This is a genomic window from Halorhodospira sp. M38 (assembly GCF_022227985.1).
GTDB classification, from domain to species: domain Bacteria; phylum Pseudomonadota; class Gammaproteobacteria; order Nitrococcales; family Halorhodospiraceae; genus Halorhodospira; species Halorhodospira halophila_A.
Genome location: NZ_JAJNQP010000003.1, coordinates 55,405 through 113,075, shown reverse-complemented (window position 1 = coordinate 113,075; position 57,671 = coordinate 55,405). Strand labels below are relative to the sequence as shown.

Sequence of the window (57,671 nt, the reverse complement as noted above, 5' to 3'; positions counted from 1 at the left end):
GCTTTGCCGCCGGCATCGTCGACCTGCTGGCCGAGGCCACGGGGCGCCTGAGAAACGCAGAGAACGCATAGGAGCTGGAAAGCGTGCAGATCCCCATCTACAACCCGAAGCCGCAATACGACGCCCTGCGCGGCGAACTCGAACAGGCCGCCACGGATCTGCTGGCCTCCGGGGCCTACGTCCTCGGTCCCACGGTGGAGCGTTTCGAGCAGGCGGTGGCCGAGCACTTGGGCTGCCGGCACGCGATCGGCGTCAACAGCGGTACGGATGCCCTGCTGATCGCCCTGGTCGCCGCCGGGGTCGAGCCGGGCGACGAGGTGGTGACCTCGCCCTTCACCTTCTACGCCTCGGCCGAGGTCATCAGCCTGGCCGGCGCCACGCCGCGGTTTGCCGACATCGACCCGGACACCTTCAACGTCACCGCCGAGACCCTGGAGGCGGCCTGCACCGAGCGCACCAAGGCGCTGCTGCCGGTGCACATCTTCGGCCAGGGGCCGGATATGGCCGCCGTCAACGAGCTGGCGCGCCGGCGCGGCCTGCGGGTGATCGAGGACGTGGCCCAGGCCTTCGGGGCCCGCCAGGGCGAGGCCCGGTTGGGCACGCTGGGCGATCTGGGGGCCCACTCGTTCTATCCGACCAAGAACCTGGGCGGTTTCGGCGACGGCGGCATGATCACCACCGATGACGACGAGCTCGCCGCCCAGTGCCGGCTGCTGCGCCTGCACGGCCAGGAGCGCCGCGATCACCACACCCAGATCGGCTACAACTCGCGGCTCGACGCCATGCAGGCGGCCCTGCTGCAGGTCAAGCTGCCCCACGTGGACGGCTGGAACGCCCAGCGCAAGGAGATCGCCGCGCTCTACGACCGCGAGCTGGCCGGCCTGCCGGGTCTGACCACCCCGCATACGGCGCCTCACGGCGATCACATCTTCCACCAGTACACCGTGCGCATCGCCGACGGCCGCCGCGACGCCGTGCGCGACGCCCTCCAGGCGGCCGGCATCGGCTGCATGGTCTACTACTCGGTCCCGGTCCACCAGCAGCCAGTCTACCAGCACCTGGAGGCCCACTGCCCGGTGGCCGAGCAGGCCTGCCACGAGGTGCTGAGCCTGCCCATGTGGCCGTACATGGGCGAGGAGCGCGCCCTTCAGGTGACCGAGGCGGTGCGCCAGGCCCTCCAGCAGGCCTGAGCCGGGCACCGCTCGCGCCCCCACACCTACCCCGTCGTCGCCTCCGACGCCGGCTGCCGCGCAGGCAGCCGGCGGACGACGGCCTTCTCCAGCTCCACGATCACGAACACCGCCAGCCCGAAGAGCAGGATGCGCGCCCAGTCCTGGGGCCCGATCGGCGTGGTACCGAAGAGCGCGTGCATGACCGGCGCGTAGGTGAAGGCGAGCTGGAGGAGGATGAGCACGCCGATGGCGATCCACATCGCCTGCGAGCGGAACAGCGCCCAGCCCCGCCAGATCGGGTCGTAGATCAGACGCAGGTTGAGCAGGTAGAAGGCCTGGCCGGCGACCAGGGTGTTGATGGCCACGGTCCGGGCCAGCTCATCGCTGGCGCCGACCACCTCCTCCATCCACACGAAATGGCCGAAGGTCCCCAGCCACAGCAGCAGCGCCACAAACGGGATGCGCCAGAGCATGAAGCCGGAGAGCAGCGGCGCCTTCGGATCCCGCGGCGGGCGCCCCATCACCCCCGGCTCGGCGGGCTCGAAGGCAAGCGCCATGGCCAGCGTCACCGAGGTGACCATGTTCACCCAGAGCACCTGCACCGGGGTCAGCGGCAGGGCCAGCCCCATCAGGATTGCCATCATGATGGTCAGCGACTGCCCGGCGTTGGTGGGCAGCATGTGCAGGATCGCCTTGCGGATGTTGTCGTAGACGGCACGCCCCTCCTCCACCGCGTGGGTGATGGAGGCGAAGTTGTCGTCGGCCAGGACCATCTCCGAGGCCTCCTTGGCCGCCTCGGTGCCCTTGTTGCCCATGGCCACGCCGACGTCGGCGCGCTTGAGCGCCGGCGCATCGTTGACCCCGTCGCCGGTCATGGCACAGATGCCACCTTCGGCCTGCAGGGCCTGGACCAAGCGCAGCTTGTGCTCCGGCGTGGTGCGGCCAAAGACATCGACGCGATGCACCGTCTCCTGCAGCGTCGCGTCGTCCATGCCGTCGATCTCCTGGCCGGAGACCGCCGCCCCCTGCCCGATCCCCAGCTGCCGGCCGATGGCCCGCGCGGTGACCAGATGGTCCCCGGTGATCATCTTCACCCGGATCCCCGCCCCCTGGGCCCGGGCGACCGCCTCGATGGCCTCCTCACGGGGCGGGTCGATGATCCCGACCAGCGCCAGCAGGGTGAATCCCCCCGCCTGCACCTGCTCGTAGGTCAGCTCCTGCTGATGGGGCTCGACCTCCCGCACGGCCAGGGCCAGCAGGCGCTCACCGCGGGCGGCCACCTCGTCCATGGCCGACTCCCACCGGGCCCGCTCCAGCGGCTGCGCCCCGGCGGCGGTCTGCTCGTGACTGCAGAGCTCGAGCAGCCGCTCCGGACTGCCCTTGAGATAGATCCCCTGCCAGCCGTGATGATCGGCGTGCAGGGTGGCCATGTACTTGTGGTCCGACTCAAAGGGGATGACGTCCACGCGCGGGCGCTGCTCCGCCTCGGCCGCCGGGTCGTAGCCGGCCTTGCGTGCGGCCACCACCAGCGACCCCTCGGTGGGGTCGCCGCGCAGACGCCACTCGCCATCGCGCTCGAAGTGCTCCGCGTCGTTGCAGAGCAGGGCGCAGAGCAGCGCCTGGTGGAAGACCGGGTCGCGGTCCGGGTAGACCTCCTCGTGCCCCTCGCAGAACCCGCCGTGGGGGGCGTAGCCGACGCCATCGACCCGCAGCTGCCGCTCGCCACTGACCAGCGTGGCGACGGTCATCTCGTTGCGGGTGAGCGTGCCGGTCTTATCCGAGCAGATGGTCGAGACCGAGCCGAGGGTCTCCACCGCCGGCAGGCGCCGGATGATGGCGTTGCGCCGGGCCATCTTCTGCACGCCGATGGCCAGGGCGATGGTCAGGATCGCCGGCAGGCCCTCGGGGATGGTGGAGACCGCCAGGCTGGCCGCGGCCAGGAACATCTCATCGAGCGGGTAGTCGCGCACCCAGTAGCCGAAGGCGAAGGTGAAGGCCGCCACCACCACGATGATCGCCGCCAGCCAGCGGCCGAACTGCTCGGTCTGGCGGATCAGCGGCGTCTGCAGGCTGTGCACCTCGCCGAGCATCTGCGAGATGCGCCCGACCTCGGTTTCCGCCCCGGTGGCCACCACCACGCCGAGCCCCCGACCGAAGGTCACCAGGGTGCCGGAGTAGGCCATCCCCCCTCGATCGCCGAGATCCGCCCCGGCATCCACCGCCTCGGTGCCCTTCTCCACCGGCACCGACTCGCCGGTGAGCACAGCCTCGTCGATGCGCAGGTTCTTGGCGTTGAACAGCCGCAGGTCGGCGGGCACCTTATCGCCGGCCTGGAGGAAGACGACGTCGCCGGGGACGATCTCGGCGGCGTCGACCTCCTGGCGCTCGCCACCGCGGAGGACCACCGCCTGGGGCGAGAGCATCTGGCGGATGGCATCCAGGGCGCGCTCTGCCTTGCCCTCCTGGAGGAAGCCGATGAGGGTGTTGATCAGCACCACCGCCAGGATCACCCCGGTATCGACCCAGTGGCCGAGCAGCGCAGTGCCCAGCGCAGCGGCGATCAAGATGTAGATCAGGATGTTGTGGAAGTGGCGCAGGAAGCGCACCACCAGGCCGGCCCGCTCGGGCGGCTGCAGCCGGTTGGGGCCGTGGCGCGACAGCCGCGCCTGGGCCTCATCGACCGCCAGGCCCTGCGGCCCCGAGCCGAAGTGCTCGGCGACCTGCTCGGCCTCCTTGGCATGCCAGCGTCCAGCCGGCTCCTGCGCGGCCCCGGCGGCCGCGTCGCTGTCGTCCTCCACCATGCAACCTCCGCACAGTCGGGAAAGGGCGGCGGGTCAGTACCGCAGCGGCAGGCCCAGAGCGCCCTCAGCCGTCCCCGCCACGGACCAGCAGCAGGTCCGTGTTGATCTGGTGCAGCACGCGGCCGGCCACGCTGCCGAGCAGCAGATTGCCCCAGCGCCCGCGACCGTGATTGCCCAGCACCACCAGATCGGGCTCGCCGTCGCCGACGCGATCGAGAAGTACCTGGGCCGGATACCCGGCGAGCAGCGTGCTCGTCACCGCGTCCGGATCGACCCCACAGGCGAGCAGTTCCTCGTGCAAACGGGACTCGGCATCGGCGCGCAGCTGCTCGTAGCGCCGCTCCACCCAGCGCTCGTCCACCCCGGCCGCACGCATCTGCTCCAGGGCCCGGGTATCGAGCACATGGAGCACCTCCAGGTCCGCGCCCGGGAACCAGTCCGCTACGCGCTGCAGGGCGGCGCGGGCACAGGCGGAAAAATCGGTGGCGACCAGGATGCGCCGGTAGGGATGCTCCGCCGACTGCCGGACCACCAGAGTGGGCACCGGCAGGTGGCGCACGACCTGCTCGGCGGTCGTCCCCAGCACCCAGTCGGCCGCGAAATGCTGACCATGGGCGCCGAGCAGGAGCAGCTGAGCCTGCTCCTGCTCGGCCACCCGAGACAACTCACCAAGCGTGTCTCCGAAACGCACCCGCACGGATGCCCAGTGCCCCGGCGTGACCCGCTGCAACTCGGCCTCGACCGCCTGTTGTACCGTGGCCCGCGGATCGCCACCGCCGCCCTCGGCCGGGATATTACCCTCGACGACACAGACGGCTACGACGCCGGCTCCCGCCTCTTCGGCCAACTGCGCCGACCGAGCGCCGGCCAGCGCCGCCCGTTCCGATAGGTCGCTGGCAATCAGGATCCGCTCAAGGCTCATCGTTCACCTCCTCCCTGCCCCCCGGTGATCCCGGCCACGGCCATCTCCGCGGCGTCGACGAAGGGCAGCAGGACCCGGTCGGGCCCGTGGCCACGCAGGTAGTCAGCATCCATTCGCGAGTGGGACGTAACCGCCACCTTACCGCGGTAGCCGGCCCCGCGCAGCGCAGTGATCAGCGTTGCCCCGATGTCCCGATCGGGCACCGTGCTGATCACCCAGCGGGCCCGGCCCAGCGGCAGGGTCTGCGGGAACTCCGGGTCCGAGGCATCGCCGTAGTGGGCCATGTGGCCTTCGTCCCGCCACTGTCCCACCAGGGTCGGGTCGAAGTCCACGCCGAGCACCCGCCAGCCGCGGGCCTTGAAGTTCTTGGCCAGCTGGTGCCCGTAGCGACCCAGCCCGAAGATCACCACATCGGCCTCGTAGTGCTGATCCGGCTGACTGTCCAGGGCGATCTCCGCGTGCGGGGTCCTGCGCTCGAAGACCGAGAGCAGCGGCGCCAGACGCTCATAGAGCGGCTTGGAGTAGAGGATCATGTAGGTGGAAGCGCCGATGGTGATCAGCCCCACCAGCGTCACCAGCCCCATGGTGTCCTGGCCGATGTGCCCCACCGACATGCCCAGGGCCGCGAGGATCAGGGAGAACTCCGAGATCTGCGCCACCGTCAGCCCGGCCAGGAAGCCGGTGCGCTTGCGGTAGCCCATAAAGCCCATGATGATCAGCACGATGATCGGGTTGCCGATGAGCACGAAGGCCGAGAAGATCAGCGCCGGCACCACCTGATCGCCGATGGTGCCCATATCCAGCTGCGCGCCCAGGGAGATGAAGAAGAACAGCAGCAGGAAATCGCGCAGCGCCGTCAGCCGCGAGGCCACCGCCTCGCGATAGGGCGTGGATGCGATGGCGATACCCGCCAGGAAAGCCCCCACCTCCTTGCTGAAGCCCATCAGATCGCCCCCGGTGGCCATCGCCACAGCCAGGGCGATGGAGAAGAGCACCAGCAGCTCCGGTGTGCGCGCCAGCATGTTAAGCAGCCGCGGCAGCACATAGCGCATCAACACGCCCACGAACAGCAGCAGGGCCACGCCCGTCAGCAGGACCTGCCCCACCTCGACGGCGACGTTGGCGTCCCCCTCACCAGCTGCCAGGGAGGTGATCAGGATCATGGCCAGGACCACGCAGATGTCCTGCACGATCAGAAAACCGATGGCGATGCGCCCGTGCAGGGCGTCGATCTCCTTCTTATCCGACAGCAGCTTGACGATAATGATGGTACTCGAGAAGGTCAGCGCCACCGCCACGTAGAGGGCGGTGATCGGCTCCATGCCCATCGCCAGTGCGATCAGGAAACCAACCGCCGAGGTGAAGATCACCTGCCCCAGGCCAGTAGCGAGAGCCACGGGCCCCATGGTGCGGATCAGGTGCAGATCGAGCTTGAGGCCGACGATGAACAGCAGCAGCGCGATACCGATCTCGGCCAGCAGTTCCATCATCGGCTCGTGCCCGTCCACCCAGCCAAGCGCAGACGGGCCCACCAGGATGCCCACCGCGATGAAAGATACGATCAGCGGCTGCTTGAGGCGGGTGCCGATAAAGCCAATGACGGCTGCAACGAGCAGCAGGATGGCGAATTGGTTGAACAGTCCTTCGACAGCAGGGATCTCAGCCATACAAGCTTCCTGGTATCAGGGGCAATGGGCGGGGACGCGAGCGTCGGCGAAGCGCGGGCGTTTCAGCGCACGTGAGCCACTTCCTGGCCCAGCATCTCGGCGGTGACCAGCACCACACCGCCCGGGGTGACATGGAATCGCTCGCGGTCGGTCTCCAGGTCCTCGCCGATGACCATCCCCGGCGGGATGCGGCAGCCCTCATCGATGACCGCATTGCGCACCCGGCAGCCGTCGCCGACGGTCACCCGGGGCAGGATCACCGACTCCTTGACCTCGGCACCGGGGCCCACCTTCACCCGCGAGAAGAGCACCGAGCGACGCACCGAGGCACCGGCGATGATGTTGCCGCCGGAGACCATCGAATCGATGGCCATGCCGCGCTTGCCACTCTGATCATGCATGAATTTCGCCGGCGGCAGCTGCGCCTGGTAGGTCCAGATCGGCCACTCGTCGTCGTAGAGATCGAGCTCCGGCTCCTCCTGGATCAGCTCCTGATTGGCGCGGTAGAAGGCGTCCACGGTGCCCACATCCCGCCAGTAGGCCTGCTTGCCGCTGACCGGGTCGCTGAACGGGAAGGCCTGGACGTGATCGCGCTGGATGGCCGCGGGCAGGACGTCCCGCCCAAAGTCCCGCGAGCTGGCGAAGTTCTCGGCGTCCTCGCGCAGCACCTGCAGCAGGTAGTCGCGGTTGAAGACATAGATACCCATGGAGACCAGGGCCACATCGTCCTTGCCCGGCATCGGCTCGGGGTGCGTCGGCTTCTCGGTCAGGGCGGTGACGCGCCCGTCCTTCTCGACGGTCATCACCCCGAAGGCGCGGGCCTGCTCCAGACTCACCTGCACGCAGCCGACGGTGACGTCGGCGTCGGACTCCACATGGCGGGCGATCATCGCACCGTAGTCCATCTTGTAGACGTGATCGCCGGCGAGGATCAGCACGTAGCTCGGGTCGTGAGCCTGGATGATGTCGATGTTCTGGTAGACCGAATCAGCCGTGCCGGAGTACCACAGCGGCTTGTCCATGCGCTGCTGGGCGGGGATGAGTTCGACGAACTCGCCGAACTCGCCGCGCAGGAACCCCCAGCCGCGCTGGACATGCTGGATCAGTGAGTGGGCCTTGTACTGCGTCAGGATGCCCACCCGACGGATCCCCGAATTGATGCAGTTCGAGAGCGGGAAGTCGATCAGCCGGAACTTGCCGCCAAAGGGGATCGCCGGCTTGGTGCGCCAGTCCGTGAGGCTGGAGAGCCGTCCACCGCGGCCGCCGGCCATGATCAGCGCGAGGGTCTCACGCGTCAGCCGGCTGACGAATCGCGGGTTGCGCTCTAGGAACATGCGACCTCCGGGGCGGGCTCGAATCCGATCAGGATATAAGGGCGGTGCGGCAATGCCAACGGCTCCCCTCTCCGGGTTGCGGGAAATGGCGTTTGGGTTACGCTGACCGCTGGAGTTTCAAATGCAGGGTTGCGATCCCCGGCAGGGAACCGGGCGGAGGGAAGCAGTCGTGGAAAGACCACCACCCAGGGACGCGGTCGAGGTCCCGGTCGAGGACCTGCGCCCCGGCATGTACCTCGTCGACCTGGGCGTGCAGTGGGCCATGCACCCGTTCCTGTACAACCAGTTCGAGCTCGAGCAGGCGAGCATCGACAAGATCCGCGCCATGGGGCTGACCCGGGTGCGGGTCGACCCACACCGCGGACGCCCCGAAACCTCCGGCGCGGCGCAGCAGGCCGCCGAACCAAGCCACCGGCGCCCCGCCCGGGCCAAGGCCGGCGACGGGCGGCAGTGGGCACGGCAACTGACGCAGGAGGCGCGCTCGGCGGTGCGCGAGCTGCTGCAGGATGCCCGCGCCGGCCGGGCCCTGCGCATGCAGGACATCGACACCATCAGCGAGGAACTCTCCGCTGCCCTGCACGAGCACCCGGATGCCATGCTCGCCTTCGGGCGCATCCGCTCCCGCGACCACTACACCTACCAGCACAGCGTCAACGTCGGCGTACTGCTGATGGCGTTCGCGCGCTACCTGCGCATGCCCGAGCCCCATGTACGTGCACTAGGCTCCGCCGGGATCGTCCACGACATCGGCAAAACGCTGCTACCGGATGCCATCATCTCCAAGCCGGGTCCGCTGACGCCGGAGGAGTATCAGCAGGTCAAGGACCACACCTGGCGCGGCGCGGCGCTACTGCGCGAGACGGCCCAGGCCACTCCGCTGGCCGTGCGCATCGCCGAGCAGCACCACGAACGGATCGACGGCTCCGGGTACCCCTACGGCCTGAGCGGCCGGCAGCTGAGCATCGAGACCCGCATGGCCGCCATTGTCGACATCTACGATGCCGTCACCGCCATCCGCGCCTACCACCGCGGCCGCCCACCGACCGAAGGACTCCGCATCGTCGCCCACGAAGCCGGCCAGGGGTTGGACGGTAAGCTGGTGCAGCGGTTCGTGCGCTGCGTCGGAATCTATCCACCGGGCACCCTGGTGCGCCTATCGTCCGGCAAGCTCGGCGTGGTCCTGGAGGCCCGGGACCGCCCCGCAGACAAGCCGCGTGTCCGGGTGGTCTACGATATCTCGGCGCAGCGCATGATCGAACCACCCCCCACTCTGGACCTGTACCACGGCCACCCCGCTCACCGCATCGAGCGTGCCGAGGATCCCGCAAACTGGGCCCTGCCCCCGGAACTCTTTATCTAGACGATTCGCTTAGAATGGGCCGCTCATTCATGCGCCGGCCCCCTCTATGGAACTGCTGCTCAAGTACTCGGTCGTCTTCCTGCTCGCCGCCACTCCGTGGGTGGAGCTCATGGTCGTCATTCCCATGGGCGCAGCCATGGGGCTCTCGGTGACCCCGCTCACCGTAGTCGCATTCATCGGCAACGCGCTGCCGGTTTTCGCCATCATCGCCCTGTTTCGCTGGTGGGAGCGCCGCCGCGGGCCGGTGCGCCGGCGCTGGAGCGACCGCGCCACTCGAGTCTGGGATCGCTACGGGCTGCCCGGACTGGCGCTGCTCGGGCCAGTGCTCACCGGCATCCACCTGGCGGCAGTGATGGCCCTGGCCCTGGGCGCCTGGCGGCGGCAGACGGCGCAGTGGATGATCGGTAGCCTGGCCATCTGGGCGGTGGTCACCGGGGTGGTGACCGCCGCCGGCGTGGAGTGGCTGACCCGAGCGGACTGAGCGTTATAGCGATGACCGCGCGCAAGATCATCCACATCGACATGGATGCCTTCTACGCCTCGGTGGAGCAACGCGACAACCCGAGCCTGCGTGGACGACCGGTGGTGGTGGGAGGGTCCCCCGACGGGCGAGGGGTGGTCGCCGCGGCGAGTTACGAGGCGCGAACCTTCGGCATTCGCTCGGCGCAGCCGGCTGCCCGGGCCCGCCGCCTGTGCCCGGACGCCATCTTCCTGCGCCCGCGCTTCGACCACTACCGCGCCATCTCGCGGCAGATCCACGGCATCTTTGCCGACTTCGCCACCACCATCGAGCCGCTCTCGCTGGATGAGGCGTACCTGGACGTCACCGGCTCGCAGCGCTTCCACGGATCCGCCACCCACATGGCCCAGGCGATCCGCCGGCGCATCCGCGAGGAGACCGGCCTGACGGCATCGGCGGGGGTGTCTTACAACAAGCTGCTGGCCAAGCTCGCCTCGGACGAGGGCAAGCCGGACGGCCTCTACGTCGTCCCACCCGAACAGGGACCGGCGTACGTCACCGCTCAGCCAATCCGAAGGCTTCACGGCGTCGGGCCGGCCACCGCCGCCCGGCTCGAGCGCCTCGGCATCACCCGGGTCGGCGACCTGCTCGACTGGGAGCTGGCCGATCTGCACGTGTTCCTCGGCAACCGCGCCGGCACCCTGCACGACGCCGCCCGCGGCATCGACCACCGCCCCGTCCGGCGGCGCCGACCACGGAAATCCATCGGTGCCGAACGCACCTTCGGGGATGACACCCGGGATCCGGAAGAGATCCGCGAGCGGCTGGCTCCGCTCATCGCTAAGGTGGCTACGCGCCTGGAGAGCCAAGGCGTGGTGGCCCGGACGGTGACACTGAAGCTGCGCTACGCCGACTTCGAATCCATCACGCGGCGGGTCTCCCCGCACGGGCCGGTCGCCGGGGCGGCGGACATCGAGGCCCTGATCCCCGCCCTGCTCGCGGAGACCGAGGCCGGGTCCCGGGCGGTCAGGCTGCTCGGCGTGAGCCTCTCGGGGCTGCAACCGAGACAACGCGAACAGGACCTTTTTAGCGACCTGACCTGACGCAGACGCGCCCACCACCCTGGCGCTTGGCGTCGTACATGGCCTCGTCGGCACGGGCAATCAACTCGCGGAAACCCTCTCCGGGCTGCCAGGCGCTCACCCCGATGCTTGCCCGACACCCACCCGGCATCCGCGGCCACTGCGCCAGGCGTCGGGCGAGCGCATGGGCCAACGCCTCGCCCCCGGCCAAGTCGGTGTCCCGGCAGAGAATCACGAACTCGTCGCCGCCCCAGCGCGCCACCGCATCGGCCTCGCGTACGCGCCGGCGCAGCAGTCTGGCCACCTGCTGCAGGGCCCGATCCCCGGACTCGTGGCCCTGCTCATCATTCAGCGCCTTGAAACCATCGAGATCCAGGAAGACCAGGCTGACCGGGGCCCCGGAGCGCCGCGCCCGATCCAACTCCACGAGCAAGGCCTCCTCGAGGCCGCGCCGGTTGCTCACCCCGGTCAGCCAGTCGGTATGCAGCTGCTCGTCCAGCGCTTCGATGCGCTGCTCCATGGCCTCTCGAGCGCGGTTGTAGCGCTCCTCGACCATGCGCAGCTCGCGCACGGCCCCGGCCATCCCCCGCAGGCGCATCGGCGCCCCAACCTCGATGGATCGGGCTGCCTCCTGCAGCGGAACGACCAGTTGCCGGCGCAGCCACAGGCCGAACAGGCCCACCACGGTGAAGCCTGCCCCGGCTGAGATGAGCGCCACGAGGTAGGTCGACGTGCCAGCCGGTGCTTGCCCGCCCTCCGGCATGCGCAGCAGGCCGGGGAGCGACGGGTGGGCGGTGAGCAAAGCGGGATGCGTGCGGGCCGGCTCAGCAGCGTGGCTCTCTGGGCCGAGATACGTCCCGGCTGCGGTGAAGGCGACACCGAAAACCAGGGCAAGACCCAGCCCACCGAAGACAATCAGGGAACACAGCGGGATCCCTCGCACGCAAACCACCTCGGAAGTCCATTCCAGACCGCTGGCGGATCCAGGCTCCGCCCTGCCCCAGCTGGCCGAAGTCAGGGCAGTACAGCCCCCCGTATCGGGCCGAACCGACAGGCAGGAGCCTTCGCACCCGAAACTGCACTGCCCTGACTTCGGCCAGCTTCCGAGGGGATCGTAGCCCCCTTATACAGTGGATGACCATGCAAGGCGTGCGAGTCGTCCAGATCGCTGGACAGTTGCGCCAGTTTCCCTACTATGAAAAAGGATTAAAGCCCACTACCCTAGTCCATCCCGTCAGCGGGGCTACGCTTAATCCACGGACGAAGACGAAACCCGAGCTCATGCAGACGGAACTGGAGCAGTACATCCGCAAGACCGCCCGGGAGCGAGGGCTCCCGCTGGCAGAGCTGGCCCGGCGGGCAGGCATGAGCCGTCAGGCCCTCTACGACGCCTGGCAACCGGGGCGCTATCCGAGCATGAGCACCATCGTCCGCATCGCCAACGCGCTGGAGGTCCACCCGCTGGCACTGCTCGAGCCCATGTTCCGCAACGACCCCAACGCGACGGGGGTCACGGAGACCGTCGAGAACGGCCTCGACCGCAGCGGCTTCATCGGCGACCTCAACTACCCGGACGGCGCTCCGGTGCTGGCGGGTAGCCGCTTCCGCAAGGGCTGGCAGCTCCAGAATCTCGGCGACCAGCCGTGGGTCGACCGCTATCTCACGTGTCAGGATGACGACATCCGCATCCTGGATACGGCCGGTACCCCCCGGGAGATCGGCGCCCGACTGGTACCGCTGCAACCCTCGGTACCGCTCCCGCGGGTCGACCCCGGGGAGCGGGTCACGCTGCAGGTCGACTTCACCGCCCCGCAGACCCCCGCCACGGTCATCTCGTACTGGAAGATGACCTTCGCCGACGGATCCCTGTGCTTCCCGGACGCACGAGGAGTCTGGGCGAAGGTCCGCGTGATTGCGCCGATCGGCACCGCCTCGGGGACCGGGGAAGCCAGCAGCGACTAGCTGAAACGCAAGGGCAGGCGCCGCCCCGCCCAGCGCCCGGGGCGGGCCTCGAAGACCCCGGCGCACGGCTCCCCGCAGCGCCGGCAGGCGCCGGCGGCGTCCAGCCGCCAGGCACCGAGTTCGTACCGGTCGCGCTCAATGAGCCGCTCGCCGCAGGCGTGGCAGTAGGTGGCACTGCCCTCCGGGTCGTAGACGTTGCCGGTGTAGACATAGCGCAACCCCTGCGCCAGGGCGATCTCCCGAGCACGGCTCAGGGCCTGCGGCGGCGTTCGCGGATGGTTCACCATCCGGAAGGCCGGATGGAAGGCCGTGAAGTGCATCGGCACATCCGCGCCGAGGTGCTCCAGCACCCACTGCGCCATGGCCTCAATCTCGGCATCGTTGTCGTTCTCACCGGGGATCAGCAGCGTGGTAAGCTCAAGCCAGCAATCGGTTTCTTGGCGAACGTAGCGCAGGGTATCCAGCACCGGTGCCAGGTGGGCGCCGGTCAGACGGTGATAGAAACGCTCACTGAACGCCTTGAGGTCGACATTCGCAGCATCCAGGGCAGCGAAGAACTCCGCCCTGGGCTCCGGGCAGATATACCCGGCGGTCACCGCCACCGTGCGGATGCCGCGCGCCCGGCACGCCGCCGCCACATCCACTGCATATTCGTGGAAAATGACCGGGTCGTTGTAGGTGAAGGCCACGCTCTGCGCCCCTTGGGCCGCCGCGGCGTCGGCGATCTGCTCCGGCTCGGCGCGATCGGCGAGGATGTCCATCTCCCGGGACTTGCTCATGTCCCAGTTCTGGCAGAACTTGCAGGCGAGGTTGCAGCCGGCGGTGCCGAAGGAGAGTACCGACGAGCCGGGCAGGAAGTGGTTGAGCGGCTTCTTCTCGATGGGGTCGATACAGAAGCCGCTGGAGCGGCCGTAGGTGGTCAGCACCACCTCCCCGCCCCGGGCCATACGCACGAAGCACAGCCCCCGCTGCCCGTCCTTCAGGCGACAGTGGCGCGGACAGAGGTCGCACTGGAGCCGCCCGTCGTCACACCGGCTCCAGAAACGCGTGGCCACGACGGACGGGTCCGCGGGATCGCGCTCTCTTGGTACAGGGGTCGTGGTCTGATTCATGATCGCTCGGAAACCGCGCTCGGGTTGAATCGTCTAAAGTTTAGACGGGTTCATCGACATTGCGGTTCCTTCGCCACGGGAGGTCACGCCCATGCACGAGACCACGCCCTCGGTTCGCCCCCCTGCCGTCGCCGGACGCTTCTACCCCGGCGAGGCGGAAGCCCTGCGCCGGTCCGTCCAGGAACTGCTCGCCGAGGCCGGCGAGCCGGAACAGGACCCGGCCCGGGCCCCCCGCGCCATGGTGCTCCCCCATGCCGGCTACCCGTTCTCGGGTGCCGCCGCGGCGCGGGGCTATCAGCGCATCGCCCCGATCCGCCAGCAACTGCGCCACGTGGTGCTGCTCGGACCGGCCCACTTCGTCGACCTCAGCGGCATCGCCCTGCCGATGGCCGACGCCCTGGCGACCCCGCTAGGCACGGTGCCCGTTAGCGACACCCTGCGCCGAAAGGCGCTGGCACTGGATAGCGTGCACATCGACGACACGGCCCACGCACGCGAGCATAGCCTGGAGGTCCATCTGCCCTTCCTGCAGACCCTGCTCGAGGACTTCGACGTTCTCCCCCTGGTGGTCGGCCGCGGTCCGGCCGAGGCGTGCGGCCGCCTGATCGAGCGTTTCTGGCAACCGGACACCCTGGTCGTGGTCAGCTCGGACCTGAGCCACTTCCACGACGACCCCACTGCCCGGCAGCTCGACGCCAAGACCACCGCGGCCATCGAGGCCGGCACCTTCGAGCAGATCACCCCGCAGCGGGCCTGCGGCGCCGCCCCGCTGCGCGGGCTGCTGTGGTTCGCGCGCAAGCACGGCCTGCAGGCGCAGACGATTGCGCAATGCAACTCCGGCGATGTCACCGGCGATCGCTCCTCGGTCGTAGGGTATGGCAGCTATGTCTTCCACTGAGCAAACTCCCATCGGCACCGACGTCCCGTCGGAGCACGGCGCCCTCCTGCCCCGCTTCGCCCGGCAGAACATCGCCCACCAGCAGGAGGTGGGCGAGCCGCTACCCATCGCCTCGGGCCTGCCGGAGGCCCTGACCCGGCCCGGGGCCGCCTTCGTCTCGCTCCACCAGGGCGACGTGCTGCGTGGCTGCATGGGCAGCCTGGTGCCCCGCCAACCGCTGGTGCGCAGTGTCATGGACTCGGCCCTGGAGGCCGCTTTTAGCGATCCGCGCTTCGACCCCGTCACCCGCGAAGAACTCGACGCGCTGACCGTCAAGGTCGCCGTCCTCGGCGAGGCCGAACCCCTGGAGGTGGAGCACGAGGCGCAACTGCTCGAAGAGCTGGTCCCCGGCGAGGACGGCCTGATCCTCCACGACGGTCTGCGCCGCGCCACCTTCCTGCCCGCGGTCTGGGAGGGCCTACCGGACCCGCAGGAGTTCCTCGCTCAGCTCAAGCTCAAGGCCGGCCTGCCCCCGGACTACTGGTCCAGGACCCTGCAATTCGCGCGCTACCGCTCGGTCACCTTCACCGACACACCACGCGCGCCGTAACCCCTTGCAGCAGCCCGCCCTTACTGGCTATCCTAAAAGGCTTAGGAAGGGTGGCCGAGCGGACGAAGGCGGCTGACTCGAAATCAGCTGTGGGCCCTGCCCACCGGGGGTTCGAATCCCTCCCCTTCCGCCATCTTCCCAACCTTCTCACCGCCTTCCCGGGAGTGTACGCCTTGCGCCTGCGGGCGAGAGTGAGGCGTGCCTTCACGGTTCATCCATGATGGAAGCAACCAACCGGAGGCAATCTTGCCGCAACGCCTGATCACCCTCGCCGCACCGGCACTGATGATCGGCGGCGCTGCCAGCGGCCCCACCCCGTCGCTCCCCCGCATCCCCTCCGGGCATCTGCACACGATCCATCAGCCGCCCATAGCAATCCCTCGGCCTTGAGCGAGCGGTGCGACCACGACGGCCCGGCAACAAAGTCGGCCTGCCGCCGAATCACTGGTCCCCGACGCTTGTATTTCGCCCGCTATAGCTCGCTGAGCTTCACGGATCCGCCGCCGCAGGAGCAAGAGGAGGCGTGAGCGCAGCCCGGTCCATTGACGAGGTCGCGACCTCTACCCCAGACTATACAGATCGTTCTATCTGATCCGGTGTATCGCATGATCAACAGCAAGCGCGAAAATCTGCTCGACACGGCCGAGCGGCTTTTTTACTCGGCCGGCTTCCACGCCACGGGTATCGACCGCGTCATCACCCAGGCGGGGGTCGCCCGGATGACGCTGTACAACCACTTCCCATCCAAGGAGGCACTGGTGGAGGCGGTGCTCGCCCGCCGCTACGAGCGCTATCTCCAGGATCTGCGCGCTGCCGTCGACAACGCGGCGCCGGGTGAGGCCGTCACCGCACTGGCACAACGCCACTGCCGTTGGCTGGAGACCACCCCCGGTCGCGGGTGCATTGTCCTCAAGGCCATCGCCGAGTACGAGCAGGATCATCCGGCGATCGCCGAGCAGGGTCGCCGGCTCAAGCGCGAGCTCCTCGCCGTCATCGGCGACGCCCTGGAACGCGACCGCTCGAGAGGCGATCCGAGGCTGGCGGAACGCCTGCTGATGGTGCTTGAGGGGGCCAACGCCCTGGTCCCGGTGCTCGGCGCGGCCGCCGCCACCGAGCACTTGCAGGGGATTATCCCCGCCGTCCTCGCGACTGCGCAGGGTGCGGAATCATGAGGCCCGTGGGTGCTGTCGGCTACGCTGTTCTCGGGGCCGGACTGATCGCGGTCGCCTTCGGGCTCGCCCGATACGCGTTCGGGCTGTTCGTCCCCGCCATCCGCACAGAGCTGGGGCTCTCGGCAGACGCCGTCGGCGTCATCAGTTCGATGGCCTTTGTCAGCTTCTGCTTCGCCAGCCTGATCGCGTCACCTATCGTCGACCGCCTCGGTCCGCGCTACGCGGCCGTGGTCTCCGGTCTTTTTGCGTTCGGTGGCCTTATGCTGATCAGCCAGGCGGCTGACGCGCTGACGCTCGGCGCCGGCGTCTTCGCCTGTGGCATCTCCACCGGGCTAATGATGCCGGCGCTGTCCGCCGGTGCGCAGGTGGCCGTGCGGGCCGACCTCCGCGGGCGGGTCAACGCCGTGATGAACGCCGGCACCAGCTTCGGCCTGATCCTGTGCGTCCCCACGGTACTACTGCTCAGCGGGGCCTGGCGCCTGGCCTACGGCTCGTTCGCGGCCCTCGCAGCCATGGGCGTCATTGCCGCCCTGTTCCTGATCCCGAAGACGGCAAGGGCGCAGCCCGGCGACAACGCTCCGGCCTCCGGGGCCTACGAACCCGGGCGGTGGCTGCCAGTGGTCGGGCTGACCGTGTTCTGCGTCGCGATGGGCCTGACCTCGTCCGCCTACTGGATCTTCGCGCCCGACCTGGTCGTGGAAATGGGCGATCTTCCCGAGAGGCTCACCGGGCTGCTTTGGTTGGCCGTCGGCATCACCGGTCTAGCCGGGGCGTGGGCGAGTGACCTCGGCGACCGGTTTGGCGCCCCCACCACCCAGGCCATGGCGCTGGTCGCCCTCGGCGCTGCCACCGGGCTCGTGGCCATCGCCCCGGGCGAGTGGTGGGTCGCGCTGTTCTCGGCCGGCGTCTTCGGTTGGGCGTTCATGACCCTAACCGGACTGTACCTGGTTACCGGCGTCCGACTGTTGCGTCAACGGCCCTCGCTGGGACCGGTGGTCCCCTTCCTGGCGATCACCGTCGGCCAGGCCCTCGGATCGCCGCTGGTCGGCTGGGCCATCGCGCAGGCCGGCTACACGGAGGCGTTCGTGGCCTTCGCAACGCTCGCACTCCTCGTGGCGGCGGCCTCGTTCCTCTTCCCGCGCACGGCACCGGACGGGGCTGCCGTGGAGGGGCCACCGCCGTCGGCAACCCGAACGTAAACGCGGCACCGGGCGGCGCGGCTCAGTCGGCGCCGGGCCGGCCGCCTTTCACCCGGCTCCTGCCAGGCGCCTGACAGAACCCCTGGGCCGGCACGTCGAGGGCGCTGTTGAACTTGCTCGACATGTTTTGGAAGGCGATCAGACCGGTCAGCTCCACGAGCCCGTCTTCGTCGAAGTAGGGCCGCAAGGCTTCAACGTGCTCATCCCGAACCCCGGCATCACTGCAGGTCATGGCCTCCGTGTAGGTCAGCACGGCCCGCTCACGCTCGTCGAAGGCATCGCTTTGCCGCCACTCGGACAGCGCAGTGATCTTCGTCCAGTCAACGCCGCGCCGGTTCAGCGTGCGGGTATTGATATCGATGCAGAACGCACAGTGGTTGATCTGTGACACACGGACGGTAACCAGCGAGCGCAGCGCCGGATCCAGGGGGCTGCGTCTGCGCTCCAGGGCACCGAAAAGCAGAGCCAAGGCGGCAAAGACCCTGGGCGAGCGCCCCCAAAGCAGCCCCGGCTGGAGGACTTCACCGTATTTGCGGCGCTGGTTCCAGAAGAACGGGCGCAGGTACCAGGGATAGGCGTTCAGAGGCTTGGGCTCGATGCGCATCACTCCTCCCCGTCCGGCCACGCCCTCGGCCGGGATCCCGCCGCAGCGCCTTCACAACTGCTTGATCCAGAACTGCAGGGGCTTATCGGTCTCCGCAGGCTCGTCGACCTGCTTCCAAGGGTAGTAGGCGATCAGCTCCTCGCGGGGCGTATACCCGAAGTGCCGCCAGACCGGGTCCAGTGGCTGGTAGTCCGCCGGGCGGAGCGGATGGGCCGGATCACGGATCACCGTGCACAGGGTGGCCCACTGGTAGTCGCCACAGCTTCGAGCATGGCGCTCCCGGACATCGAAAAAGTGCCGGTAGAACCCCCGGCCGCGATAGGCCGGTAGGAGGATCGACTCGGCCAGGTAGAACACCTGCCCCGGATCGAAGCCTTCATCGATAAACGGCTTCTGGATCCGCGGGGACTCGTCCGTCAGCGGCATGGCCGTCGACAGCCCGACCACCTCGTCGCCATCCACAACCACGGTGGCCAACGCCCACGGGGCGTCGAGGTAAAAGCGCAGGAAGTACCGCTCCTCCTCCATGCTGCCGTCGTAGAGGTAGGGCCATTCCCGGAAGACCTGCAGCCGCAGCGCGGCGATCTGCTCAAAACGCTGGCCGATCTCCTCGCCCTGAAGGTATTCGATGTGCGGCTCGCTCATGGTCCTCCAGCTCCCGACAATGCGGTTCAGAAGGGATCAGGATCCGGCACGCGCTTGCGGTGTGTCAAAGAAGGGGCTCAACCACTCGCCCGCGTCTCCGCGCGGCGGCAGATGGCGCGGGCCAGCCCCTTGAACAGGATGGCGTGGGCGGGCTCCATGGCGTACCAGTACATGCGCCCGGGCACCCCCCGCGGGGACCAATACGCGGTCACCCGCACGCGGGTCTGCTGCTCATGGGGCCGGACGGTGAACTCCAGCACCCCGGTCCCCGGGGCCTTCATGCCGAAGCCCAACGCCAGACGCTCCCGCGGCTCCACCACCAGCACCCGCCATGAGTCGATGACATCGCCGGGGCGCAGGTCGGTATGCAGCGGCCGCCCCCGGCTGAGCCCGCGACCGCCGAGCAGCGCATCCAACGACTCGCGCAGGCTCCACAGCGGGTTCATGTAGTAGTAGCGGTTGGGCCCGCCGATCGACACGCACTGCTCCCAGACCGCCGACAGGGGGGCCGTGGTCATCGCGCTCGCCCCGGCACGAAAGGGAAAGCGCGGGTAGTCCAGCGGGTTGGTCATGGGCCACGGCTCCTTGGTATCCGCCTCAGTGCGGCGCACCCTCGTCGGTCGCCGCCTGTATGCCGCGACGCTCCAGCAGCGTACCATCCAGCCGGTAGAGTTCGACCAGCGCGGTGCGGTACTCCACCTGCGCCGCCGCCTCGCTGATCCGACTCTCGAGCAGATCGCGCTGGGCCTGGACCACGGCGAAGGCGGTCGCATCCCCGGCCCGGAAGCGCTCATCTGCTGCGCGCACCTGCTCCTCGCGGGCACGGCGGGTGGCACGGCTCGCCTCGATCTGGGCGGCCGCCCGCTGCAGCTCCAGATGGGCCGTGCGGACATCGTGGCGCACCAAGCGGGCCATATTGCTCAGACTCAGATTGGCCTGGTTGCGCAGGGTCAGCGCCTGGCGGTGCTCCGCCTCAGGGGCGCGATTGGTCAGCGAGCGTCCCAGGGAAATCCCCACCTGCGCGTCGTAGCTGGACCCGTCCAGGTCCCGGGGCGCACCGCTGAAAGAATCGGCATATCCACTGCTGCCCAACTGGATAAACAACTCGAGCTCGGGCAACAAGCCATTCCGCGTCCGGGTAACCTGCAGGTTCTCGCTGCGCAGATCGAGCCGCGCTTGGTTGAGCTCCGGGCGCCGCTCCAGGGCCAGGGCCAAGTGCTCGGCCACCGGATCGGGCTCGACGACCAGGCGCTCGGGGTCGGTCAGGGGCTCGATCTCTCGATCCTCCTGGAGCTGATCCTCGCTGCCGATCAAGCGCAGCAGCTCCAGCCGCGCCGCCTCGCGGCGGCTGCGCGCATCGATCAGCTCCTGGCGGCGCAGGGCGGCCTCGGACTCCAGCGGGGCCAGCTCGGTCTCGGCCAGGTCGCCCAGCTCGATCCGCTGCTCGGCCCGCTCCACCTCCTGCTCGGCCAGCTGCAGGGACTCCTCGAAGATGGCGATCTCGCGGTCGGCGAGCACGAAATCCCAATACGCCGACTCCACGTCCGCCACCAGTTGCTGCGCGAAGCCCTGCAGCTCGTGCTCCGAGCGCAGGGTTTCCAGCTCCGCCTGGCGCAGGCTGACCAGGTTGACCTCGCGCCCGCGCCCCTGCAGGAGTTGCTGGCTGAGACTTACGCCGGCCCGGGTGCGATGCAGCTCGACCTCACTGCGGTCACTGTCATCGAAACGCTGGCTGATCGAAGCCTCCCACTCGAATCCCAGCGGCGTCCGCTGGCGCAGCCCCAGGGAGAGCTGCGCCCGGTCTTCCTCAAGGTCGAACCGGGCCCCGGTCCGCCTGTCCAGCTCATCCCCCCGCTGCTGGTCGTAGGTCAGCTCACCGAAGACTTCCGGATCGAACGCCCCCAGCTCGATCTGCTCAAAGGTGCCCGCCACCACCGGGCCGAGGCGCTCGGCCTGGAGCGCCGGGTTGTGCTCGACGGCGCTGTAGACCGCCTCCTCCAGGCTCAGCTCCCACGCCTCGTCGCCGCCGGCCACCACGCGGCCGGCGAGCAGCAGCGCCGCGCCCAGGAGCAGGCCGCCGGTCAGCGGGCGGCGCCAGCCGCAGTCACACCATCGCATGCCGTCTGCCCTTCGCCGAGTGGAACAGGGTGAAGACCACCGGGATGACCACCAGGGTGATCAGGGTGCCGGTGATCAAACCGCCGAGCACGGCGCGGGCCATGGGGGCCTGCGCCTCGGCGCCCTCGCCAATGCCCAGTGCCAAGGGCAGCAGGGCCAGGCCGGTGGTCAGCGAGGTCATGAGCACCGGGCGCAGCCGTCGTCGCCCGGCAATGAGCACCGCCTGACGCGGCGGGGCCCCGCGGACCAGGCTGCGGTTGGCGCGGTCGACGAGCAGGATGCCGTTGTTCACCACGATCCCGGCGAGCAGGATGATGCCGATGAACGACTGCGCGCTGATGGTGGTGCCGGTGGCCCAGAGCATCCCCACCACGCCGACACCGGCCAGGGGCACCGTGAACATCACCACCAGGGGATTGCGCAGGGATTCGTAGAGCGAGGCCATGACCATGTAGACCAGGGCCACCGCCAGCAGCAGGGTGATGGTCAGTTGCTGCAGCGCCTCGGCCTGCTCCTCGTAGTCGCCACCGATGCGCCAGCCGTAGCCACGCGGCACCGGGACCCCGGCCAGCTCGGCGCGGGCGTCGGCCACCACCGAACCGAGATCCCGGCCGCTGATGTTGGCCTGCAGCGTGGTCACCCGCTGGCGGTCGCGCCGCTCGATGGTCAGCGGCGACTCGCCCCCCACCACATTGACCAGGCTGCGCAGAGCCACCGGCTCACCGCTGCGGTTGGGCACGGTGAGATCGAGCAGCTCTTCACGCTCGATCTGCCGGGCATCGGCCAGGCGCACACGGATCGCCACCTCCTCGCCGGTATCCCGATAGAGCCCGGCGCGGGCACCCGCCACGGCCACCTCGATGGTATTGGCGATGCGGCTGACCGAGACGTCCATATCCGCCGCCCGGGCCCGGTCAATGTGCAGCTGTTCCTCCGGCGCCGAGCGGTCCTGACCGGTGCGCACGTCGGTGACCCCCTCCACCCGGCTGACCCGCTCCTCCATGGCGCCGGCCACGCGGTCCAGGGTCTCGCGCTGGAAGCCGAAGACCTCGATGGTCAGCTCCTCGCCCTCGGCGCCGAAGCCACCGCGGGTCGGCCGGGTCTGCCGGGCGCGCACGCGCACCTCGGCGCCGGGGGTGGCCTGGAAGGCCTCGCGAAGCTCGTCGGCCACCTCTTCGGTGCTGCGATCGCGCTCGGTGACCGAGACCAGGGAGAAGTCCAGGCGGCTGGTGTCCCCGCCGCCGGCACGGAAGCCGCCGGTGCCGGAGCTCGAGACCCAGTGCTCGGCCTCGGGCACCATGGCGACGGCCCGCTGCTCGATCCGGCGCATGCGCTCGTCCATGAACGCCAGCGACACCCCCGGCTCCCACTCGAAGCTCATGCGGATGTCGCCCTCGTCGGTGCCGGGCATGAGCTCGGTGCCGAGCCGCGGCACGATAGCCACCGCCAGCACCACCAGCGCCGTGGCCAGGCCCATCACGGCGCCGCGGCGACTGAGCACACCGCCGAGCAGACGCCGGTAGCCACGCTCCAGTGCTCGGTACCAGGCCACCCGGGCCACCCCTTCGGAGCGCTGGGGCAATCGGGCGGCGAGCATCGGCACAACGGTGAAGGCCACAATGAGTGAGCCGAACAGGGCGAAGCCGACCACCCAGGCGAGCTGGGTGAATAGCGCCCCGGCGATCCCCTCGAGAAAGACCAGCGGCACGAAGATGGCCAGCGTGGTCAGGGTGCTGGCGGTCACCGCCGGAGCCACCTCCAGGGTGCCGTTGACCGCCGCCTCATAAGGGGCCAGGCCGCGCTCGCGGCGGGCCATGATCGACTCCAGCACCACGATGGCGTTGTCGACCATCAGCCCCACGCCGAGCGCAATACCGCCCAGGGTCATCAGGTTCAGGGTGAAACCGGCAAAGTAGACCAGGGCGAAGGTGGTGACCAGCGACACCGGGATGGCCACCGCGGCCACCATGGCGGCGCGCAGGTCGCGCAGGAAGATCAGCAGCACCACCAGCGCTAGCACACCGCCGAGCAGGATCGCCCGCCCCAGGTTCTGCATCGAGCGCTCGATATAGACGGCGGTGTCGCGCACTGGCGTCAGGCTGACCTGGGGCAACTCGTTGCGCAGCTGCTCCAGTTCCGCGCGCACCCGCTCTGCCGTCGCCACGGTGTTGGCGTCGGAGCGACCGCGGACCGCCAGGCGGATCCCCGGCTCACCGTCGATGCGGATACGCCGCGTCTCCTCCTCGTGAGTGTCGCGGACCTGCGCCAACTGCCCCAGCCGGACCAGCGATCCGTCTTCCCCGCGGGCCACCGGCAACCCCTGCAGCGCGTCGAGGTCGGTCACCCGCCCCGGCACGCGCAGCCCGAGTTCCAGGCGGCCCTCCGCCCGGCGCCCGGCGGCCACCTCGAAGTCGGCATCCGCAATGGCCTCACGAACATCCTCCAGGGAGAGCTGCGCGGCGCGCAGACGCCCCGGATCCACTGCAACCTCGATCTCTCGCTCAAGACCGCCCCAGATATCCAGGGCCCCGACCCCGGGCACCCGCTCCAGGCGGTCGCGAATGCGGTCCTCGGCCAGAGAGCGCAACTCGATGGGATCGAGCTCGGCGGACAAACCGATAACCAGAACGGGACGGTCGGAGAGGTCCAGAAAGCGCAGCCGCGGCCGATCGGCCTCGTCCGGCAGATCGCGGACGATCCGATCCAGCCGCTCGCGGATGTCGTTGGCCGCGGCCTCCAGATCGGTCCCCCAGGCAAAGGAGAGGCTGACGTCGCCCTGATCCTCGGCGGAGACCGATTCGATGCGCTCCACCCCGGCCACCGGGGCAACAGCGTTCTCGATGGGCTCGACGATCTGCGACTCCACCTCCTCGGGGCCCGCGCCCGGGTAGTTGGTGGAGATGCGCAGGGTGGGGTATTCGATCTCCGGCAGCAGGTCCACCGGCAGCCGGTCGAGGGCGTTCAGGCCCAGGGTCACGGCGATCAGCGTGACCATCACGGTAAAGACCGGACGCCGGGCGCAGAAGGCGGCGATCTTCACGGCGCGGCCACCTCGTTACCCGGCTCGCCGACCACCTCGACGCGACTGCCGTCGGCGAGCAGGTGCTGACCGAGGGTCACCACGGCGCCGCTCAGGGGCGCCTCGCCCTCCGCCTGCGGGCGCACCTCGACGCGCCCCCCGGCACGCAGACCGGTCTCCACCGGCACCAGGCGCACCCGCGGCGGACCCTCCTCGGCCTCCTTGAGCAGGAAGACCGAGGACCGGCCGCCGCGCTGGATGACCGCCTCGCGGGGGACGGTGACGACGTCCTCGGCGCGCCCGACCTCCACCGCCAGGCGGGCGAACATGCCCGGACGCAGGCGGCCTTCGGGGTTGGGCACGGTGAATTCCACCCGGGCCTGGCGCGTGGTGGCGCTGAACAGCGGGGCCAGGCGAGCCACCTCGGCCGGGAAATCGGTATCCGGGTAGCCCTCGACGCGCAGCCGCGCGGCCTGGCCGGGCATCAGGCGGGCGTACTCCCGTTCGGTGACGAACGCCTCGGCCCGCAGCTGCGAGACATCCAGCAGGGTCAGGATCGCCTCGCCGGCGCTGATCGTGGCACCGGGGTCCTTGAAACGCTCGCCGACCACCCGCTCGCCGTCGTCCCAGTCGGCGCGGATCTCGGTGAACGAGCGGCGGATCTGCGCGGCGCTCAGCGCCGCCTGCTGCTGGGCGATCTGCGCGCGCGCCAGCTGCACGCGGCTGCGCTCGGCGGCCACCTGGGCTTCGGCCGCCTCCAGCTCGGCGGCGGATGCGATCTCGCGCTCCCTCAGCTCGCGGGTGCGGTTGAGGTCGCGCTCGGCGGAGGCCAGGGCCGCCTGGCTCTCGGCCAGCTGCGCGCGTGCTACCTCGAGGCCAGCCTCGGCTTCGGCCACCTCCTGCGCCACCTCCTGATCATCGAGCCGGGCGATCAGGTCGCCGGGCTCGAGGGTGTCACCGATGCGCACCTCCAGGCTGCGCAGCTCACCGGTGACCTTGGGGGCGAGCTCGTAGCGCACATTCGCCTCGAGGTTGCCGTCGAAGCGGCGCACATCCTTCAGGTCGCGACGCTCCACCGGTTCGATCTCGACGGCTACGGCGGCGCTCTCGCGCTCCCCGCCGGGGCCGGCGCCGGTACCCAGGTCGGCGCGGAACAGCGCCACGGCACCGATCACGATCAGGGCACTGGCGCCCCACAGGAGGAAGGTCTGGATGCGGCTACGGGCTCTGACGGGCATGGAGTCTCGATCGGTTCACCGGTTGGAGAGGTGCGGCAAAGTATACCAACCCCCTGGACCGCTTCGGGGGAAACCGGCCCGGGCCCGCTGCGCAGTGGCTACGCCCTGCGCTCGCCGAGCAGTTCCCGCAGGCCGGCTTCATCGAGGATTTCGACACCGAGTTCCCGGGCCTTGTTCAGCTTGCTGCCGGCATCCGCCCCCGCCACCAGGTAGTCGGTCCGGCTCGAGACGCTGCCGGTCACCCGACCGCCACACGCCTCGATGGCGGCCTTGGCCTCGTCCCGGGTCAGGCCCTCCAGGGTGCCGGTGAGCACCAGGGCGCAGCCGGCCAGGGATGACGCGGCGACCTGCTCCGGCGGTTCCGGCTCAGGCCAGCGGACCCCGGCGGCGCAGAGGTGATCGACCACGTCGCGATTGTGGGGCTCGGCAAAGAAGCCGGCGATGGCCCGCGCCACCACCGGGCCGACATCCTCCACGGCCTCGAGCTCCTCGGCCGGGGCCGCCATCACCCGCAACAGCGCCTCGCTGGTGATCGCCGTCCCCGCTTCCACGCCGGCGGCCTCTCGCAGCCGGCCCAAATCGCCGCGGGGGATCGCGGCCGTCAGACCGTAGGCCGCTTCGGACAGGCGGCGCGCGGTCACCTCACCGACATGGGGAATCCCGAGGGCGTAGAGGAACCGCGCCAGCGTTGTACGCCGCGCCCGCTCGAGAGCGGCGAGGAGGTTATCGGCGGACTTGTCGCCCATTCGCTCGAGCCCGGCCAACTGGGCGTGGCTCAGGCGAAACAGATCAGCCAGGTCGGCCACCAGCCCCTTGGCCACCAGCTGCTCGACGATCTTCTCGCCCAGCCCGTCGATGTCCAGGGCGCGGCGGGAGGCGAAGTGGAGGATGGCCCCCTCGCGCTGCGCGGGGCAGTAGAGGCCGCCCACACACCGGTGGGCCGCCTCGCCCTCGATGCGCTGCACCGCCGAGCCGCACTCCGGGCAGGTCTGCACGCGCTCCCCGAAGCGCCACGGCTCGGCCTGCCGCGGGCGCTTGTCGTGAATCACGGCGGTGATCTGCGGGATGACGTCGCCGGCACGGCGCACCATGACGGTATCGCCTTCGCGCACGTCCATGCGCGCCAGCTCGTCGGCGTTGTGCAGGCTGGCGCGGGCAACGGTGACACCGCCCACCTCCACCGGCTGCAGCCGGGCCAGGGGGGTGACCTTGCCGGTGCGTCCCACCGAGGGGACGATCCGCTCGACCACGGTGGTCGCCTCCCGGGCCGGGAGCTTGAAGGCCAGGGCCCAGCGGGGGGCGCGGGCGGTGAAGCCGAGCTGCTCGCGGGCGGCCAGGTCATCGACCTTGAACACGGCGCCGTCCACCTCGAAGGGCAGTGCATCCCGGTCCTCGATGAGCCGCTCGCGGTAGGCCTGGCACGCGGCCACGCCTTCCAGGCGCTCCAGCGGCGCGGTGGTGCGAAAGCCCCACTCGGCCAGGCGCTCGAGCACCTCCCAGTGGGTGGCCACCCCCAGCGCCAGCGGCTCGCCGACGCCGAAGGTGAACAGGGTCAGCGGTCGCTGCGCGGTGATCCGCGGGTCGAGCTGCCGCAGCGACCCGGCGGCGGCGTTGCGCGGGTTGGCGAAGGGCCGCTCGCCCGCCTCGAGACGGGCCTGATTGAGCTGCTCGAAATCCTCCTTTCGGATCACCACCTCGCCGCGCACCTCAAGCCGCGCCGGATGGCCGCTGCCGCGCAGGCGCAGCGGCACGCTGCCGACGGTGCGCACGTTGTGGGTCACGTCCTCACCGCTCTGCCCATCGCCCCGGGTCCCGGCACGCACCAGCACACCGTCCTCGTAGGTCAGGCTCAGCGAGATGCCGTCGAGCTTCGGCTCACCGGTGTAGAGCACGCTGGCCACGCCGAGCCGGTCGCGGATGCGGCGGTCGAACTCGACCAGATCCTCGCCCTCGAAGGCGTTGTCCAGCGAGAGCATGGGGGTGTCATGGGCGACGGCGGCGAAGCCCTCCTGCACGGTCCCGCCCACCCGCCGGGTGGGCGAGTCGGCGGTGGCCAGATCGGGGTAGGCCGCCTCCAGGCGCTGCAGCTCGGCGAACAGGGCGTCGTACTCGGTATCCGAGATGCTCGGCCGGTCGAGGACGTAGTAGCGGTGATCGTGCTCGGCGATCTCGGCGCGCAGCTCGGCCACGCGTCGCTGCGCCTGCTCGCGGGACGGCGTCGATTCAGCCACGCTCGCTCCTTGTCGGGTGGGTCTTATTGGCGCTTATGCACGGCGATGTGCAGCCGCCGCCGGTGCTCGCGCAGCTGTTCGCGCATGTGCTCGGCGATCTGCTGCGTCATGGTGGAACGGGTGCTATCGAGCAACTCGCCACCGAGTTCCACGGATACCTGGTAGGCCGTGGCCAGCATCGCGTCGAGCACCTGCTCGCCATCCACTGGCAGGGGTAGCTGCATGAAGAACACCAGCCCCGGGGTCTCCAGGCCCGGCAGCGTCTCCTCCGGGTCCAGATACCCCGGCTCCACCATGCTCGCCGTTCTGAACAGGGTCACTCGCCCCGTCTCACTCTGCCCGCGGCGGTGCCAGATGCGTTGCTCGCCCGGAACCATGCGCACCCGCCGCAGGGCCCGCTCGATCGCCGGCCCCCGGAAACGCTCGCCTTCCGGGGCGGCCACAAACGCCACCAGGATCTTCTCCGCTTCCTCGACATCGCCACTGCGGTAGGCGGCGATCTCCACCTGCGAGGCCGGCGAGAGCTTCAGCGGCGCCGGCTCCTCGACCCCGGCGGTGGCCGTCCCGCCGCCCCTCCCTGCCGGCGACGGCTCCGACTTCTCTGCCCCGCTCCTGGCGTCGCTTGCCCCGCCCGGCTCCGCGTCGGCATGCCCCGCTGGCTGCGAACCGCTTCCGGCGGCGTCCGCCCCCGCCCCTACGGGTTCACCGGCCGCCGCCTGGGGCTGCTCCCCGGCTGGTGCCAGGCCGGCGCGTTCCGCCTCGGCGGCAGCGGAGCGGTGCGGCGTGCCGGTTCGCTCGTCCGGTTCGCCGGCGGCTGCCTCGGCGGACTGCCACCAGGGCCGATCGTCGCCCTGCTCGCCCGTCTGCGGCGTCGCACCCGACGCAGCGGGCCGTTCGCCCAGATCCAACCCCAGGTCGAGCTCCTCCGGGGCCAGCTCTTCCCGCTCGGCAAGGAGATCGTCGATGCCGCGCAGCTCATCGTCATCGATCACCGGGCGCTCTGACTGGCCGGGGCGCAAATCGCCGCCACCCCCTTCCTCGCCGGCGCCGGCGACGCCCCCGCGCCCCTGTGCGCTACCCGCCGCCGCGGCGGCCGGCTTCTGCTCGGCGTGCCGGCGGCGCCGATCCCGCCACCGGCCGAAGGCGTAGATCGCCAGCAACACCAGCACCCCTACGCCCAGGATCGTCCAACGCATCGCATCCATGGGTCTCTCTCCGTTATCCGGCCTCGGCGATATCGAGCGCCTCGTCCACGTCCACCGCAACCAGCCGCGAGACGCCGGGTTCGTTCATGGTGACCCCGAGCAAGTGGGAGGCCCGCTCCATGGTGGTCCGGTTGTGGGTGATCAGCACGAACTGGACCTTCTCGGACATCTCTTCGACCAGATCGCAGAAACGACCGACGTTGGCCTCATCCAGCGGGGCGTCCACCTCGTCGAGGAGACAGAACGGCGCCGGGTTGAGGTTGAAGATGGCAAAAACCAGCGCCACCGCACTCAGCGCCTTCTCGCCGCCGGAGAGCAGATGGATGCTCGATACCCGCTTGCCCGGCGGCTGCGCCATGACCACCACCCCGGTGGACAGCAGATCGTCGTCGGTCAGTTCCAGATAGGCGCGCCCGCCCCCGAACAACCGGGGGAAGAACCGCCCCAGCCCCTCGTTGACCTGATCGAAGGTCTCACGGAAACGCGCCCGGGTCTCCCGGTCGATGCGGCGAATCGCCGTCTCCAGGGTCTCCAGCGCCTCGTTGAGATCAGCGTGCTGCTCGTCCAGATAGCCGCGGCGCTCCTCCAGCTGCTGGCACTCGTCGATGGCCGCCAAGTTTACCGATCCCAAGCGCCGGATACGCTCGCTGACCTGCTCCAGGGCCTGCTCCCACGCGGCGACGGTGGCATCCGCGGCCAGGCGCTCGGCCACCTCGGCCTCCGATTCGCCGAGTTCGGCCAGGGCATCGGCCTCGTGGCTGCGGTGGACGCGCAGCTCGCCGGTCTCCAGGCGCAGCCCCTCCAGCCCCTCGCGCAACTGCTCGGCCCGCTGCTCGGCCTCGGCCCGCGCCTGCTCCTGCTCGCGCAGCTGATGATCCAGATGCTCAGCCTCGCTGCGCGCTTCGGTCAGCTGCGCCTCCGCTTCGGACCGGCGCGCCAACAGGGTCTCGCGCTTTTCGGTCAATTCGGCAACCGGGTCTTCATCGTCGCCCAGAGCAGTCTCCAGCTCCGCCCGACGGCGGTCGTAGCGCTCACGCTGCTCCTCGGAGCGGCGCAGCTGCTCGCGCACGGACTCCAGAGCGGTGCGGGCACTCTCGAGCTTGCCGGCCAGATCGTAGCGCCGCTCACGGGCCTCGCGCAGCCGCTCGCCGGCGCGCTCGAGTTGCTCGCGCTGATCCTGCTGCTGCGCCTCGACCTCGGCGGCGCGCTCGGCGGCCGTGGCGGCAGCGGCGGCGGCCTCCTTGGCAGCGGCGGCGGCCTCCTCCTGCTCCTCGCTGGCCGCATCGCGCTGCTCGACCAGGCGGCTGCGCTCTCCGGACAGCTCCTCGCGCCGCTTCCGAGCCTGCTCGAGGGACTCGCGGCGGTGTTCCAGACGAGCCTGCAGGTCGGCGTGGCGCCGGTGCAGCGGACCAAGCTCGGCAGCCAGTTCATCGCGCCGGCGCTCGGCCTCGGCGGCCCCGCCGCGGGCGTCGGCGAGCCGGCCCTCGGCCTCCTGGACCCGCGCCTCGGCATTCTCCACCTCCTCGCGCAGAGCCTGGATCTCCTGCTCGCGCTCGAGCACACCGCTCTCGGCGTCCTCCTGCCCGGGCAGGCGCACCCAGTTGGCGCCCATCCACACCCCGTCGGGGGTGACCACCGTCTCGCCGGCGGCCAGCTCGGGGCGCAGGGCCTCGGCCGTGGCGGCGTCCGGGGCGCAGCGGATCCCGGCGAGCAGCTCGCGGGCCGCCTCGCTGCCATGAACGTGCGCCGCCAGGCGATCCTCGGCCGGTGCCGGCAGCGACTGGACCTCGCCGACCAGGGTCAGCGGCCCGCCGTCCGGGGCCCCCTCGCTGGGCAGGAATTCCGGCTCGATGCAGACAGCCTGCAGGGCGTCACCGAGGATCGCCTCCACCGCCCGCTGCCAGCCGGCATCGACACGGACCGTCTCGGCCAGGCGCGGGGCGGCGGCCCAGCCGCGGCGTTCGAGCCAGGCGTGGCGATCGTCCCCGCGCCGGCCCAGGGCCGACTCCTGCAGGGTCTCCAGGGAGGTCAGCCGGGCCCGCGTCCCGGAGACCGCCTCGCGGGCCGCTTCCAACTCCCGGGCCGCCTCGTCCCGCTCGGCGGCGCGGGTCTCCAGCTCCTCGGCGGCGGCATCGCGGCGCTGCTGCAGGTCCTCAAGTTCGGCGGAGAGCTGTTCCTCCTCCGACTCCAACTCGCTGATGGCGCTCTCCAGCGCGTGCAGATCCACCGAGTCGCGCTCGTCGTCGAGGGCCTCGATGCGCTCGTCGAGCTCACGGACCCGGCGGGCGGCGGCGTCATGACGAGTCCGCTCCACCTCCTCGCGCCGCTGCGCCGAGGTCTGCTCGGCGCGGACGGCGTCGGCCTCGTCGCGCCAGGCATCCAGGCGCCCGCGAGCGTCCTCCTGAGCGGATTCCGCCACCTGCTCCTCTTCGCTGGCCGCCTCCAGGGCCGGTTCCAGCTCCTCGACCCGCTCCTCGAGGACCGCGCGCTTGTCCCGATCGGCGGTCACCGTGGCGTCCAGCTCCTCCAGCGCACGGCGGGCCTCGGCCAGCTCCTCCTCCCGCCGGCGACGCAGGTCGCGGGCACTCTGGATGCGCTCGTCCACCGAGGCGATCTCGGCCCCGATCTCGTAGTAGCGGCCCTGGATGGTGTTCAGCGCCTCGTGGCGCTCCCGGGCCGACTCGCGCAGGGTCTCGATCTCGCGCTCGGCGCGGCGCTGCTCGGCCACCGCCGACTCGCGCTGGTTCTCCTGCTCGCGGATGCTGGCGTCGCGCTCGGCGATGCGCTGATCCAGATCACGCAGCCGCAACAGCGAGAGTTCACCGCGTAGGCGCCGCTCCTCAGCCTTGTAGGAGCGGTAGCGCTCGGCGGTCTCGGCCTGGCGGCGCAGCTTCTCGAGTTGCTTGTGGACCTCGTCGCGGACATCCTCAAGCCGCTCCAGGTTCTCGCGGGTATCCCGGATGCGGCGCTCGGTCTCGCGACGGCGTTCCTTATAGACGGAGATGCCCGCAGCCTCCTCGAGGTAGACGCGCAGCTCCTCGGGGCGGGACTCGATCACCCGCGAGATCATGCCCTGCTCAATGATGGTGTAGCCCCGCGGCCGCAGGCCGGTGCCCATGAAGACATCCGAGATATCGCGCCGCCGACAGCGGGTGCCGTTGAGGGCGTATTGCGACTGCCCCTCGCGATTGACCTGGCGCTTGACGGAGATCTCGTTGTAGGCGGCGTACTGGCCGCCGATGGCCCCGTCGGTGTTGTTGAAAATGAGCTCGATGCTCGCCTTCCCCACCGGCGAGCGGGCGCTCGAGCCGCTGAAGATGACATCGCTCATGGACTCGCCGCGCAGGTGCTTGGCCGAGCTCTCGCCCATGACCCAGCGCACGGCGTCGATGATGTTCGACTTGCCGCAGCCGTTCGGCCCCACGACGCCGACCATGCGTCCGGGCAGGGGCACCGAAGTGGGGTCCACGAAGGACTTGAAGCCGGCGAGTTTGATCCGCTTGAGATGCATCGTAGAGACGACGGGCGCGTCCGGTTAGGATAACGGACCATTATCAAGCCTCACCGGACCCTTGGAAAGCCATGTCGACTGAACCCTCGAACGCCCTGGAGACCTTCGCAAACCCCAACCCGGAGCGGGATTACACCATCCGGATGGAGATCCCGGAGTTCACCTGCCTGTGCCCGAAGACCGGCCAGCCCGACTTCGCCACGCTCAACCTGGAATACACCCCGGACCGGCACTGCGTCGAACTCAAGTCGCTGAAGCTCTACATCTGGTCCTACCGCGAAGTAGGCGGGTTCCACGAGGCGCTGACCAACCAGATCCTCGCCGACCTGGTCGACGCCACGCAGCCGCGCTACATGAAGCTGACGGCGCACTTCAACGTGCGCGGCGGGATCTGGACCACGGTCGAGGTGGAGCACCACGGCCGCTGACCCCAGGGGCGGCATGAGCGGGCCCGGCGCACCGTTCTCAACCCGCTTCGCCCCCTCGCCCACCGGGCCGCTGCACTTCGGCTCGCTGGTGGCGGCGCTGGGCAGCTGGATCGAGGCCCGCCACCACGGCGGGACGTGGCATGTGCGCATCGACGACCTCGACCCGCCGCGCGAGGAGCCCGGGGCCGCCGATGCCATCCTGCGGATCCTGGAGGCACACGGGCTGGGCTGGGACGGCGAGGTGGTCTACCAGAGCCGGCGCGGTGCGGCGTACCAGGCCGCGCTGGAGCGCCTGCGCGGCGCCGGCCTGGCCTACCCGTGCGCCTGCTCACGCCGCGAGATCCAGGCCGCCGCCCGCCGCCACGGGGCCATCGGGGCGGTCTACCCGGGCACCTGCCGCGACGGGCTGCCCGCCGGCCGCGACGAGCGCGCAGTGCGGGTGCGCACCGACAGCGCGCGGATCCGTTTCAGCGATGGCGCCGCCGGCTGCATCACTACCGATCTGGAGGCAGAGGTGGGCGATTTCGTCATCCGCCGCGCCGACGGCTTCTTCGCCTACCACCTCGCCTGCGCGGTGGACGATGCCGCCTTCGGTTACAGCCACGTCATCCGCGGTCAGGACCTGCTGGTCTGCACACCGCCACAGATCCACCTCCAGCGCCTGCTCGGGCTGCCCACCCCGATCTACCACCACCTGCCGCTGGCGTTCAACGAGCACGGCCAGAAGCTCTCCAAGCAGAACCGGGCGCCGCCGCTGAGCGAGGAGCGGGCCGCGGCGAACCTGGTCGAGGCGCTGGGTCTGCTCGGCTATTCGGCCCCGGAGCGGCTGCGCCGAGCCGCCCCCGCGGAGGTGCTGGCCTGGACCCTGGCGGCGCGCGCCGGATCAGAACCGCTGGCTTAGCGCCACCCGCACCTCGCGGCGCTCGCCCTGCACCCGTGGGGCCGCCAGGTAGCGCTCGTCGGTGGCGTTGTTGACGCGCAGGTCGAGCCGGGCGCCCCGGGACCATTCGAGGGTGCCGCCGAGGCTGTGCACGGTGTAGGCGTCGGTGCGGTACTCGTTGGCATCATCCAGGTACCAGCCACCCACGTACTCGCCGCAATACCAGAGGCTGAGCGGCAGGGCGGTGTACGCGCCCAGATCGTGGCGCAGCTCCAGGCCCGCCAGGTGGCGGGGTACGCCCTCCAGGTGGTTGCCGCGCTGCTGCGGCTCTTCCTCATCGTAGCTGCGGCTGCGCTGGATGGTTACGTTGGGCACCACCTGCCAGGCTTCGGTCTGCAGCCGGTAGCGCGCCTCGACCCCTTCCACCTCCACCTCGCCGACCGCGCGGAAGTAGTCCTCATCCGGATACGCCTCATCCTCCTGCGGCAGGTTCTCCTCGCGCAGGTGGTAGGCGGCCACGGCCAGTTGCTGGCGGTCGGTCGGCGCATGACGCCAGCCGAGTTCGGTGATCGCGCTCTCCCGCGAGGGGAGAAAATCGCCGTGACGATCCTCGCCCTCATTGGGGCGCAGGCCGGTCCCGGCGTGCACGTAGACGCGGCTTCGCGGGGTCACATCCAGCTCCGCCCCGGCCTGCCAAGTGACCCCACGGTCCTCGGCCACCACCGCCAGCTGGGGATCGTCCTCATCGCCCTCGCGCACCTCGTACTCGTTGTGGCGCACCCCGGCGGTGAAGGCCCAGCGCTCGCCAAGCTCGATGCGATTGGCCAGGTAGGCCCCGTACCGATCGACCTCCTCCGGGCCCTCCTGGCGCTCCAGGGCCAGGTTGCCGAGGCGGATCCCGGAGAAGTCGGGATCCCGGGGATCAACGCTGAACTGCTGCCACCAGTCGCCCTCGTCATCCCAATAACGCAGCTGGTCGCGCTGGAAGTCGATCTCCTGTCGGTGCGCATCCGCGCCGGCGACCGCCTGCCACCGTCCCCAGTGGGTGCGCCGCTCGAAATCGACCTGCAGCCGAAGATCCTCCTGGGTGTATTGATCATCGACTCTGGCCGCGTAGCCGGCCACCGGCTCCGGCGCCGGCAACAGGCCAAAGGAGTAGAACCCCAGGATCAACTCCTCCCGGTCCACCTCGGAGTACGCGGCGCTGAGCGAGACGCCCAGGCCCTCGGTGAGCTGGTGGTCCCAGTAGAGCGCACTGCGCTGATAGCGCCGGTCGCTCTCCTGCTCCGGGCTGTGCAGCGGGGTGTCGTAGACCGGGCCGTCCTCCAGCCAGACGGTGCCCATGTCGTAGGGCCGACGATTGCGCTGGAATTCGTGCTCGAGGCGCAGCTCGCCGTCGGCGTGGTAGCGCCAGGCGAGGCCACCGAGTACATGGAGCCGCTCAGTCGGCTGCGCGGCGGGACGGCGCTCGCCATCCTGGCCGGCCAGTGTCAGGCGGTAGGCGAGGTCGTCGCCGATCGGCCCGGTGCTGTCAGCCACCACGCGCCGGTGGTCCGGATGGCCCACCTCCACGCCCACCTCATGGGCCGGCGTGTGTTCCGGTCGCTTGCCGTGGTAACGGATGGCGCCACCGGGTGAGCCGACCCCCTGGAGGATCGCATCGGGGCCGGGGACGATCTCGACACGCTCAATCGTGTAGGGGTCGCGGACGAAGAGCCGATCGATATCCGTCAGACCGTTCCACTGCGGGGTAGTGACGGTGAAGCCGCGCAGGGTCCAGGCGGTGCCCAGGCCGCCTTCCTCGCGCCCGGCATGCCCTCCGGGCACCCCGCCGGCCAGCCCTTCCAGGCGATCGGGGCGGCGGGTCGCGAGGGTGGACTCATCCAACTCCGTGCGGCTGAAGCCGGCCCGGTCCGTCGCACGGGCGCCCTCGCCCCCAGGGATGTCTCTGCCCACAGCGGGCTCGGAGAGGACGGTGACAGGTGGCAGGGCGCCTTCCGCAGCAACGGCCCACCCCGCGGCCAGGGGGCCGCCGAGCACCAGTGCACCCAGGCTTATGGACGGTAGCGCGCGCATCAACATCCCTTTGGTGCGGTCGACTGGGGGCGAGGATACGGGACCCCGGGGCGTCGGAACAAACTGACGGCGGCTTCGGAAACTGGCCACGCTGCGGCCGCCGTGCTACTTTCCGTAACATAACGAGAGCGCCCCGAACCGGCGCCGCCTGGAGGAGATTCCTGTTGCGCAATGGACCCGGACCCGCTGCCGGAAGCGTGGCGCTGTTCCTGCTGGTGCTCTTCCTGCTGGCCACGCCGTTCACCGACTGGTGGATGCAGGCCCAGCCGCCCTGGTACGTGCCATACCTGGGCTGGGCAGTGGTCATCGCCTTGGGCGGCTGGCTGATCGAACGGGGGAGCGGGCGTGACCTTTGACCTGCTGACCCTGTTCCTGGTGGGGGTCGCCTACCTGGGGCTGCTGTTCGTCATCGCCTTCGCGGTGGACCGACGCTGGTTCCCGCGGGCGGTGGTCCGTCACCCGGTCTTCTACGTCCTCGCCCTGGGGGTCTACGCCACCACCTGGAGCTACTACGGCTCGGTGGGCTTCGCCGACGAGCACGGCCTGATCTTCGCCACCATCTACCTCGGGGTCACCGCCGCCTTCCTGCTCACGCCGGTGCTCCTCGCCCCGCTGCTGCGTCTGACCACCAACCAGCAGCTGACCTCCGTGGCCGACGTCTTCGCCTTCCGCTTCTCGAGCCAGTTCGCCGGCGTCCTGGTCACCGCCATCATGCTCGCCGGGATCCTTCCCTACATCGCCCTGCAGATCCGCGCCGTGGCGGAGTCGACCCTGGTGCTCACCGGCGGGGGTCACGACCCGCGCCCCCTGGCGCTGGCCTTCTGTCTGATCGTGACGGTCTTCGCGATCATCTTCGGCGCCCGCCACGTCACTCCGCGGGTGAAGCACACCGGGCTGGTGGTCGCCATCGGCCTGGAGAGCCTGGTCAAGCTCGGCGCCCTACTGATGGTCGCCTGGGTGGCCGTCGACCTCGCCTTCGACGGCCCGGCGGGCCTGTCGGCATGGCTGCGCGAGCAGCCACAGCAGACGGACGACTTCTATCAGCCGGCGCTGGAGGGGCCGTGGCTGAGCCTGCTCACCCTGACCTTCGCGGCCGCCTTCCTGCTGCCACGCCAGTTCCACATCCTCTTTACCGAGAACCTGTCGCCGCGCAGCCTGACCCGCGCCAGCTGGGCCTTCCCGCTCATGCTGCTGCTGCTGGCGCTGGCGGTGCCGCCGATCCTCTGGTCCGGCACCGCGCTGGATGCCGGCACGGCCCCCGATTACTACGTACTCGGCCTGGCCGCCCTATCCGGCTCCGAGCCGCTGACCCTGCTGGTGTACCTGGGGGGCATCTCGGCAGCGACGGCGATGATCGTCGTCTCGACCCTGGCCCTGTCGTCGATGACCCTGAACCACCTGGTCATGCCGCTGATCAAGTCGCTACCGCATCAGGAGCCCGACCTGTACGCCACCCTCCGCTGGACCCGGCGGTTCCTGATTACCCTGCTCATCGTCTTCGGGTTCACCTTCTACGAGTTGCTCGACCGCACCGAAGCGCTGGTCGAGTGGGGGCTGATGTCGTTCCTGGCCATGGCGCAGTTCCTGCCCGGGATCATCGGCGTCCTCTACTGGCAGCGAGCCACGGTCTACGGCTTCGTGGCCGGCCTGCTTGGCGGTGCGCTGATCTGGCTAGACACCGTGCTGCTGCCGGCACTGGCCGGTACCGAGCCGTTCTTCCTGCTCGGCTTCCCCCAGGCCCGCGAGAGCGCCACTGAGCTCTACGGCATCGCCACCTTCTGGTCCCTGGCCCTCAACGGCCTGCTCTTCGTGGGCGTCTCACTGTTCACGCCGCAGCGCTCGGCGGAGCGACAGGCCGCCGAGGTCTGCCGCGACCAGACGGCAGCGGTCGCACCCGGCACCCTGCAGGCGGCCTCGCCCTCGCAGTTCGTGGTCCAGCTAGCACCGGTCACCGGCGAGGAAGCGGCACGCCAGGAGGTCTCCCAGGCGCTGCACGACCTGGGGCTGCAATGGAGCGAAAACCGGCCCGACCGCCTGCGCGCCCTGCGCGATCAGGTCGAGCGCAACCTCTCCGGAATGATGGGGCCGATGCTCGCGCGGATGATCGTCGACAAGCGGCTCCAGCTCGACCGGACGGCCCGCACGGCGCTGACACACAACATCCGCCAGATCGAGGAGCGTCTGGAGTCCTCACGTAACCGATTCCGCGGCCTCGCCGCGGAACTCGACCGACTGCGCCGCTACCACCGCCAGATCCTTGAGGACCTGCCTCTGGGGGTCGTAGCGGTCACCACCCACGGCCGCGTGGTGCGCTGGAACACGGCGATGCAGGGCCTGTCCGGCATCCCGGCGAACACCGCGCTGGGCTCAAGGATCTGCGACCTGCAGGCACCGTGGGATTACCTCCTGGACCGGTTCCTGACCATCGAGCAACCACAGCACCAGGAGCAGATCCCGCAATCCGGCGGTGAGCAGCGCTGGCTGTCGCTGCACAAGACGTGCATCCGCGAATCCGGCCGCGGGCGGACCGGCGACACCCTGATGATCATCGAGGACATCACCCACATCCGCCGCCTCGAGCGGGAGCTGGCCCACAGCGAGCGGCTGGCCTCCATCGGCCGACTGGCCGCGGGCGTGGCACACGAGATCGGCAACCCGGTGACCGGCATCGACTCCCTGGCACAGAACCTGCGCGGCGAGTCCGACCCCGAGATCCTGCGCGAGAGCGTCGACGAAATCCTCGAACAGACACGCCGGATCAACAACATCGTGCAGACGCTGATCGGCTACGCCCACGCCGGCTGCGCCGACGAGCGAACACCGGACCCCGTGCCGCTGAGCGAAGTTGTCGAAGAGGCGCGCCGGCTGGTCCAGCTGAGCAAGCGCGGCCAGGACCTGGAGATCGACAACCAGCTCTGGGCCGAACTCCAGGTCCGCGGCGACCGCCAGCGGCTGGCCCAGGTCTTCGTCAACCTCTTCTCGAATACGGCCGACGCCTGCGGCCCTGGCGGACGGATCGCAATCTCGGCGCGCCGGTACGGCGACCGCGTGCAGATCCGCGTGGTGGACAACGGCCCGGGGATCCCGGCGGAACTGCTTGATAAGGTGATCGAACCGTTTTATACCACCAAGCCCGTGGGTCAGGGCACCGGCCTGGGGCTGCCGCTGGTCTACAACATCGTCAGTGAACAGGGAGGCGAGTTCTCGATCACCGCCGACAGCGGCGGCACCACGGCGTGGATCACGCTGCCGGTGCTCGATGCCGCGCCGCCGGCCGAGCACGCCGCGACCAAGGAGGAATAACCCCAAATGGCCGACCTGCTGCTCATCGAGGACGAATCGGTCATCCGCAAGGCCCTGGAGCGGCTGCTGAGCCGTCACGGGTACAGTGTCCACCAGGCCGACTCTCTCGAACAGGCCCAGGAGCGCTGGAACCTGGACGCCTTCGACCTGATCCTCGCCGACATGCGCCTGCCCGGCGAGCCCGGCACCGAGGCCATCGAGCGCACCACGGCCCCGGTGATCATCATGACCAGTTACGCCAGCGTGCAGTCGGCGGTGGAAGCCATGCGCCAGGGCGCAGCGGACTATATTGCCAAACCCTTCGACCACGACGAGCTGCTGCTGCTCGTCGAGCGCACCCTCAAGGAAGGCCGGCTACAGCGCCAGAACGCCGCCCTCAAGGCCCACGTCGAGCGCGATTACCCGGTCACCGGCATCGTCGGCAACTGCGAGGCGATGCGGGCGGTCTTCGAGCGCATCCGCAAGGTCGCCCCCACCGATACCTCGGTGCTGATCCTGGGCGAATCGGGCACCGGCAAGGAGCTGGTGGCCCGGGCGCTGCACGAGCAGAGCGAGCGCCACGAGGGGCCTCTGGTGGCGGTGAACTGCGCGGCGATCCCCGACGGACTGATCGAAGCAGAGCTCTTCGGCCATGAGCGGGGCGCCTTCACCGGCGCCGTCGGCGCCCGTGCGGGGCTAGTGGAATCCGCCGACGGCGGCACGCTGTTCCTGGATGAGATCGGCGAATTGCCCCAGCAGGCCCAGGGACGACTGCTGCGGGTCCTCCAGGAGGGGGAGATCCGGCGCATCGGCTCGACACAGGCCCGGCGGGTGAACATCCGCCTGGTGGCCGCCACCCACCGCGACCTCAAGAGCCTGGCCGGCGCCGGCGAGTTCCGCGAGGATCTATTCTTCCGGATCAACGTGATGGAGATCCGCCTGCCCCCGGTGCGCGAACGCGCCCCGGACATCCCCGAACTCGCCCGCTTCCTGCTGGAGAAGACCTGCCAGCGGCTCAACCGCGCCCCTCTGGAGCTCTCGCAGGCAGCCATCGACGCCATGGGCGCATACTCCTGGCCGGGCAACGTGCGCGAGATGGAGAACACCATCGAGCGGGCGGTGATCCTCAGCGAAGGCAACACCATCAGCCCGGATATGCTCGGCCTGCCCGCGGCCGAAAGCGCGGCAGCCGGGTCCGAATCCGGCGCCACGGCCGAGACTGGCCCACGCCAGGACCTGTCCCTGGAGGACTACTTCCGCCAGTATGTCCTGACACACCAGGATCACATGACCGAGACCGCCCTGGCCCGAGGGCTCGGCATCAGCCGCAAGGCGCTGTGGGAGAAACGCCAGCGCCACGGGATCCCACGGCCGGGTAGCAACCGGGCGTGACGTGTTACCTTTCGACACACCTGTGGACCGGAAGGCGTGCAACCTCGTAACACTTTGCTCTGCTATCCTCCCCGCGTGACCAGAGCGCGGGCACTTACGGCCGGGTCGTCGCCAGGAGACGGCCAGCTTGACCGACCAGAAATCCGGGAGGAGAGAACGATGTCGGAGACCAAGGTGTACCCTGTCCCCGAGGCGATCCAGCGGGACGCCCATCTGAACTTCGAGCAGTACCAGGAGATGTACAACCGCTCGATCCAGGATCCCGAAGGGTTCTGGTCGGAGCAGGCGGATAAGTTCCTGGACTGGTTCAGCAAGTGGGGCACCACCTGTCACTGGGATCTGGCCAAGGGCGACATCCGCTTCTTCGAGGGCGGGACCCTGAACGTGGCCTATAACTGCGTGGATCGTCACCTGGAGACCCGGGGGGATCAGACCGCCATCATCTGGGAAGGCGACGAGCCGGACCAGGATGAGCACATCACCTATCGCGACCTGTACGAGCGGGTTGGCCGCTTCTCCAACGCCCTGAAGGCCCGCGGCGTCAAGAAGGGCGACCGCGTCTGCATCTACCTGCCCATGGTTCCCGAGGCGGCGGTCGCCATGCTCGCCTGCGCGCGCATCGGCGCCGTACACTCGGTGGTCTTCGGCGGCTTCTCGCCCGAGGCCCTGCGCGATCGGATCCAGGACGCCGATGCCGAGGTCGTCATCACCTCGGACGAGGGTGTGCGTGGTGGCCGCAAGATCCCGCTCAAGGCCAACACCGACAAGGCCCTGGAGGGCTGCCCCAACGTCAAGACGGTCTTCGTGGTCCGTCGCACAGGCGGTGATATCGCCTGGAACGACGGGCGCGACGTCTGGTACCACGAGGCCTGCGCCGAGGCCTCTCCGGACTGCCCGCCGGAGCACGTGGACGCGGAGGATCCGCTGTTCATCCTCTACACCTCCGGCTCCACCGGCAAACCGAAGGGGGTGCAGCACAGCACCGCTGGGTACCTGCTTGGCACGGCGATGACCCACAAGTACATCTTCGACTACCAGGATGGCGAGGTGTACTGGTGCACTGCCGACGTCGGCTGGGTGACCGGCCACTCCTACATCGTCTACGGCCCCCTGGCCAACGGCGCGAAAACCCTGATGTTCGAGGGCGTGCCCACCTACCCCGATGCCGGTCGCTTCTGGCAGGTGGTGGACAAGCACGAGGTCTCCATCTTCTACACCGCCCCGACCGCCATCCGCGCGCTGATGGGCCAGGGCGACGACCACGTGAAGAAGACCTCGCGCAAGAGCCTGCGCATCCTCGGCACCGTCGGTGAGCCGATCAACCCCGAGGCCTGGGAGTGGTACTACCACACCATCGGCGAGGACCGCTGCCCCATCGTCGACACCTGGTGGCAGACCGAGACCGGCTCGATCCTGATCGCGCCGTTGCCCGGCGCCATGGACCTCAAGCCCGGCTCCGCCACCCTGCCCTTCTTCGGCGTGGAGCCGCAGCTGGTCGACGACAAGGGCAACGTGCTCGAGGGCGCGACCAACGGCAACCTGGTGATCAACCGCGCCTGGCCGAGCATGATGCGCACCATCTACGGCGACCACGAGCGGTTCATCAACACCTATCTCGCCGCGTATCCGGGCAAGTACTTCACCGGCGACGGTGCCCGCCGTGACGAAGACGGCTACTACTGGATCACCGGCCGGGTCGACGACGTGATCAACGTCTCCGGCCACCGGATGGGTACGGCCGAGGTCGAGAGCGCCCTGGTGCTCCACGAGAAGGTGAGCGAGGCCGCCGTGGTGGGCTACCCCCACGACGTCAAGGGTCAGGGCATCTACGCCTACGTCACCCTCATGGCCGGCGAGGAGCCGAGCGAGGAGCTCAAACAGGAGCTGGTCAAGCTCTGCATCCAGGAGATCGGCCCCATCGCCAAGCCGGACATCATCCAGTTCGCGCCGGGGCTGCCGAAGACCCGTTCCGGCAAGATCATGCGCCGCATCCTGCGCAAGGTCGCCGCGAACGAACTCGACAGCCTGGGTGACACCAGCACCCTGGCCGACCCGACCGTGGTGGATACCCTGATCGAAGATCGGGCCAACCAGTAAGGCGGGAGACGGACGGGGCCGGGCAACCGGCCCCGTCCTGCTGTTCCTGAACCCGGACCCTAGAACACCAAGCCCTAGAGACCCATGTCACCCTGGATCTACTTTCTCGTAACCCTCGCCATCGCCTGGCACGGGCTGACCTACAAGGACCCGGACGGCGATCACCCCACTGTGCACCTGCTCTTCGGCTGCATCGCCCTGATCTTCGCGATGCGCTTTCTCTTCGTCGATATCCTCGGGCTGCCGATCCTCGGCGTGGCGCCGCTGGACGCGGCCTGAACCACGCCACGGCACGGCCCGTTGAGGCGGGCCGTGGTGGGGTTGGGTCGGGTAGAGAGAAAGGCGGGACGGACATCCCACCCGGCAGGATCGGGCACGGCACGGCAGACGCCGCACCATCCCCTCTCTTCTGATGCGCTAGTCGGGCCGCTGCGTATAGGCCCGCTGCTGGCTGTCCTTCTCCGGATCGGAAAGCTTGCGCTCCGACTCCGGCAGCGCCAGTTGTTCCTCGATATAATCAGCCCGCTCGGAAATGCTCGGCTGTCCGTCCGGACCCATGTGGAAGAACCGGGTCAACCACCCCGGGCCGTCGTCCACGGCCTCGTCCAGCTCCGCCGCTTTGCGGTAATCGGCCAGCGCCTTTTCGTGCTCGCCAAGCCGGTCATAGGCAATGCCCCGATTCGCGTAGGCGCCGGCGAATTCCGGGTCGATCCACTCGATGAACCGATCGTAGAGGTCGATAGCGCGCTCGAACTCGCCGAGCTCGAGCAGCGTGGTCGCCTTGCCCAGGTGGGCGTAACGGTGCTGCGGCGCCTCCTCCAGCGCCCGGGAATACTCTTCCAGGGCGCGCTCGTAACGCCGATCCTGGAAGGCACGGTCGCCGGCGATGGTCTTCACATCGCCCGGGCCCCGATCCGGTGCCACGCCCTGGTACAGGGCATAGCCCAGCGGCAGGAGCGCCGCCACGATGGCGATCACCACCCAGGTCCGGTACCCCCGCTCGGTAATCTTGATCATTGCAACACACCCAACGTTGCGGAATTCAGGAAGAAAGAAAACACCGGCAGGATGATGGCGGTCAGCACGCGGGCCCGCCGTTTCTGCCCCGCCAGCTCCTCTTCGGACAACTCCCGATCCAGTCTCCGCTGCAGCCGCCGGACGCTCAACACCCAGATCCACTGACTGACGGGATAGAAGAGCAGGACGACCAGCAAAACGACCCAGAACAGGAATTGAAGCGTCGGATCCATATCGCTCGCTCGAATGAAGCCTTCTGGAAGGAAGGGGCGTAGGGGACCGAAATGGCCCCCTACGCTTCCCGGTTCAGTGATCGATGATCACCAACCCGTTACGGACGGCTCACGTCGTAGCGGGCCTTGCCCTGATCCTCGTCGAAGAGGACCTCGATTTCCTTCTCGGGCACGGTGCTCATCTCACACTTGTAGCAGGTGAACCACATCATGTAGATACCGATCACCCACCACAGCAGCTGCCAGACCCAGATGGACGGCAGGCCGAAGAACCACCAGGTATCGGGGTTGGTCGGATCGCCGAAGACCCAGTTGCCCAGCAGGGCGCCCGGACCGAAGGCGAAGATCCACCAGCCGATGACGATGGTGAAGGCGATCGGGATCAGGTGGCGCTTCTCGGCCGGCAGCGACGCATGCTCACGCAGGAAGGCGTGCACCGTCATGCGGTGATCGTAGTCTTCCTTGTTGTTCTGCGTCATTGCCGAAACGACCACGGCCACCAGGGCGTTGAGCACCAGGCCCCACCCAGCCGAGTGGATGGTCAGCGGCCAACGACCCCAGGGCACGTCGACGCCCATCGCCGCCAGCAGATCGATGCCGATGTTCTCGGTCATCAGCACGGCGATGATGCCCACGCCCAGGCCCCAGACGACACCCGGACGGGTGAGCCAGGGGAAGAAGCAGATGGCTGCCAGGGGCACCCACATCTGCGTACCCATCGCGGTGGCCAGACCGCCGAGCAGCACCAGGGCGTCGGTGGTCACCGTTGCCACGGTCAATGCTGCAAGCACCAGGATGGTGACGAAGATCCGCCCCGCCACGACCTGGGTCTGGTTGCTGGCATTCGGCATGATGTAGCGACGCAGCAGGTCACGGGTGAACATGCCACTGGTGGTGGACATGTACGCCGCACCGGTGGACTGCATGGCCGCCAGGGCACAGACCGCCAGCAGGGCCGCCAACCAGGGCGCTGCCGCCTCCAGCATATTCAGCAGCTGGGGCACCAGCTCGCTGTCACCGCCCCGATCCAGGGACAGGTCCAGCCAGGCCCGCTCGAGATCCCCCGGCAGGGCTGCCAGCCAGTCCGGATCCATGTTGCGCGGATCCTCACCAATGGACAGCGCCGCAAGACCGGCCGCAATGACCTGCTCGACCTCCTGGCGGTTCAGCTCGGGGTGCTCGGCCTGGATCATGCCGCGCTGCATGACCGCCGTGGGCACCAGCGGGCTGAGGTTCATGCCGTCCAGGGACTCACCGGCATCGAGGCGCTGGCGCACCTCGTCGACCAGGCCCTGGTGCTCCTCGGAGACCTCAAACAGCGACTGGTACTCGGCCAGCTCCTCGCCGTACTGCTCGGAGAAGATGTCCTTGGCGAACTCGGTGTTGCCGCCCAGGCCGTGGGTGGCCATTGCCTGGATCGCCAGGAACGTGAACATCAGGGCACCGACGCCCAGCGGGGACATCCAGGTCTGCTGCGGCGCGAACGGCCGCGGGTTCTGGTTGGAGAACGCCCACATGGTGAACGAGGGCGAAGCCATGATGCCGCCCAGCGCCAGCATGTAGGTGATGTTCATCACGCCGGTCCAGACGCCGCCCTGGGCACTGGCCGCGGCACCGACCCACTGGATGGCACCCGGGATGGCGACGTAGCCGCTGGCACCGGAATCACCCGGGATCATGCCCGGCGAGACCTCCCCGGCACCGCCGGTGGCCGTCTCCCACTCGACGAGGCCGGCAATCACGTGCGTGAAGTTGTTCCAGCCGCCGATGTAGTAGAGCGCCACGATGCCGATGACGAAGATACCGACTATGAGCAGCACGGCCTGCGCCGCATCCACGTACGCCACGGCACGCAGACCGCCCGAGGCCACGTAGAAGAGCACCACCGCGGACAGCAACCACATGCCGATCTCGACGCCCATCCATCCGTCGGTGAGCACGTGGAACAGGAAGCCCGAAGCGCGCAGCTGGATCCCCAGGTACGGCACCGCGAAGATCAGCGCCACGATGAGGATCAGGATGCGGATCGAGTCCGTCCGGAAGTAGTCCGCGAACATCTCGCCCGGCGTGACGTAGCCCCAGCGCTTGCCGATCATCCATTGGCGCTTGAGGAACAGCATGCCGGTGAACGGGATGCAGATGGAGTAGAACGAGGCGTAGGCGTACTGCAGGCCGTCCTCATAGATCAGGCCCGGGTGGCCCACGAACGTCCACCCCGAGAAGGACGTGGCCGTCGCCGCCAGTATGAAGACCCACATACTGACGGAACGCCCGGCCACGAAGTAGTCGCTGGCTGTGCGCGACCAGAGGTATCCCTTGATACCCCAGAAGATGCAGTAGCCCCAGTACAGGCCTACAAACACCAACAGCCATATGGCCATAGCTGACATTACGCGTCTCCCCCTCACATTTCTGGAGTTATGAGGTGTTGCACCCCCCACAGGGGGCGGCAGGCACCTAGCGAAAAACGTGCCACCCTTGCGTGGCCCGCTAACCGGCTGATGTATCTAGGTTCCGGCCCCGGCCTCCCTGCGGGGGCGTTACCCGAGGTAACAGGCCACGTTCCCGCGGGTAACACCGGTGGGTAACACCCGCACAGTGGTTTGTCTCCGCGGCCGGGCTTGGGCATGATCAAAGCGAGCAGACACCCGCACAGGAGAAGCGCTAATGGCCACCGGAGCGAACAGCCCCGGGGAACCGCACGTATCCGCCGACACGCTGGATATCCGCCGCCTGGCCGAGAACGAGGTCTTCCGCAACCTCGACGACGGGGTCCTGCGTGCCCTACTCGGCCGGGGCAGCGTCCACCACCTGGACAGTGGCGAGGTGCTCTTCCACCTCGGCGACCCGGACCGGGATACGCTCTTTATCCTCTACGAGGGGCGCGTGGAACTGCGCGACGCGCACAACGTGGTCACCGTGCGCGAGCCGGTGACCCTGCTCGGGCTGTCAAGCTACTTCGACGACGAGCCCTACACCCTCACCGCCCTCGCCACCCGGCCGACGCTGGTCGTCGGCGTCCCCTTCGAGGACGTGCGCACCCTCGAACGCGAGCACCCGGCGCTGGCCGACACCCTAAGCCGCATCATCGCCGACCGGATCCGCGCCAACTCCTGGCAGCACCGCGGCAGCCCCACTGGCGCCCTGTCGCAGCCGGCCCGCACCGCCATGTCCACGCCGCTGACCTACCAGCAGCCGGACTGCAGCCTCGCCGAGGCGTTCCGCTTCATGGACGAGCGCCAGATCGGCAGCATCGGCGTGCTCGACGAGGCTGGTGGACTGGTGGGCCTGGCCACGCTGCGCACCATCGGCCGGGCCATCTTCACCCGCGGACTCAGCCCGGACGCCTCCATCGTCGAGGCCGCCGAGCGGATCACCGCCATCGGTCCGGAAACGCCCCTGTCCGAGGCCAAGGACATCCAGGCGCGGGAGAACGTCAAGTACCTGGTGGTCATGGACGGCACGCGCCCGGTGGGCATGCTCTCGCAGTCGAACATGCTGCAGGCGATCATGGCGCAGCAGACGGTCATGCGCGAGCGCACCAACCGAGCCACCAGCATGGCGGAGCTGCGCCAACTGGCCGGCGAGGTGGGCTACGTCGCCCGCGAGGCCTGGAACAACAACCGCGAGGCGAGCCGCGCCACCTACCTGCTCAGCGAGTTCCACCTGCAGCTCCAGCGCCGCTGCATCGACCTCGTCCTCGACGAGCTCCACGGCGAGGGATGGGGCGAGGCCCCGCGCCCCTACGCCCTGCTCGTGCTCGGCTCGCTGGCCCGCCGCGAGGCACTGATCAACCCGGATCAGGACAACGCCATGATCATCGGGGACTACCCCCGCGGCAGCAGCGAGCCCCGCCCCCTGGACGAGACCGAGGCGGAGTGGTTCGCCAACTTCGCCGAGCGGGTCAACGTCCGCCTCGACGAGCTCGGCTACGAGTGGTGCAAGGGCGATATCATGGCCCGCAACCCGGAGTACCGCCACGCGCTGGAGCGTTGGCGGCAGCAGTTGCGCTACATCGCCCGGCACCCGAACAGCACCTCGGCCCGGTGGAGCAACATCTTTCTGGATTTCGAACTCCTCTACGGTGAGCAGGGGCTGGTCACCGAGCTCTGGGATTTCGTCCTCGCCACCCTGCAGGAGCAGCCCAAACTGCTGCGCTTCATGACCGGCGACGACGCCGAGGGGCAGCCGGCCGTGGGGCTGTTCAACCGCCTGATCCGCTCGCGCCGCTCCGACAATGGTCACGGCTGCGTCGATATCAAGCGCAAGGGCCTGCGCATCATCGCCAACGGCGCGCGCATCTACGCACTCTCCGCCAACGTGCGGGAGACCAACACCGTCGCCCGGCTCAAGGGCCTGCGCCGCGAGGGTGTGCTCACCAGCGAGATGGTCGACTCGGTCCTGACCGCCCACGAGGAACTGCTCGACCTGCTGCTGACCCACCAGATCGAGCAGTATCAGGCGGGGCAGATTCCGGACAAGTACATCGACCCCGAGGAGCTGGACGACCTGACCCGGCAGTCCCTGGCGACGAGCATGAAAGCGGTCAAGCGCTTCCAGGACCGCGTACAAGGCGTCTTCGGCCTTTAGAATAGGGCGCTCGCCGGGGGGGGCAGCACGCCCCCGGCGATAGCGACCCGGCACGATAACCGAGAGGAGGCGGCCACGAAGATGAGCCAAGAGATCCTGATCGTGGACGATGAGGACAACATCGTCTTGTCCCTGGAGTTCCTGATGAAGCAGGCCGGTTTCGAGGTACGCACCGCCCAGGACGGCGAGCAGGCCCTCGAGGCCCTCGAGGCGCGCATCCCGGACCTGGTGCTGCTCGACGTAATGATGCCCCGCAAGGACGGCTACGAGGTCTGTCAGGAGATTCGCCAGCGCGCCGAGTGGGCGCACCTGCCGGTGGTCATGCTCACCGCCAAGGGCCGTGACGTGGAGCGCGAGAAGGGGCTGGCCATGGGCGCGGACGACTACATCACCAAGCCGTTCTCGACCCAGGAAGTGGTGGAGACGGTCCAGCACATCCTGGCCAACGGGGCGCAGTGATGGCCAGCGCCATGGCTCGCCGCCGGCTGAAGTTCTGGGCACCGGCACTGTTCCTGCTCCTGCTGATCGCCGCTGCGCTGGCCACCGTCGGTTACTTGACCCTGGGCCACGTCCCCGAGGGCCCGGAGCGCGCCAATGCGCTGCTCGCCTTCGCAGGGGCCGGCGCCGTGCTCGCCGGCGCCACCGTCGCCATCTGGATCCTCCTCGATGCGGCCGTCATCCGCCCGCTGGGCGCACTGGCCCGTGGCGCGTCGATCATGGCCCGCTCCAACCCGGCCCACGAACTGGAAATCCCGAGCATGCACCTGCTCGGCGAGCTGCCCGAGAGCCTGCAGACCCTGGGCAGCAACCTCTACGAGAGCCGCCGCGAGGTGGCCAAGGCGCTCGGCTCCGGGGCCCAGGGGGCGGAGAACCAGAAGACCCGGCTGGAGATCGTCCTGCGCGAGATCCAGCAGGGGGTGATCGTCTGCGACACCGAGGGGCGAATCCTGCTCTACAACCCGGCCGCCGGGGAGATCCTGCGCAGCGACGCCCTGGGCCTCGGGCGCTCGATCTACGACGTGCTGGCCCGCTCGGCGGTGGACCACACCCTGGAGATGCTCCAGCACCGGCTGGCCGTCGCCGACGACCACACGGTGGCCGAGAACCGCGCGGAGTTCGTCTGCGCGACGGTGGACGACGGTGCCCTGCTGCACTGCCGGATGAGCCTGCTGCCCTCCTCCAGCCCGCTGCGCTCCGGTTTCGTGCTCACCCTCGAGGACATCACCCGCAAGATCGAGGGGGTGGCCCGACGCGACCACGCCCTGCGCAGCGCCGTCGAATCGCTGCGCGCACCGCTGGCGAACCTGCGCGCCGCCGCCGAGAGTCTCGGGCAGGGCGACGAGGCCATGGCCCGCGAGCAGCGGCAGTCCTTCGAGGCCATGATGGTCCACGAGAGCCGCGAGCTCAGCCGGCGCTTCGAGCGCATGGCCCGGGAGACCCACCGCCTGGTCTCGGCCCCGTGGACCATGGCGGACATCAGCAGCGCCGATCTCTTTGCCAGCGTGATCCGCCGCCACCCGGAGGGCCTGCCCCAGGTGGAGGTGGTCGGCATTCCGCTCTGGATGCACGCGGAAAGCCACTCCATCGGCCTGGTGCTGGAGCATCTGCTGCGCCACCTGCGCGGTGATCTCGGGATCACCGAGGTCCGCGCCGAGCCGCTGATGGGGGATCAGCGGGTCTACCTGGACCTCTCCTGGCAAGGGGCACCGGTCCCGCCCGAGCGGCTTGAGGCGTGGCTCGATGAGGAGCTGCCCGAGGCCACCGGGCAGCTGACCCCGCGCGGGGTGCTCGAGCGCCACGACAGCATCGCCTGGAGCCAGACCCAGCCCCGCTGCGAGGGCCGCGCCGTGTTGCGCATCCCGGTGCCGCTGTCGCGGCGCCAGTGGGAGCAACCGGGCGAGCGGCTGCCGCCGCGGCCGGAGTTCTACGACTTCTCGCTGGCCGACCAGGCCGCCGACCAGGGCGAGCTGCTCGACCGTCCTCTGGCCCAGCTCTCCTTCGTGATCTTCGACACCGAGACCACGGGCCTGGCCCCTTCGGAGGGCGACGAGATCATCTCCATCGCCGGGGTGCGCATGGTCAACGGCCGCATCCTCGAGGGCGAATGCTTCGAGCAGCTAGTCAACCCGGGCCGGCCCATCCCCAAGGCGTCGATCAAGTTCCACGGCATCCGCGACGAGATGGTCGCCGACAAGCCGGGGATCACCACGGTCCTGCCGCAGTTCAGCTCCTTTGTCGGCGAGTCGGTGCTGGTCGCCCACAATGCGGCCTTCGACATGAAGTTCATCCGCCTCAAGGAAGAGCAGTGCGGGCTGCGCTTCGAGAACCCGGTGCTCGACACCCTGCTGCTGTCGGTCTTCCTGCACGACCACACCCCGGAGCACACCCTGGAGGCCATCGCCAACCGGCTGGGGGTGGAGATCAGTGGGCGGCACACCGCGCTGGGCGACACCCTGGTCACCGGGGAGATCTTCGCGCAGATGCTGCCGCTGCTTGAGGAGCGGGGCGTGACCACCCTGCGCGAGGCGATCAACGCCTCCGAGCAGATGGTCGAGGTCCGCAAGCAACAGGCGCAGTTCTAAGATGACGGGACGGCGCAGTGAACGACTCATCGCCCTGGCCCTGCTCGGGGCTGCCCTGTTCAATTACCCGGTGCTCTCGCTGTTCGCGGTCGACGGCAAGGTGCTGGGCGTGCCGATCCTCTTCGCCTATCTGTTCATCGTCTGGGCCGGGCTGATCTTCGGCCTGGCCCGGCTCAACCGGGCAGCCGCGCGGGGCTAGCGGGATGCTGCCGGCCTGGACCATCCTGCTGGTCTCGGCCCTTTACGTCGGGCTGCTGTTCGCCGTCGCCTACACGGCGGACAAGCTCGGCGACCGGGGGCTGTCACTGGTCAACAACCCCTATGTCTACACCCTGTCCATCGCCGTCTACTGCACGGCGTGGACCTTCTACGGCAGCGTCGGGCTGGCCGCCGAACAGGGGCTGGCCTTTCTGACCATCTACCTCGGCCCCACGCTGATGGCCATCGTCTGGTGGGTGGTGCTGCGCAAGATCGTGCGCATCAGCAAGCTCTACCGGCTGACCTCCATCGCCGATTTCATCGCCGCCCGCTACGGCAAGAGCATGCTCCTCGGCGGCCTGGCGGCGTTCATCGCCCTGGTGGGCACCACCCCGTACATCGCCCTGCAGCTGCAGGCCGTCTCCTCGAGCTTCGACGTGCTGCTCCACTTCCCGGACATGGAGGCGGTGGAGGCCGGCAGCGCCGGCATCCTCGACGACAAGGCGCTCTACGTGGCGGTGCTCCTGGCGCTGTTCACCATACTCTTCGGCACCCGGCACATCGACGCCACCGAACGGCTCGAGGGCATGGTGGTGGCCGTCGCCTTCGAGTCGGTGGTCAAGCTCATCGCCTTTCTCGCCATCGGCGTCTTCGTAACCTTCGTGCTCTTCTCCGGCCCGCTGGAGCTCTTCCGCGAGGCGGCGGCGACCCCGAAGATCCAGGAGCTCGGCCTGCTCACCGAGCTGCCCGGCGGCTACCAGAGCTGGATGGCGATGCTGGCACTCTCGGCGCTGGCCATCCTCTTCCTGCCGCGGCAGTGGCAGGTAAGCGTGGTGGAGAACGTCAACGAGGACCACATCCGCACGGCGTCCTGGCTGTTTCCGCTCTATCTGCTGATCATCAACCTGTTCGTCCTGCCGGTGGCCCTGGCCGGGCTGCTCTTCTTCGGCGACCGAATTCCGGCCGACGACTACGTCCTCGCCCTGCCCCTGGCCGTGGATCAGGGCCTGCTCGGGCTGCTGGTCTACATCGGCGGCTTCTCAGCGGCCACCGGCATGGTGATCGTGGCGACCATCGCCGTGGCCATCATGGTCAGCAACGACCTGGTCACCCCGGCGCTGCTGCGCCTGCGGCGCTTCCACGCCCGGGGCCAGCGCGATCTCTCGCGGCTGATCGTCACCATCCGGCGGGTGGTGATCTGCGTCATCCTGGCGCTGGGCTATGTCTATTACCTGCTCATTGCCGATACCCACGCCCTGGTCTCCATCGGGCTGATCTCCTTCGCCGCGGTGGCGCAGTTCGCGCCGGCGGTGCTGCTCGGGCTGTTCTGGAAGGGGGCGAGCCGGCGCGGGGCGCTGGCCGGGCTGGTGGCCGGGTTCCTGCTCTGGGCCTACACCCTGCTGCTGCCCTCGCTGGCCGAGGCCGGACTGCTCGGCGAGCGGCTGCTCGGCGACGGACCCTGGGGCATCGAGTGGCTGCACCCCTACGCCCTGTTCGGCCTGGAGGGCATGGACCCGATCGCCCACGCCTTCTTCTGGACGCTGCTGGTCAACCTGGGGCTGCTGCTGGGGATCTCGCTGTTCGACCGTCAGAGCGACATGGAGCGCATCCAGGCCACGCTGTTCGTGGACGTCTTCCTGCGCTCGGAGCGCGATGCCCGCTTCTGGGAGGGCACCGCCACCGTGGGCGATCTGCAGGATCTGCTCGGCCGCTTCCTCGGCCCACGCCGATCCGCCGAGGTCATCCGCGAGTACGGCGCCCACCGCGGCCGCCCCCTGGACGAGGCCGAGCAGGCCCGGCCGGAGCTGGTCAACCACGTCGAGCGCCTGCTCGCCGGCTCCATCGGCTCCGCCTCGGCGCGGGTGATGGTCTCCTCCATCGTCAAGGGCGAGGCGCTCTCCTACGAGGGGGTGATGGAGATCCTCGACGCCACCTCGCGGGCCATCGAGTACTCGCGGCGGCTGGAGGAGAAATCCCGCGCCCTGGAGAGCGCCACCGAGGAGCTGCGCTCGGCCAACGAGCGGCTCAAGGAGCTCGATCAGCTCAAGGACGAGTTCGTCTCCATGGTCAGCCACGAGCTGCGCACCCCGCTGACCTCGATCCGCGCCTTCGGCGAGATCCTGCTCAATAACCCGGAGATGGACGCCGATCAGCGCCGCGAATTCCTCGAGGTGGTGGTCCGCGAGAGCGAGCGGCTGACCCGGCTGATCAACCAGGTGCTGGACCTGTCGAAGATCGAGAGCGGCTCGGCGCAGTGGCAGCTGGAGGATGTGGACCTCTCGCGCCTGGCCCGCGAGGCCGTGGAATCGACCCAGCAGCTGTTCACCGAGCGGCAGACGCAGCTGCACGTGGAGATCGCCAGCGACGACAACGCCGTCAAGGGTGATCCGGACCGGCTGATGCAGCTGATCATCAACCTGCTCTCCAACGCCTCGAAGTTCACCGACCCCGGCGAGGGGCAGGTCTGGCTGCGCCTGGAGCCGGGCCGCGGCGACACCCTGCGCCTGTCGGTGACCGACAACGGCCCGGGCATCAGCGAGGAGGATCAGCGGCGGATCTTCGACAAGTTCCACCAGATCTCGCAGCAGCAGGCCGGCAAGCCCAAGGGCAGCGGCCTGGGGTTGACCATCTGCCGGCTGATCGCCGACGCCCACTGGGGCAAGCTGTGGGTGGAAAGCGAACCCGGCACCGGGGCCAGCTTCGTCTGCGAGCTGCCGCGCGCCGGCGGCGAGCACAGCAACGTCACCGGCTATGTGGCGTTCACCGAAAACGGACCGACCTCCGACGGAGAGACCCCCGCGTGACCGATCCGCAGCCCCCCGCCTTCCAACCGGCCTGGTGGTTGCCGGGCCGCCACGCCCAGACCGTCTTCCCGGCCCTGCTGCGCAGCCCGCCGCGGATCCCGCTGACGCCGGAGACCTTCGAGCTGCCCGACGGCGACTTCCTGGAGCTGGCCTGGGGGCCTGCGGGCCAGGGGTTGGCGATTATCGGCCATGGCCTGGGCGGCAGCAGCGACTCGGCCTACGTGCGCGGGCTGGTGGCCGAGCTGGCCCGGCGCGGTATCGGATCGGTGGTCCTGCAGTCGCGGGGGGCCGGGCGGCGGCCCAACCGCCATCGGCGCTCCTACCACGCGGCCGCCTGGGACGACCTGGAGGCGGTGGTCACCGGCCTGGCGGAGCGGCGGCCCGGACAGCCCCTGGCGGTGGTGGGCTTCTCGCTGAGCGGCTCGATGCTGCTCAACTGGCTGGCCGAGCGCGGCGATAGCCCGGTGGCGCTGGCCGTGGCCGTCTCGGTGCCATTCGAGCTGGACCGCTGCGCCGAAGCCCTGGAGCAGGGCTTCGCCCGCGTCTACCAGGCCTACCTGCTGCGCCGCCTGCGGGCGATGGCCGCGGCCAAGTTCGCCGCACGCAGCGATGCGCCGGTGCCGGTGGAGCGGATTCGGCGCATCCGCCGCCTGCGCGAGTTCGACGATCTGCTCACCGCCCCGCTGCACGGCTTTCGCGACAGCGCCGACTACTACCAGCGGGCCAGCTGCCGGCAGCGTCTCGACGCCATCCGCCAGCCCACCCGGATCCTCCACGCGGCGGACGACCCCTTCGTGCCATCGGAGACCATCCCGCAGGCCGACGAACTCGGCCCCGGGGTGTGTCTGGAACTGCAGCGCCACGGCGGGCACGTCGGCTTCGTCCACGGCACCCGGCCCGGCCGGCCCGGCTACTGGCTGGACGGGCGGATCGCCGGGCTCATCGAGGCCGCCCTGGGCAACCCGCCCGCTTCCGGCTAGACCGGCCCCGAGGTCAGAAGCGCAGCGTCCCGGTCACCCGCACGTCCCGGCCCGGCTCATCGCGGATCTGCCACTCGTCGTTCTCCTCCACCGCCAGCGAGGTGTGCTCCGCATACTGCTCATCGAAGAGGTTGTGCACCGCCAGCGCCAGGGTCAGGCGGTCGTCGGCCCACGGCTGCCACTCGGCCTGTACGTCGTGGAGGTGGTAGCCGTCGCGCTCCGGCTCGTCGCCGGGGACGTCGGTGTGATCACCCACCCAGGTGAGCGTGTAGCCCAGGGTCAGGGTCTCGTGGGCCGCCCAGCGCTGATCGAAGACCAGGCGGTCACCGCCGCCCCCACCCAGGCGCCGGATCACCCCCACCGGGTCGCCGTCGTCGTCGACGGCCTCGGCGCTGAGAAACGAGAGCCGGGCGTCGTAGGGGCCCACGCCCCAGGCGGCGCGCAGTTCGTAGCCACGCAGGCGGACCGGGTCGCGCTCAATGATCCCGTCGATATAGTCATGACCTGCTGATTCCCCGGGGTACCCGCTATCCGTGCGAGTCAGACTGTTCTTGATGCGCGTCTCGAAGAGCGTCGCCTCGAAGTCGAAGCGGTCGCGGGCCGTGATCCAATCCCGCCCCTGGTAGCGCAGCCCCCCCTCCGTGCGGCGCGACTCCTCGGCCTCGAACGGCTCGCCGTCGTTGAGGTTGGTCTCCTCATCGTCGATGAACTGCAGCCAGCCGATGGGCAGGACGCCGGCGCCGCTGACCGCCTCGCCGTAGCCGGCAAACGCACTCCAGCCGGCGCTCATCTCCAGCTCCGCGCTAAGGTTGGGCGAGACGGCGTCGCCGTCCAGATCCTGCTCCACCAGGTCCGTGTTGTAGTCGTCGAAGCGCAGCCCCGCCGAGAGGCGCAGCCGCTCCCAACGCATCCGGTTCTGCAGGAAGGCGCCGAAGTTGCGCGAGCGGTGGCTGAGCCGCGGGCCGTCGGTCTGGCCGATGCGCCCGTCCTCGGTGTAGTAATCGAAGCCGGCGGTGAGCCGGTGACGGGTCGGCCCGGCGTCCAGGGTGAAGGTGTTGCGCACGTCGCCACCGTGCTCCACGGCCCGGGTGGCGGTGCCCTCATCCTGGCGCTCGAGGCGGTTGTCGTTGCGGTAGACCCGGGCCTGCCAGTCCACGTGGGGGTCGGCCGGTTGGTAGCGGTGCTCGGCGGTCCAGGTCTCGCGCCGCTGCTCCTGGCCCACCGGATCCTGCCGGGTGGTCTCGCGCGGGTCGCCGAAGTCACTGCCCCAGGAGCCGTAGTGGTGGTCCCCCTCGAAGGTGTTGCGCTGCACGCCGAAGCGCAGCTGGTGCCCGCTGGCCGGAACCCGGCTGATGCGGGCCAGGTAGTCGCGGTCGCGGCCGCCGGAGTACGGCATGCTCCCGCCGCCGCCAACGCGATAGTCGTCCCGGTTGACCGCGCCGATGTGGGCCAGGGCGCCCCAGTCGCCACCCAGCCGGCCGAAGGCGGTGGCCGAGCCGCGCTCGGCCTCGTCGGCGCTGGCGTAGCCGGCGCGCAGGCGGGCCCCGATCTCCTCGTCGGGGTCGAGCAGGTCCTGGGCATCCACGGTCTCAAAGCGAACCGACCCCCCCAGGGCACCGGGGCCCTGGTCCGCCGCCGGACGCGGGTCGAGATCGGCCGACCGCAGCAGATCCGGGTCGAGGCCGGTCAGGCCACCGCGGTGCTGGTGAAGATTGCGCCCCTGGCGGGCGCCATCGACGCTGACGTTGAGGTTGCTCGACTCGACACCGCGCAGGTAGAGGCGCTGGGCGTTGCGGCTGCCACCGCCGACCCCGGCCGAGGCCTCGCCGCGGAAGATCTCGGCGCTGCTGGAGGCCTGGCGCCGCTGCAGCGCTTCGCTGTCCACGCCGCGCCCCAGGGGATCGCCACCGGCCTCGATGCGCACCGGTGACAGATCGGTGGAGGAAGCGATCGGTGGGTCGTTGTCCGCAGCGTAGGCCGGGACCGACACGGCCGTGGCCAGAAGGGCACCGAGCAGGCGCCCGGGTTTTCGATCGTTCGGATACATGTTCATCAGCGCTCCTCGTCTTGCGACGGGCGCTGGCGACTGGTTCTGGGGGAGCGGCGACGGCTGCAGCGCCGCCGCCGGACAGGTAGGATCACCGGCACACTCACCCCCAGGCGCGCCGCCCGCACGCCGTATCGTGGGTTGCTGTGGGCCGGTCTCCGGGCTCGTGGGGGACGCTGGATGCGTCGTTGCGGATCGCCTTCCCACGGAGACCGCCTTGCGACGGCTACTCCGCAGTGGCCGGGTGATCCGCACACCCACCTACCGTTGCGGGGGCAGCGCCGGCTTCACTGCTGGGTGCAGCTGGACCGGACTTCCCGTTTAACCCCCGGGCGCGGATCGCACCCCGGGGCACCCACATCGAAGGGCAGGAGTCTATCCGGCCCCGCGGCCACGGGGCAAACGAGAGCATCGGGCGCTTGGTCGCAGGCCCCAAAAACCGCCGCAGCGGGGCGCGGCGGCGTGCGCGCGAGGGGCCCGCCTAGCCGGAGCGGCGCCCCGGCACGCCGAGCGCCTCCAGCCAGGCGGGTTCCAGGGCCTGCTCCAGGGTGTCGGCAAGGCGATCCAGCTCCGCCTCGATGCGCGCCTGCTCATCGCCCCCCTCGCCCTCCAGGGCGAACCACTCCACCAGCAGGGCGCGGCGGAACGGCCCGCTGTCGAAGAGCCGGTGGAGGTAGCTACCGAGCACGCGGCCGTCGTCGGAGCGTGCCACGAAGGGGAAGAGGCCCTGCTGGGCACCGGTGACGCCGTGGTGGATCTCGTAG

Annotated in this window: 44 protein-coding genes, 1 tRNA gene and 1 riboswitch (2 of these 46 only partly in view); of the genes, 24 read left to right on the top strand and 21 right to left on the bottom strand. The window is 69.4% G+C overall.

Annotated elements, in window-relative coordinates; genetic code table 11:
- Together LRA98_RS03245 and LRA98_RS03240 are read left to right on the top strand one after the other, a co-directional pair.
- A protein-coding gene (locus LRA98_RS03245; RefSeq protein WP_238632694.1) for a Gfo/Idh/MocA family protein crosses the window boundary here: on the top strand, positions 1–71 show its 3' portion. 919 nt of this gene lie to the left of the window's left edge; the window shows 71 of its 990 coding nt (coding positions 920–990); its start codon lies beyond the left edge, outside the window; the stop codon is at positions 69–71.
- A gap of 12 nt (positions 72–83) precedes the next feature.
- The gene (locus tag LRA98_RS03240) at positions 84–1,190 is read left to right on the top strand and encodes a DegT/DnrJ/EryC1/StrS family aminotransferase (protein WP_238632695.1); all 1,107 of its coding nucleotides are present in this window, start codon (positions 84–86) and stop codon (positions 1,188–1,190) included.
- A gap of 26 nt (positions 1,191–1,216) precedes the next feature.
- Here the strand turns inward: LRA98_RS03240 and LRA98_RS03235 are convergent, their stop codons facing one another.
- The 4 genes from LRA98_RS03235 to glgC all read right to left on the bottom strand — a co-directional run bounded on the left by LRA98_RS03235 (position 1,217) and on the right by glgC (position 7,896).
- A complete protein-coding gene (locus tag LRA98_RS03235) occupies positions 1,217–3,973 on the bottom strand; it encodes a cation-transporting P-type ATPase (protein WP_238632697.1) in 2,757 nt (918 codons plus the stop codon).
- 64 nt (positions 3,974–4,037) lie between these two features.
- On the bottom strand, positions 4,038–4,895 hold the full coding sequence (locus LRA98_RS03230) for a universal stress protein (protein WP_238632699.1): 858 nt from the start codon (positions 4,893–4,895) through the stop codon (positions 4,038–4,040).
- Positions 4,892–6,562, bottom strand: a complete 1,671-nt coding sequence (locus LRA98_RS03225; protein WP_201171704.1) for a cation:proton antiporter — start codon at positions 6,560–6,562, stop codon at positions 4,892–4,894. The genes LRA98_RS03230 and LRA98_RS03225 overlap by 4 nt, the downstream gene beginning before the upstream one ends.
- 62 nt (positions 6,563–6,624) lie before the next feature.
- Positions 6,625–7,896: a glucose-1-phosphate adenylyltransferase gene (gene glgC / locus LRA98_RS03220; protein ID WP_201171705.1), complete on the bottom strand. Its 1,272-nt coding sequence runs from the start codon at positions 7,894–7,896 to the stop codon at positions 6,625–6,627.
- Between the two features lie 169 nt (positions 7,897–8,065).
- Here glgC and LRA98_RS03215 point away from each other — a divergent pair, with 169 nt between their 5' ends.
- The 3 genes from LRA98_RS03215 to dinB are packed head-to-tail and all read left to right on the top strand — an operon-like array spanning position 8,066 to position 10,819.
- Entirely contained in the window at positions 8,066–9,256 is a 1,191-nt protein-coding gene (locus LRA98_RS03215; protein ID WP_201171707.1) for an HD domain-containing phosphohydrolase, read from the top strand.
- A gap of 46 nt (positions 9,257–9,302) precedes the next feature.
- Positions 9,303–9,737 (top strand): small multi-drug export protein, encoded by a 435-nt coding sequence (locus LRA98_RS03210; RefSeq protein WP_201171713.1) that lies wholly within the window; start codon positions 9,303–9,305, stop codon positions 9,735–9,737.
- Between the two features lie 11 nt (positions 9,738–9,748).
- Positions 9,749–10,819, top strand: coding sequence for a DNA polymerase IV (dinB, locus tag LRA98_RS03205; protein WP_201242911.1), 1,071 nt, complete (start codon positions 9,749–9,751; stop codon positions 10,817–10,819).
- Here dinB and LRA98_RS13120 read toward each other — a convergent pair.
- Positions 10,803–11,741: a diguanylate cyclase gene (locus tag LRA98_RS13120; protein ID WP_201171735.1), complete on the bottom strand. Its 939-nt coding sequence runs from the start codon at positions 11,739–11,741 to the stop codon at positions 10,803–10,805. The two genes, dinB and LRA98_RS13120, sit on opposite strands and share 17 nt — an antisense overlap.
- Before the next feature lie 338 nt (positions 11,742–12,079).
- On the opposite strand from LRA98_RS13120, the gene LRA98_RS03195 reads away from it, so the two are divergent.
- The gene (locus tag LRA98_RS03195; RefSeq protein ID WP_201171737.1) at positions 12,080–12,760 is read left to right on the top strand and encodes an NBR1-Ig-like domain-containing protein; all 681 of its coding nucleotides are present in this window, start codon (positions 12,080–12,082) and stop codon (positions 12,758–12,760) included.
- Here the strand turns inward: LRA98_RS03195 and amrS are convergent.
- Entirely contained in the window at positions 12,757–13,872 is a 1,116-nt protein-coding gene (gene amrS, locus LRA98_RS03190; protein WP_238632701.1) for an AmmeMemoRadiSam system radical SAM enzyme, read from the bottom strand. The two genes, LRA98_RS03195 and amrS, sit on opposite strands and share 4 nt — an antisense overlap.
- A 91-nt stretch (positions 13,873–13,963) precedes the next feature.
- On the opposite strand from amrS, the gene amrB reads away from it, so the two are divergent.
- The 5 genes from amrB (at position 13,964) to LRA98_RS03165 (ending at position 17,730) form a co-directional block, all read left to right on the top strand.
- A complete protein-coding gene (gene amrB, locus LRA98_RS03185) occupies positions 13,964–14,770 on the top strand; it encodes an AmmeMemoRadiSam system protein B (protein ID WP_238632703.1) in 807 nt (268 codons plus the stop codon).
- Complete coding sequence (gene amrA / locus LRA98_RS03180) at positions 14,757–15,359, top strand: AmmeMemoRadiSam system protein A (RefSeq protein ID WP_201171741.1); 603 nt, start codon at positions 14,757–14,759, stop codon at positions 15,357–15,359. Before amrB ends, amrA begins: the two co-directional genes overlap by 14 nt.
- Before the next feature lie 44 nt (positions 15,360–15,403).
- Positions 15,404–15,492: transfer RNA gene (locus tag LRA98_RS03175), tRNA-Ser, on the top strand.
- Positions 15,493–15,964: 472 nt separating this feature from the next.
- Positions 15,965–16,531 (top strand): TetR/AcrR family transcriptional regulator, encoded by a 567-nt coding sequence (locus LRA98_RS03170; protein ID WP_238632705.1) that lies wholly within the window; start codon positions 15,965–15,967, stop codon positions 16,529–16,531.
- Positions 16,528–17,730 carry an MFS transporter gene (locus LRA98_RS03165; RefSeq protein WP_201171748.1) on the top strand — a complete coding sequence of 401 codons (1,203 nt, stop codon included), beginning with the start codon at positions 16,528–16,530 and terminating at the stop codon, positions 17,728–17,730. Before LRA98_RS03170 ends, LRA98_RS03165 begins: the two co-directional genes overlap by 4 nt.
- Positions 17,731–17,752: 22 nt before the next feature.
- On the opposite strand, the gene LRA98_RS03160 is transcribed toward LRA98_RS03165, so the two are convergent.
- From LRA98_RS03160 to smc, 9 genes are all read right to left on the bottom strand, one after another.
- On the bottom strand, positions 17,753–18,334 hold the full coding sequence (locus LRA98_RS03160; protein ID WP_238632707.1) for a carboxymuconolactone decarboxylase family protein: 582 nt from the start codon (positions 18,332–18,334) through the stop codon (positions 17,753–17,755).
- A 51-nt stretch (positions 18,335–18,385) separates the two neighbouring features.
- Positions 18,386–18,979, bottom strand: a complete 594-nt coding sequence (locus LRA98_RS03155; protein ID WP_238632709.1) for a GNAT family N-acetyltransferase — start codon at positions 18,977–18,979, stop codon at positions 18,386–18,388.
- Between the two features lie 77 nt (positions 18,980–19,056).
- On the bottom strand, positions 19,057–19,551 hold the full coding sequence (locus LRA98_RS03150) for a DUF2867 domain-containing protein (protein ID WP_201171763.1): 495 nt from the start codon (positions 19,549–19,551) through the stop codon (positions 19,057–19,059).
- A 25-nt stretch (positions 19,552–19,576) separates the two neighbouring features.
- Positions 19,577–21,097: a TolC family protein gene (locus LRA98_RS03145; protein WP_238632711.1), complete on the bottom strand. Its 1,521-nt coding sequence runs from the start codon at positions 21,095–21,097 to the stop codon at positions 19,577–19,579.
- Positions 21,084–24,137, bottom strand: a complete 3,054-nt coding sequence (locus LRA98_RS03140) for an efflux RND transporter permease subunit (protein WP_338018541.1) — start codon at positions 24,135–24,137, stop codon at positions 21,084–21,086. The genes LRA98_RS03145 and LRA98_RS03140 overlap by 14 nt, the downstream gene beginning before the upstream one ends.
- Positions 24,134–25,354, bottom strand: coding sequence for an efflux RND transporter periplasmic adaptor subunit (locus LRA98_RS03135; protein WP_238632713.1), 1,221 nt, complete (start codon positions 25,352–25,354; stop codon positions 24,134–24,136). The genes LRA98_RS03140 and LRA98_RS03135 overlap by 4 nt, the downstream gene beginning before the upstream one ends.
- Before the next feature lie 98 nt (positions 25,355–25,452).
- Positions 25,453–27,585 carry an NAD-dependent DNA ligase LigA gene (ligA, locus tag LRA98_RS03130; RefSeq protein WP_238632715.1) on the bottom strand — a complete coding sequence of 711 codons (2,133 nt, stop codon included), beginning with the start codon at positions 27,583–27,585 and terminating at the stop codon, positions 25,453–25,455.
- 23 nt (positions 27,586–27,608) lie between these two features.
- The gene (locus LRA98_RS03125; RefSeq protein WP_238632717.1) at positions 27,609–28,790 is read right to left on the bottom strand and encodes a cell division protein ZipA C-terminal FtsZ-binding domain-containing protein; all 1,182 of its coding nucleotides are present in this window, start codon (positions 28,788–28,790) and stop codon (positions 27,609–27,611) included.
- Between the two features lie 13 nt (positions 28,791–28,803).
- On the bottom strand, positions 28,804–32,301 hold the full coding sequence (gene smc / locus LRA98_RS03120; protein ID WP_238632718.1) for a chromosome segregation protein SMC: 3,498 nt from the start codon (positions 32,299–32,301) through the stop codon (positions 28,804–28,806).
- Positions 32,302–32,372: 71 nt separating this feature from the next.
- Between smc and queF the strand changes: the two genes are divergently transcribed.
- A complete protein-coding gene (gene queF, locus LRA98_RS03115) occupies positions 32,373–32,729 on the top strand; it encodes a preQ(1) synthase (protein WP_238632720.1) in 357 nt (118 codons plus the stop codon).
- 13 nt (positions 32,730–32,742) lie between these two features.
- Positions 32,743–33,630: a tRNA glutamyl-Q(34) synthetase GluQRS gene (gene gluQRS, locus LRA98_RS03110; protein WP_238632722.1), complete on the top strand. Its 888-nt coding sequence runs from the start codon at positions 32,743–32,745 to the stop codon at positions 33,628–33,630.
- On the opposite strand, the gene LRA98_RS03105 is transcribed toward gluQRS, so the two are convergent.
- Positions 33,613–35,685: a TonB-dependent siderophore receptor gene (locus LRA98_RS03105; protein WP_238632724.1), complete on the bottom strand. Its 2,073-nt coding sequence runs from the start codon at positions 35,683–35,685 to the stop codon at positions 33,613–33,615. The two genes, gluQRS and LRA98_RS03105, sit on opposite strands and share 18 nt — an antisense overlap.
- 164 nt (positions 35,686–35,849) lie before the next feature.
- Between LRA98_RS03105 and LRA98_RS03100 the strand changes: the two genes are divergently transcribed.
- From LRA98_RS03100 to LRA98_RS03080, 5 genes are all read left to right on the top strand, one after another.
- Complete coding sequence (locus LRA98_RS03100; RefSeq protein ID WP_201171796.1) at positions 35,850–36,041, top strand: hypothetical protein; 192 nt, start codon at positions 35,850–35,852, stop codon at positions 36,039–36,041.
- Positions 36,031–38,988 (top strand): ATP-binding protein, encoded by a 2,958-nt coding sequence (locus LRA98_RS03095; RefSeq protein ID WP_238632726.1) that lies wholly within the window; start codon positions 36,031–36,033, stop codon positions 38,986–38,988. The genes LRA98_RS03100 and LRA98_RS03095 overlap by 11 nt, the downstream gene beginning before the upstream one ends.
- A gap of 6 nt (positions 38,989–38,994) precedes the next feature.
- Positions 38,995–40,359, top strand: a complete 1,365-nt coding sequence (locus LRA98_RS03090) for a sigma-54-dependent transcriptional regulator (RefSeq protein WP_201171802.1) — start codon at positions 38,995–38,997, stop codon at positions 40,357–40,359.
- A 159-nt stretch (positions 40,360–40,518) separates the two neighbouring features.
- Positions 40,519–42,456 carry an acetate--CoA ligase gene (gene acs / locus LRA98_RS03085; RefSeq protein WP_201171803.1) on the top strand — a complete coding sequence of 646 codons (1,938 nt, stop codon included), beginning with the start codon at positions 40,519–40,521 and terminating at the stop codon, positions 42,454–42,456.
- Between the two features lie 84 nt (positions 42,457–42,540).
- Positions 42,541–42,735, top strand: coding sequence for a hypothetical protein (locus LRA98_RS03080; protein ID WP_201171804.1), 195 nt, complete (start codon positions 42,541–42,543; stop codon positions 42,733–42,735).
- Positions 42,736–42,873: 138 nt separating this feature from the next.
- Here LRA98_RS03080 and LRA98_RS03075 read toward each other — a convergent pair whose 3' ends face one another.
- The 3 genes from LRA98_RS03075 to LRA98_RS03065 form a co-directional block, all read right to left on the bottom strand.
- Positions 42,874–43,473, bottom strand: a complete 600-nt coding sequence (locus tag LRA98_RS03075; protein ID WP_201171814.1) for a tetratricopeptide repeat protein — start codon at positions 43,471–43,473, stop codon at positions 42,874–42,876.
- Positions 43,470–43,706 carry a hypothetical protein gene (locus LRA98_RS03070; RefSeq protein ID WP_201171817.1) on the bottom strand — a complete coding sequence of 79 codons (237 nt, stop codon included), beginning with the start codon at positions 43,704–43,706 and terminating at the stop codon, positions 43,470–43,472. The genes LRA98_RS03075 and LRA98_RS03070 overlap by 4 nt, the downstream gene beginning before the upstream one ends.
- Before the next feature lie 98 nt (positions 43,707–43,804).
- Entirely contained in the window at positions 43,805–46,096 is a 2,292-nt protein-coding gene (locus LRA98_RS03065) for a sodium:solute symporter family transporter (protein WP_238632728.1), read from the bottom strand.
- A gap of 277 nt (positions 46,097–46,373) precedes the next feature.
- Here LRA98_RS03065 and LRA98_RS03060 point away from each other — a divergent pair, with 277 nt between their 5' ends.
- The 6 genes from LRA98_RS03060 to LRA98_RS03035 all read left to right on the top strand — a co-directional run bounded on the left by LRA98_RS03060 (position 46,374) and on the right by LRA98_RS03035 (position 54,860).
- Complete coding sequence (locus LRA98_RS03060; protein WP_238632730.1) at positions 46,374–48,296, top strand: putative nucleotidyltransferase substrate binding domain-containing protein; 1,923 nt, start codon at positions 46,374–46,376, stop codon at positions 48,294–48,296.
- Between the two features lie 81 nt (positions 48,297–48,377).
- Complete coding sequence (locus tag LRA98_RS03055; RefSeq protein WP_201171826.1) at positions 48,378–48,755, top strand: response regulator transcription factor; 378 nt, start codon at positions 48,378–48,380, stop codon at positions 48,753–48,755.
- Positions 48,755–50,878: a 3'-5' exonuclease gene (locus LRA98_RS03050; protein WP_238632732.1), complete on the top strand. Its 2,124-nt coding sequence runs from the start codon at positions 48,755–48,757 to the stop codon at positions 50,876–50,878. The genes LRA98_RS03055 and LRA98_RS03050 overlap by 1 nt, the downstream gene beginning before the upstream one ends.
- A 1-nt stretch (position 50,879) precedes the next feature.
- Positions 50,880–51,077, top strand: a complete 198-nt coding sequence (locus tag LRA98_RS03045; RefSeq protein WP_238632733.1) for a hypothetical protein — start codon at positions 50,880–50,882, stop codon at positions 51,075–51,077.
- Between the two features lie 4 nt (positions 51,078–51,081).
- Positions 51,082–53,880: a sensor histidine kinase gene (locus LRA98_RS03040; RefSeq protein WP_238632734.1), complete on the top strand. Its 2,799-nt coding sequence runs from the start codon at positions 51,082–51,084 to the stop codon at positions 53,878–53,880.
- Entirely contained in the window at positions 53,877–54,860 is a 984-nt protein-coding gene (locus LRA98_RS03035) for a hydrolase (RefSeq protein WP_238632735.1), read from the top strand. The genes LRA98_RS03040 and LRA98_RS03035 overlap by 4 nt, the downstream gene beginning before the upstream one ends.
- A gap of 13 nt (positions 54,861–54,873) precedes the next feature.
- On the opposite strand, the gene LRA98_RS03030 is transcribed toward LRA98_RS03035, so the two are convergent.
- A complete protein-coding gene (locus tag LRA98_RS03030; protein WP_238632736.1) occupies positions 54,874–56,913 on the bottom strand; it encodes a TonB-dependent receptor plug domain-containing protein in 2,040 nt (679 codons plus the stop codon).
- Between the two features lie 126 nt (positions 56,914–57,039).
- A riboswitch (cobalamin riboswitch) is annotated at positions 57,040–57,281 on the bottom strand.
- A 107-nt stretch (positions 57,282–57,388) separates the two neighbouring features.
- Positions 57,389–57,671, bottom strand: the final stretch of a protein-coding gene (locus LRA98_RS03025; protein ID WP_338018540.1) for a cobyric acid synthase. It continues 1,166 nt past the right edge of the window; 283 of the gene's 1,449 nt are visible here — the last part of the coding sequence; its start codon lies off the right edge, out of view; the stop codon is at positions 57,389–57,391.

Excerpts from the sequence above, each read along its gene's own strand:
- LRA98_RS03135 (WP_238632713.1), bottom strand. The coding sequence starts at position 25,354 with ATGCCCGTCAGAGCCCGTAGCCGCATCCAGACCTTCCTCCTGTGGGGC.
- LRA98_RS03145 (WP_238632711.1), bottom strand. The coding sequence starts at position 21,097 with ATGCGATGGTGTGACTGCGGCTGGCGCCGCCCGCTGACCGGCGGCCTG.
- LRA98_RS03055 (WP_201171826.1), top strand. The coding sequence starts at position 48,378 with ATGAGCCAAGAGATCCTGATCGTGGACGATGAGGACAACATCGTCTTG.
- LRA98_RS03030 (WP_238632736.1), bottom strand. The coding sequence starts at position 56,913 with ATGAACATGTATCCGAACGATCGAAAACCCGGGCGCCTGCTCGGTGCC.
- LRA98_RS03150 (WP_201171763.1), bottom strand. The coding sequence starts at position 19,551 with ATGACCAACCCGCTGGACTACCCGCGCTTTCCCTTTCGTGCCGGGGCG.
- amrS (WP_238632701.1), bottom strand. The coding sequence starts at position 13,872 with ATGAATCAGACCACGACCCCTGTACCAAGAGAGCGCGATCCCGCGGAC.
- LRA98_RS03230 (WP_238632699.1), bottom strand. The coding sequence starts at position 4,895 with ATGAGCCTTGAGCGGATCCTGATTGCCAGCGACCTATCGGAACGGGCG.
- LRA98_RS03155 (WP_238632709.1), bottom strand. The coding sequence starts at position 18,979 with ATGAGCGAGCCGCACATCGAATACCTTCAGGGCGAGGAGATCGGCCAG.
- smc (WP_238632718.1), bottom strand. The coding sequence starts at position 32,301 with ATGCATCTCAAGCGGATCAAACTCGCCGGCTTCAAGTCCTTCGTGGAC.
- LRA98_RS03075 (WP_201171814.1), bottom strand. The coding sequence starts at position 43,473 with ATGATCAAGATTACCGAGCGGGGGTACCGGACCTGGGTGGTGATCGCC.
- LRA98_RS03105 (WP_238632724.1), bottom strand. The coding sequence starts at position 35,685 with ATGCGCGCGCTACCGTCCATAAGCCTGGGTGCACTGGTGCTCGGCGGC.
- amrB (WP_238632703.1), top strand. The coding sequence starts at position 13,964 with ATGCACGAGACCACGCCCTCGGTTCGCCCCCCTGCCGTCGCCGGACGC.
- LRA98_RS03090 (WP_201171802.1), top strand. The coding sequence starts at position 38,995 with ATGGCCGACCTGCTGCTCATCGAGGACGAATCGGTCATCCGCAAGGCC.
- LRA98_RS03050 (WP_238632732.1), top strand. The coding sequence starts at position 48,755 with ATGGCCAGCGCCATGGCTCGCCGCCGGCTGAAGTTCTGGGCACCGGCA.
- LRA98_RS03165 (WP_201171748.1), top strand. The coding sequence starts at position 16,528 with ATGAGGCCCGTGGGTGCTGTCGGCTACGCTGTTCTCGGGGCCGGACTG.
- LRA98_RS03125 (WP_238632717.1), bottom strand. The coding sequence starts at position 28,790 with ATGGATGCGATGCGTTGGACGATCCTGGGCGTAGGGGTGCTGGTGTTG.
- LRA98_RS03070 (WP_201171817.1), bottom strand. The coding sequence starts at position 43,706 with ATGGATCCGACGCTTCAATTCCTGTTCTGGGTCGTTTTGCTGGTCGTC.
- glgC (WP_201171705.1), bottom strand. The coding sequence starts at position 7,896 with ATGTTCCTAGAGCGCAACCCGCGATTCGTCAGCCGGCTGACGCGTGAG.
- dinB (WP_201242911.1), top strand. The coding sequence starts at position 9,749 with ATGACCGCGCGCAAGATCATCCACATCGACATGGATGCCTTCTACGCC.
- LRA98_RS03170 (WP_238632705.1), top strand. The coding sequence starts at position 15,965 with ATGATCAACAGCAAGCGCGAAAATCTGCTCGACACGGCCGAGCGGCTT.
- LRA98_RS03210 (WP_201171713.1), top strand. The coding sequence starts at position 9,303 with ATGGAACTGCTGCTCAAGTACTCGGTCGTCTTCCTGCTCGCCGCCACT.
- LRA98_RS03225 (WP_201171704.1), bottom strand. The coding sequence starts at position 6,562 with ATGGCTGAGATCCCTGCTGTCGAAGGACTGTTCAACCAATTCGCCATC.
- LRA98_RS03195 (WP_201171737.1), top strand. The coding sequence starts at position 12,080 with ATGCAGACGGAACTGGAGCAGTACATCCGCAAGACCGCCCGGGAGCGA.
- LRA98_RS03040 (WP_238632734.1), top strand. The coding sequence starts at position 51,082 with ATGCTGCCGGCCTGGACCATCCTGCTGGTCTCGGCCCTTTACGTCGGG.
- LRA98_RS03045 (WP_238632733.1), top strand. The coding sequence starts at position 50,880 with ATGACGGGACGGCGCAGTGAACGACTCATCGCCCTGGCCCTGCTCGGG.
- amrA (WP_201171741.1), top strand. The coding sequence starts at position 14,757 with ATGTCTTCCACTGAGCAAACTCCCATCGGCACCGACGTCCCGTCGGAG.
- LRA98_RS03160 (WP_238632707.1), bottom strand. The coding sequence starts at position 18,334 with ATGCGCATCGAGCCCAAGCCTCTGAACGCCTATCCCTGGTACCTGCGC.
- queF (WP_238632720.1), top strand. The coding sequence starts at position 32,373 with ATGTCGACTGAACCCTCGAACGCCCTGGAGACCTTCGCAAACCCCAAC.
- gluQRS (WP_238632722.1), top strand. The coding sequence starts at position 32,743 with ATGAGCGGGCCCGGCGCACCGTTCTCAACCCGCTTCGCCCCCTCGCCC.
- LRA98_RS03235 (WP_238632697.1), bottom strand. The coding sequence starts at position 3,973 with ATGGTGGAGGACGACAGCGACGCGGCCGCCGGGGCCGCGCAGGAGCCG.
- LRA98_RS03060 (WP_238632730.1), top strand. The coding sequence starts at position 46,374 with ATGGCCACCGGAGCGAACAGCCCCGGGGAACCGCACGTATCCGCCGAC.
- acs (WP_201171803.1), top strand. The coding sequence starts at position 40,519 with ATGTCGGAGACCAAGGTGTACCCTGTCCCCGAGGCGATCCAGCGGGAC.
- LRA98_RS03065 (WP_238632728.1), bottom strand. The coding sequence starts at position 46,096 with ATGTCAGCTATGGCCATATGGCTGTTGGTGTTTGTAGGCCTGTACTGG.
- LRA98_RS03080 (WP_201171804.1), top strand. The coding sequence starts at position 42,541 with ATGTCACCCTGGATCTACTTTCTCGTAACCCTCGCCATCGCCTGGCAC.